The sequence below is a fragment of the Pseudomonas sp. B6002 genome (assembly GCF_013385985.1).
In the GTDB taxonomy this organism is placed as follows: Bacteria; Pseudomonadota; Gammaproteobacteria; order Pseudomonadales; family Pseudomonadaceae; genus Aquipseudomonas.
The window spans coordinates 1-57,671 of the sequence record NZ_JACAOY010000010.1; the positions used below are offsets into that span (position 1 = coordinate 1).

The 57,671-nt window shown below is 60.7% G+C and carries 52 protein-coding genes and 1 tRNA gene (1 of these 53 running past the window's edge); 29 read left to right on the plus strand and 24 right to left on the minus strand.

Going from position 1 to position 57,671, the window contains the following annotated elements; translation table 11 throughout:
- Positions 1–156 precede the first annotated feature (156 nt).
- Positions 157–1,356 (minus strand): tyrosine--tRNA ligase, encoded by a 1,200-nt coding sequence (gene tyrS, locus HX792_RS13535; protein ID WP_065881612.1) that lies wholly within the window; start codon positions 1,354–1,356, stop codon positions 157–159.
- Positions 1,357–1,565: 209 nt separating this feature from the next.
- On the opposite strand from tyrS, the gene HX792_RS13540 reads away from it, so the two are divergent.
- Together HX792_RS13540 and HX792_RS13545 are read left to right on the plus strand one after the other, a co-directional pair.
- Positions 1,566–2,969, plus strand: coding sequence for a peptidoglycan DD-metalloendopeptidase family protein (locus tag HX792_RS13540; protein WP_176996583.1), 1,404 nt, complete (start codon positions 1,566–1,568; stop codon positions 2,967–2,969).
- A 3-nt stretch (positions 2,970–2,972) separates the two neighbouring features.
- Complete coding sequence (locus HX792_RS13545) at positions 2,973–4,064, plus strand: anhydro-N-acetylmuramic acid kinase (protein ID WP_176996584.1); 1,092 nt, start codon at positions 2,973–2,975, stop codon at positions 4,062–4,064.
- A 65-nt stretch (positions 4,065–4,129) separates the two neighbouring features.
- Here HX792_RS13545 and erpA read toward each other — a convergent pair whose 3' ends face one another.
- Together erpA and argC are read right to left on the minus strand one after the other, a co-directional pair.
- On the minus strand, positions 4,130–4,480 hold the full coding sequence (erpA, locus tag HX792_RS13550; protein WP_003176443.1) for an iron-sulfur cluster insertion protein ErpA: 351 nt from the start codon (positions 4,478–4,480) through the stop codon (positions 4,130–4,132).
- A gap of 165 nt (positions 4,481–4,645) precedes the next feature.
- A complete protein-coding gene (argC, locus tag HX792_RS13555) occupies positions 4,646–5,680 on the minus strand; it encodes an N-acetyl-gamma-glutamyl-phosphate reductase (protein ID WP_176996585.1) in 1,035 nt (344 codons plus the stop codon).
- A gap of 135 nt (positions 5,681–5,815) precedes the next feature.
- Here argC and hemJ point away from each other — a divergent pair, with 135 nt between their 5' ends.
- The 6 genes from hemJ to coq7 all read left to right on the plus strand — a co-directional run bounded on the left by hemJ (position 5,816) and on the right by coq7 (position 10,268).
- Positions 5,816–6,244 (plus strand): protoporphyrinogen oxidase HemJ, encoded by a 429-nt coding sequence (gene hemJ / locus HX792_RS13560; RefSeq protein WP_176996586.1) that lies wholly within the window; start codon positions 5,816–5,818, stop codon positions 6,242–6,244.
- 24 nt (positions 6,245–6,268) lie between these two features.
- On the plus strand, positions 6,269–7,231 hold the full coding sequence (locus HX792_RS13565) for a nitronate monooxygenase family protein (RefSeq protein ID WP_176996587.1): 963 nt from the start codon (positions 6,269–6,271) through the stop codon (positions 7,229–7,231).
- Between the two features lie 68 nt (positions 7,232–7,299).
- A complete protein-coding gene (locus HX792_RS13570) occupies positions 7,300–8,265 on the plus strand; it encodes a DUF805 domain-containing protein (protein WP_176996588.1) in 966 nt (321 codons plus the stop codon).
- A 63-nt stretch (positions 8,266–8,328) separates the two neighbouring features.
- Entirely contained in the window at positions 8,329–9,117 is a 789-nt protein-coding gene (locus HX792_RS13575; protein WP_176996589.1) for an SDR family oxidoreductase, read from the plus strand.
- 46 nt (positions 9,118–9,163) lie between these two features.
- Positions 9,164–9,502: a histidine triad nucleotide-binding protein gene (locus HX792_RS13580; protein WP_010206940.1), complete on the plus strand. Its 339-nt coding sequence runs from the start codon at positions 9,164–9,166 to the stop codon at positions 9,500–9,502.
- Positions 9,503–9,620: 118 nt separating this feature from the next.
- Positions 9,621–10,268 carry a 2-polyprenyl-3-methyl-6-methoxy-1,4-benzoquinone monooxygenase gene (gene coq7 / locus HX792_RS13585; protein WP_176996590.1) on the plus strand — a complete coding sequence of 216 codons (648 nt, stop codon included), beginning with the start codon at positions 9,621–9,623 and terminating at the stop codon, positions 10,266–10,268.
- A 56-nt stretch (positions 10,269–10,324) separates the two neighbouring features.
- Here coq7 and HX792_RS13590 read toward each other — a convergent pair whose 3' ends face one another.
- Positions 10,325–10,747, minus strand: a complete 423-nt coding sequence (locus HX792_RS13590; protein ID WP_005792019.1) for an OsmC family protein — start codon at positions 10,745–10,747, stop codon at positions 10,325–10,327.
- Between the two features lie 247 nt (positions 10,748–10,994).
- Between HX792_RS13590 and crp the strand changes: the two genes are divergently transcribed.
- Entirely contained in the window at positions 10,995–11,639 is a 645-nt protein-coding gene (gene crp / locus HX792_RS13595) for a cAMP-activated global transcriptional regulator CRP (protein WP_099585649.1), read from the plus strand.
- Here crp and HX792_RS13600 read toward each other — a convergent pair.
- From HX792_RS13600 to HX792_RS13665, 14 genes are all read right to left on the minus strand, one after another.
- A complete protein-coding gene (locus HX792_RS13600) occupies positions 11,636–12,331 on the minus strand; it encodes a lipoate--protein ligase family protein (RefSeq protein WP_176996591.1) in 696 nt (231 codons plus the stop codon). The genes crp and HX792_RS13600 overlap by 4 nt on opposite strands.
- A 152-nt stretch (positions 12,332–12,483) precedes the next feature.
- Complete coding sequence (gene trpC / locus HX792_RS13605; RefSeq protein ID WP_176996592.1) at positions 12,484–13,320, minus strand: indole-3-glycerol phosphate synthase TrpC; 837 nt, start codon at positions 13,318–13,320, stop codon at positions 12,484–12,486.
- Positions 13,317–14,366, minus strand: a complete 1,050-nt coding sequence (gene trpD / locus HX792_RS13610) for an anthranilate phosphoribosyltransferase (RefSeq protein ID WP_016972406.1) — start codon at positions 14,364–14,366, stop codon at positions 13,317–13,319. The genes trpC and trpD overlap by 4 nt, the downstream gene beginning before the upstream one ends.
- A gap of 9 nt (positions 14,367–14,375) precedes the next feature.
- The gene (locus HX792_RS13615) at positions 14,376–14,969 is read right to left on the minus strand and encodes an aminodeoxychorismate/anthranilate synthase component II (protein ID WP_078050412.1); all 594 of its coding nucleotides are present in this window, start codon (positions 14,967–14,969) and stop codon (positions 14,376–14,378) included.
- Between the two features lie 10 nt (positions 14,970–14,979).
- Complete coding sequence (trpE, locus tag HX792_RS13620) at positions 14,980–16,461, minus strand: anthranilate synthase component I (RefSeq protein ID WP_176996593.1); 1,482 nt, start codon at positions 16,459–16,461, stop codon at positions 14,980–14,982.
- A gap of 69 nt (positions 16,462–16,530) precedes the next feature.
- Complete coding sequence (locus tag HX792_RS13625) at positions 16,531–17,349, minus strand: phosphoglycolate phosphatase (RefSeq protein WP_176996594.1); 819 nt, start codon at positions 17,347–17,349, stop codon at positions 16,531–16,533.
- Positions 17,346–18,020 (minus strand): ribulose-phosphate 3-epimerase, encoded by a 675-nt coding sequence (gene rpe, locus HX792_RS13630; RefSeq protein ID WP_025857056.1) that lies wholly within the window; start codon positions 18,018–18,020, stop codon positions 17,346–17,348. The genes HX792_RS13625 and rpe overlap by 4 nt, the downstream gene beginning before the upstream one ends.
- 84 nt (positions 18,021–18,104) lie before the next feature.
- Complete coding sequence (locus HX792_RS13635; protein ID WP_176996595.1) at positions 18,105–19,253, minus strand: iron-containing alcohol dehydrogenase; 1,149 nt, start codon at positions 19,251–19,253, stop codon at positions 18,105–18,107.
- A gap of 200 nt (positions 19,254–19,453) precedes the next feature.
- Positions 19,454–20,278, minus strand: coding sequence for an ABC transporter permease (locus tag HX792_RS13640; RefSeq protein ID WP_176996596.1), 825 nt, complete (start codon positions 20,276–20,278; stop codon positions 19,454–19,456).
- 12 nt (positions 20,279–20,290) lie between these two features.
- Positions 20,291–21,520 (minus strand): ABC transporter permease, encoded by a 1,230-nt coding sequence (locus tag HX792_RS13645; protein WP_176996597.1) that lies wholly within the window; start codon positions 21,518–21,520, stop codon positions 20,291–20,293.
- A 152-nt stretch (positions 21,521–21,672) separates the two neighbouring features.
- Positions 21,673–22,713 carry an ABC transporter substrate-binding protein gene (locus tag HX792_RS13650; RefSeq protein ID WP_176996598.1) on the minus strand — a complete coding sequence of 347 codons (1,041 nt, stop codon included), beginning with the start codon at positions 22,711–22,713 and terminating at the stop codon, positions 21,673–21,675.
- A 43-nt stretch (positions 22,714–22,756) separates the two neighbouring features.
- Complete coding sequence (locus tag HX792_RS13655) at positions 22,757–23,869, minus strand: ABC transporter ATP-binding protein (protein ID WP_176996599.1); 1,113 nt, start codon at positions 23,867–23,869, stop codon at positions 22,757–22,759.
- 307 nt (positions 23,870–24,176) lie between these two features.
- Positions 24,177–24,806, minus strand: a complete 630-nt coding sequence (locus tag HX792_RS13660) for a response regulator transcription factor (protein ID WP_176996600.1) — start codon at positions 24,804–24,806, stop codon at positions 24,177–24,179.
- 18 nt (positions 24,807–24,824) lie between these two features.
- A complete protein-coding gene (locus HX792_RS13665) occupies positions 24,825–27,215 on the minus strand; it encodes a PAS domain S-box protein (RefSeq protein ID WP_176996601.1) in 2,391 nt (796 codons plus the stop codon).
- Between the two features lie 77 nt (positions 27,216–27,292).
- Here HX792_RS13665 and HX792_RS13670 point away from each other — a divergent pair, with 77 nt between their 5' ends.
- Positions 27,293–28,267, plus strand: a complete 975-nt coding sequence (locus tag HX792_RS13670; protein WP_176996602.1) for an alpha/beta hydrolase family protein — start codon at positions 27,293–27,295, stop codon at positions 28,265–28,267.
- A 134-nt stretch (positions 28,268–28,401) separates the two neighbouring features.
- On the opposite strand, the gene HX792_RS13675 is transcribed toward HX792_RS13670, so the two are convergent.
- The 3 genes from HX792_RS13675 to HX792_RS13685 are packed head-to-tail and all read right to left on the minus strand — an operon-like array spanning position 28,402 to position 30,867.
- Complete coding sequence (locus HX792_RS13675) at positions 28,402–29,169, minus strand: TerB family tellurite resistance protein (protein WP_176996603.1); 768 nt, start codon at positions 29,167–29,169, stop codon at positions 28,402–28,404.
- Position 29,170: 1 nt separating this feature from the next.
- Positions 29,171–29,845: an N-acetylmuramate alpha-1-phosphate uridylyltransferase MurU gene (gene murU / locus HX792_RS13680; protein WP_176996604.1), complete on the minus strand. Its 675-nt coding sequence runs from the start codon at positions 29,843–29,845 to the stop codon at positions 29,171–29,173.
- On the minus strand, positions 29,842–30,867 hold the full coding sequence (locus HX792_RS13685; RefSeq protein WP_176996605.1) for an aminoglycoside phosphotransferase family protein: 1,026 nt from the start codon (positions 30,865–30,867) through the stop codon (positions 29,842–29,844). The genes murU and HX792_RS13685 overlap by 4 nt, the downstream gene beginning before the upstream one ends.
- 130 nt (positions 30,868–30,997) lie before the next feature.
- Between HX792_RS13685 and HX792_RS13690 the strand changes: the two genes are divergently transcribed.
- The 11 genes from HX792_RS13690 to HX792_RS13740 all read left to right on the plus strand — a co-directional run bounded on the left by HX792_RS13690 (position 30,998) and on the right by HX792_RS13740 (position 45,102).
- On the plus strand, positions 30,998–33,808 hold the full coding sequence (locus tag HX792_RS13690; RefSeq protein WP_176996606.1) for an LPS-assembly protein LptD: 2,811 nt from the start codon (positions 30,998–31,000) through the stop codon (positions 33,806–33,808).
- On the plus strand, positions 33,783–35,123 hold the full coding sequence (locus HX792_RS13695; RefSeq protein ID WP_176996607.1) for a peptidylprolyl isomerase: 1,341 nt from the start codon (positions 33,783–33,785) through the stop codon (positions 35,121–35,123). Before HX792_RS13690 ends, HX792_RS13695 begins: the two co-directional genes overlap by 26 nt.
- Complete coding sequence (pdxA, locus tag HX792_RS13700) at positions 35,120–36,109, plus strand: 4-hydroxythreonine-4-phosphate dehydrogenase PdxA (protein ID WP_176996608.1); 990 nt, start codon at positions 35,120–35,122, stop codon at positions 36,107–36,109. Before HX792_RS13695 ends, pdxA begins: the two co-directional genes overlap by 4 nt.
- Positions 36,106–36,918, plus strand: coding sequence for a 16S rRNA (adenine(1518)-N(6)/adenine(1519)-N(6))-dimethyltransferase RsmA (rsmA, locus tag HX792_RS13705; RefSeq protein ID WP_176996609.1), 813 nt, complete (start codon positions 36,106–36,108; stop codon positions 36,916–36,918). The genes pdxA and rsmA overlap by 4 nt, the downstream gene beginning before the upstream one ends.
- Before the next feature lie 169 nt (positions 36,919–37,087).
- Positions 37,088–37,468, plus strand: coding sequence for a Co2+/Mg2+ efflux protein ApaG (gene apaG, locus HX792_RS13710; protein ID WP_176996610.1), 381 nt, complete (start codon positions 37,088–37,090; stop codon positions 37,466–37,468).
- Positions 37,468–38,316 carry a symmetrical bis(5'-nucleosyl)-tetraphosphatase gene (locus HX792_RS13715; protein ID WP_176996611.1) on the plus strand — a complete coding sequence of 283 codons (849 nt, stop codon included), beginning with the start codon at positions 37,468–37,470 and terminating at the stop codon, positions 38,314–38,316. Before apaG ends, HX792_RS13715 begins: the two co-directional genes overlap by 1 nt.
- A gap of 8 nt (positions 38,317–38,324) precedes the next feature.
- Positions 38,325–38,654: a thiosulfate sulfurtransferase GlpE gene (gene glpE / locus HX792_RS13720; protein ID WP_176996612.1), complete on the plus strand. Its 330-nt coding sequence runs from the start codon at positions 38,325–38,327 to the stop codon at positions 38,652–38,654.
- 285 nt (positions 38,655–38,939) lie between these two features.
- Complete coding sequence (locus tag HX792_RS13725) at positions 38,940–40,862, plus strand: PrkA family serine protein kinase (protein WP_176996613.1); 1,923 nt, start codon at positions 38,940–38,942, stop codon at positions 40,860–40,862.
- 113 nt (positions 40,863–40,975) lie between these two features.
- A complete protein-coding gene (locus HX792_RS13730; RefSeq protein ID WP_176996614.1) occupies positions 40,976–42,247 on the plus strand; it encodes a YeaH/YhbH family protein in 1,272 nt (423 codons plus the stop codon).
- Positions 42,244–43,809: a SpoVR family protein gene (locus HX792_RS13735; protein WP_176996615.1), complete on the plus strand. Its 1,566-nt coding sequence runs from the start codon at positions 42,244–42,246 to the stop codon at positions 43,807–43,809. The genes HX792_RS13730 and HX792_RS13735 overlap by 4 nt, the downstream gene beginning before the upstream one ends.
- A 63-nt stretch (positions 43,810–43,872) precedes the next feature.
- Positions 43,873–45,102, plus strand: a complete 1,230-nt coding sequence (locus tag HX792_RS13740) for a multifunctional CCA addition/repair protein (RefSeq protein ID WP_176996616.1) — start codon at positions 43,873–43,875, stop codon at positions 45,100–45,102.
- Between the two features lie 57 nt (positions 45,103–45,159).
- Here HX792_RS13740 and folK read toward each other — a convergent pair whose 3' ends face one another.
- Together folK and folB are read right to left on the minus strand one after the other, a co-directional pair.
- Entirely contained in the window at positions 45,160–45,699 is a 540-nt protein-coding gene (gene folK, locus HX792_RS13745; protein ID WP_176996617.1) for a 2-amino-4-hydroxy-6-hydroxymethyldihydropteridine diphosphokinase, read from the minus strand.
- The gene (gene folB / locus HX792_RS13750; RefSeq protein WP_176996618.1) at positions 45,690–46,043 is read right to left on the minus strand and encodes a dihydroneopterin aldolase; all 354 of its coding nucleotides are present in this window, start codon (positions 46,041–46,043) and stop codon (positions 45,690–45,692) included. Before folB ends, folK begins: the two co-directional genes overlap by 10 nt.
- Positions 46,044–46,117: 74 nt before the next feature.
- Here folB and plsY point away from each other — a divergent pair, with 74 nt between their 5' ends.
- On the plus strand, positions 46,118–46,687 hold the full coding sequence (gene plsY / locus HX792_RS13755) for a glycerol-3-phosphate 1-O-acyltransferase PlsY (RefSeq protein ID WP_176996619.1): 570 nt from the start codon (positions 46,118–46,120) through the stop codon (positions 46,685–46,687).
- Between the two features lie 33 nt (positions 46,688–46,720).
- On the opposite strand, the gene tsaD is transcribed toward plsY, so the two are convergent.
- Positions 46,721–47,746: a tRNA (adenosine(37)-N6)-threonylcarbamoyltransferase complex transferase subunit TsaD gene (tsaD, locus tag HX792_RS13760; protein ID WP_105698159.1), complete on the minus strand. Its 1,026-nt coding sequence runs from the start codon at positions 47,744–47,746 to the stop codon at positions 46,721–46,723.
- Positions 47,747–47,948: 202 nt separating this feature from the next.
- Between tsaD and rpsU the strand changes: the two genes are divergently transcribed.
- The 7 genes from rpsU to HX792_RS13795 all read left to right on the plus strand — a co-directional run.
- Complete coding sequence (rpsU, locus tag HX792_RS13765) at positions 47,949–48,164, plus strand: 30S ribosomal protein S21 (protein ID WP_002551877.1); 216 nt, start codon at positions 47,949–47,951, stop codon at positions 48,162–48,164.
- 444 nt (positions 48,165–48,608) lie between these two features.
- Positions 48,609–50,582, plus strand: a complete 1,974-nt coding sequence (dnaG, locus tag HX792_RS13770) for a DNA primase (RefSeq protein ID WP_176996896.1) — start codon at positions 48,609–48,611, stop codon at positions 50,580–50,582.
- A 67-nt stretch (positions 50,583–50,649) separates the two neighbouring features.
- The gene (gene rpoD, locus HX792_RS13775) at positions 50,650–52,500 is read left to right on the plus strand and encodes an RNA polymerase sigma factor RpoD (RefSeq protein WP_176996620.1); all 1,851 of its coding nucleotides are present in this window, start codon (positions 50,650–50,652) and stop codon (positions 52,498–52,500) included.
- Positions 52,501–52,621: 121 nt separating this feature from the next.
- Positions 52,622–56,365 carry a bifunctional diguanylate cyclase/phosphodiesterase gene (locus HX792_RS13780; RefSeq protein WP_176996621.1) on the plus strand — a complete coding sequence of 1,248 codons (3,744 nt, stop codon included), beginning with the start codon at positions 52,622–52,624 and terminating at the stop codon, positions 56,363–56,365.
- A 16-nt stretch (positions 56,366–56,381) separates the two neighbouring features.
- Positions 56,382–56,458 (plus strand) — tRNA-Ile (locus HX792_RS13785).
- Between the two features lie 133 nt (positions 56,459–56,591).
- On the plus strand, positions 56,592–57,038 hold the full coding sequence (locus HX792_RS13790) for an Lrp/AsnC family transcriptional regulator (RefSeq protein WP_176996622.1): 447 nt from the start codon (positions 56,592–56,594) through the stop codon (positions 57,036–57,038).
- A 146-nt stretch (positions 57,039–57,184) separates the two neighbouring features.
- On the plus strand, positions 57,185–57,671 hold the 5' end (the start) of the coding sequence (locus HX792_RS13795; RefSeq protein WP_176996623.1) for an NAD(P)/FAD-dependent oxidoreductase. The gene runs 1,205 nt beyond the window's last position; the window shows 487 of its 1,692 coding nt (coding positions 1–487); it begins with the start codon at positions 57,185–57,187; its stop codon lies beyond the right edge, outside the window.

The following is a 57,671-nucleotide window of genomic DNA, read 5'->3' on the forward strand; positions in this document are numbered from 1 at the left end:
CTTTTTCAACTTCCTTTTGGCTCCGATGAACTGAAGCAACTTACCGTCAAAACCTACATAACCCATTGTTTACCAAGGAGTTTTCCGTTTCGACTGCGCCGGAAGTGGGGCGAATTATAGACAGATATAATTCGCCGTCAACACCTAATTTCAGCTTTATTCGGATTTGAGCGTGATACGCGCAAACGCCTTCTTCCCAGCCTGGCAAACATGGGTAGCGCCCAGCTCGTATATAAAGGTGCGATCGACAACCTCACCATCTATACGCACACCACCCGACCCCAGAAGGTCCCGCGCAACCGCCGAATTCTTAACCAGGCCCGCCTTATTAAGGACAGCCGCAATTGGCATCGCCTCAGCAGCAGACAGCTCGATCTCCGGCAGATCATCCGGCAACTCGCCATCCTTCATACGGTTGCCCGCCGCGCGGTGAGCATTGGCCGCAGCCTCTTCACCATGGAACCGCGCAACAATCTCTTCCGCCAGCTTGATCTTCACATCACGCGGATTGGCACCCGCCTCGACTTCAGCGCGCAGTGCATTGATCTCATCCATCGAGCGGAAGCTCAACAGCTCGAAGTAACGCCACATCAGCGCATCCGGAATAGAGACCAGCTTGCCGTACATCACACCCGGCGCCTCCTGGATACCTACATAGTTGCCCAACGACTTGGACATCTTCTTGACGCCATCCAACCCTTCCAACAAAGGCATGGTGAGAATGCACTGAGCTTCTTGCCCATATGCACGCTGCAGCTCACGCCCCATCAGCAAGTTGAACTTCTGATCGGTACCGCCCAGCTCAACATCCGCGCGCAAGGCTACCGAGTCATAGCCCTGAACCAGCGGATAAAGGAACTCATGGATAGCGATAGGCTGGTTAGTCGAGTAGCGCTTGTCGAAGTCATCACGCTCAAGCATCCGCGCAACGGTGTACTGAGACGTCAGGCGAATGAAGTCGGCCGGCCCCATCTGATCCATCCACGTGGAGTTGAACGCCACTTCGGTCTTGGCCGGATCGAGGATCTTGAATACCTGGGTCTTGTAGGTCTCGGCATTGTCGAGAACCTGCTCACGAGTCAACGGCGGACGCGTAGCACTCTTGCCGCTCGGATCGCCGATCATCCCCGTGAAGTCACCTATAAGGAAGATGACCTGATGCCCCAGCTCCTGGAACTGACGCAGCTTATTAATAAGCACGGTATGACCCAGGTGCAGATCCGGCGCAGTCGGGTCAAAGCCGGCTTTAATACGCAGGGGTTGGCCACGCTTGAGCTTTTCGATCAGCTCAGCTTCCACCAACAGTTCTTCCGCACCACGTTTTATCAGCGCTAGCTGCTCTTCAACCGACTTCATAACAGACCCGCAAGGCTCAGATTCAAAAGGGAACCAACCATACAAGATCAGGGACTAATTACAAGTTTTGCCCTGCGAACGGACACCGTTCAACAAGCCCAGCGTTCGCGAGCTTGCGCCACAGATGATTTGGTTATATTTTATACAGTTATTTCATCTTCATCATGTCATTCATCTTTTCCATTTCATCTTCAAAGTCAAAATTACTTATGACCACAGAACCGTCTAAAGCGCCGCCGCTTTACCCGAAGACCCACTTGCTCGCCGCAAGTGGCATCGCCGCCCTTCTCAGCCTGGCACTCCTGGTATTCCCTTCCAGTGACGTAGAAGCCAAACGAACATCCCTGAGCCTTGACCTGGAAAGTCCTGTTGAACAACTGACACAAGATCAAGACGCTTCCGACGCCCAACAAGCCACAAATGCGCCAACCGAATCGCCGTTCGCACAGATAGAAAGCACACCTGAGGACACCCAACAGGCTACCCAGGAAGCACCCGCCGCCAAGACCCCTCAACACCGCGAAGTCATCGTGGCCAAGGGCGACACGCTTTCCACCCTGTTCGAGAAGGTCGGCCTGCCCGCGGCAACCGTTAATGAGGTGCTGGCGAGCGATAAACAAGCCAAGCAGTTCACACAGCTCAAACACGGCCAGAAGCTTGAGTTCGAACTGACGCCCGACGGCCAGCTGAACAACCTGCACAGCAGTGTCAGCGACCTCGAAACCATCACCCTGACCAAGGGCGCCAAGGGTTTCGCCTTCAATCGCGTCACCACCAAACCGGTCATGCGCTCCGCTTATGTACATGGCGTGATCAACAGCTCCCTGTCGCAATCCGCCGCCCGTGCCGGCCTGTCCCACAGCATGACCATGGACATGGCCAGCGTGTTCGGATACGACATCGACTTCGCCCAGGACATCCGCCAGGGCGACGAATTCGACGTGATCTACGAGCAGAAAGTCGCCAACGGCAAGGTGGTCGGCACCGGCAACATCCTCTCGGCACGCTTCACCAACCGCGGCAAGACCTACACGGCCGTGCGCTACACCAACAAACAAGGCAACAGCAGCTACTACACGGCTGACGGCAACAGCATGCGCAAGGCCTTCATCCGCACGCCAGTGGACTTCGCTCGCATTAGCTCGCGTTTCTCCATGGGTCGCAAGCATCCAATTCTGAACAAAATCCGCGCCCACAAAGGCGTCGACTATGCCGCTCCACGCGGTACGCCGATCAAAGCAGCAGGTGACGGCAAGGTGCTGCTGGCAGGACGTCGTGGTGGCTACGGCAATACCGTAATCATCCAGCACGGCAACACCTATCGGACCCTGTATGGCCACATGCAAGGCTTCGCCAAGGGCGTGTCCACCGGCAGCAACGTGAAACAGGGCCAAGTGATCGGCTATATCGGTACCACCGGCCTGTCGACCGGCCCGCACCTGCACTACGAGTTCCAGGTCAATGGCGTCCACGTCGACCCACTGGGCCAGAAGCTGCCGATGGCTGACCCGATCGCCAAAGCAGAGCGTGCGCGTTTCCTGCAACAAAGCCAGCCGCTGATGGCACGCATGGATCAGGAACGCTCCACCCTGCTGGCTTCGGCAAAGCGTTAAGCCATGGCGCTCTATATAGGCGTGATGTCCGGGACCAGCCTCGACGGCCTGGACATTGCCCTCATCGAACAGGGCCCGGCGATCAACCTGATCGCCACGCACTACATCCCCATGCCGGACACCCTGCGCACCGAGCTGCTGAGCCTGTGCGCCAGCGGCCCGGACGAAATCGCCCGCTCCGCCATTGCCCAACAGCACTGGGTAAAACTCGCCGCCCACGGCATTCACACCTTGCTCGACCAGCAGAACCTCAAGCCCCAGACCATTCGTGCGATTGGCAGCCACGGCCAGACAATCCGCCACGAACCTGCGCGGGGCTTTACCGTCCAGATCGGCAACCCCGCGCTGCTCACGGAGCTGACCGGCATCACCGTGGTCAGCGACTTCCGCAGCCGCGATGTTGCCGCAGGCGGCCAGGGCGCACCGCTGGTCCCCGCTTTCCACGAAGCACTGTTTGGCGAGCGCACTGGTAACCGTGCGGTATTGAATGTGGGAGGTTTCAGCAACCTCAGCCTGATCGAAACCGACAAACCTGTAGCCGGTTTCGACTGCGGCCCAGGCAACGTTCTACTGGACGCCTGGATCCACCTGGTCCGCGGCGAACACTTCGACCGCGACGGTCAGTGGGCAGCCAGCGGCCATGTCGTGCCACAGTTGCTCAACGCCCTGCTCAGCGATCCGTTCTTCGTGACCAAAGGCCCGAAAAGCACCGGGCGCGAAGTGTTCAACCTGGGATGGCTGCAACAACACCTCGGGCGTTTGCCGGCATTCCCGCCACAAGATGTGCAAGCTACGTTGCTGGAACTCACCGCCCTTACCATCGTCGAGTCCCTGCAAGCGGCCCAATCCAACACCGAAACCTTGCTGGTCTGCGGCGGCGGCGCCCACAACGCCACGCTGATGCATCGCCTGGCAGCACTGCTACCTTCCACACAGGTCGCCAGCACCGCCGCTTACGGTGTAGACCCTGACTGGGTCGAGGCCATGGCCTTTGCCTGGCTGGCCCACTGCTGCCTGGAAGGCATTGCCGCCAACCGCCCCAGCGTCACCGGCGCACAAGGGCTTCGGGTACTGGGCGCGATCTACCCCGCTTAAGCCCCAGACAGCAAAACGCCGCTTGGCCTATGGAGGCCAAGCGGCGTTTTTGTATCCGCAATCGATCAGATCGAGAACGAAGACCCGCAACCACAGGTAGTGGTGGCGTTAGGGTTCTTGATCACGAAACGCGAACCCTCCAGACCTTCCTGGTAATCCACCTCGGCACCTGCCAGGTATTGGAAGCTCATCGGGTCCACGACCAGGCTTACGCCCTCGCGCTCAACGATGGTGTCGTCATCGGCCACATCTTCATCGAAGGTAAAACCGTACTGAAACCCTGAACAACCGCCGCCCGTAACAAATACGCGCAGCTTCAAGCGATCATTACCCTCTTCATCGACCAGGCTCTTCACCTTGTGCGCAGCACCGTGGGTGAATTGCAAAGCCGTGGGGGTGAAGGATTCAACGCTCATGCTGATAATCTCCCGGCGTACCGCCGCCATATGCGTAATGGCGGGCATTATCCGCTTCTCCTAGAAAAGCGGTCAACTATTGTTACGGTATATCAATCGGCGTTGCCGCCATTAAAAACACAAAAGGCCCGATCAACGGGCCTTTTGCTGAGCGGCTAAACAGCCTTAAGGCAGCATGCCCGCGTGGGACAGGCCCAGCTTCTCATCCAGGCCGAACAGGATGTTCATGTTCTGCACCGCCTGGCCCGACGCGCCCTTGACCAGGTTGTCGATCACCGACAACACCACCACCAGGTCGCCATCCTGCGGACGGTGCACGGCAATCCGGCACACGTTGGCGCCGCGCACGCTGCGCGTTTCCGGGTGGCTGCCAGCCGGCATCACGTCGACGAACGGCTCATTGGCATAACGCTTTTCAAACAACGCCTGCAGGTCGACCGAGCGATCCACCACGGTTGCGTACAACGTGGAGTGAATGCCACGGATCATCGGGGTCAGGTGCGGCACGAAGGTCAGACCCACGTCCTTGCCCGCGGCGCGGCGCAAGCCCTGGCGGATTTCCGGCAAGTGACGGTGCCCTTTTACCGCATAGGCCTTCATGCTTTCCGACGTCTCGGAATACAGCGAACCCACCGCAGCACCACGGCCGGCACCGCTGACACCCGACTTGCAGTCGGCGATCAGGCGCGAAGTGTCCGCCAACCCAGCTTCCAGCAATGGCAGGAAACCAAGCTGGGTAGCCGTTGGATAGCAACCCGGCACCGCGATCAGGCGCGCTTGCTTGATCTGCTCACGATTGACTTCCGGCAAGCCATACACGGCTTCTTCCAACAACTGCGGCGCACCGTGAGGCTGGCCGTACCACCTGGCCCACTCATCGGCGTCTTGCAGGCGGAAGTCCGCCGACAGGTCGATCACCTTGGTGCCAGCCGCCAGCAGTTCACCTGCCAACGCATGGGCAACACCGTGCGGCGTAGCAAAGAACACCACATCACAGGCGCCAAGAGTCTTGATGTCCGGAACGCTGAATGCCAGGCCGTCGTAGTGGCCTCGCAGGTTCGGGTACATATCAGCAACGGCCAGCCCGGCCTCGGATCGGGAAGTGATGACCACCACCTCAGCTTGCGGATGCTGAGCCAACAGACGCAGCAATTCGACACCGGTGTAACCCGTGCCGCCGACGATACCGACCTTGACCATAAACCTGCCCTCAACGAACCCACTGGAAAGCCGTCGATAATAGGGGCCGCATCGTCCTGCGACAACCGTCAACGTGACGTACGGGCGCATGAGCCACTACTATCGTGGCTACCGTGAACCTGGGAATAACTAAAAATGCTTTATCTATGGGTCAAAGCCTTCCACATCATCAGCATCGTCTGCTGGTTTGCCGGGCTGTTCTACCTGCCACGCCTGTTCGTCTACCACGCCCAAAGCGAAGACACCGTCAGCAAGGAACGCTTCAGCCTCATGGAGCGCAAGCTGTACCGCGGCATCATGGGCCCGGCGATGGTTGCGGCACTGATCTTCGGCGGCTGGCTGATCTACCTCAACCCGAGCATCTTTCATTCGGGCGGCTGGATCCACGCCAAGCTGACCCTCGTGGTACTGCTCATCGGCTACCACCACATGTGCGGCGCGCAGGTAAAACGCTTCGCCCGTGGCGAAAACACCCGCAGCCATGTCTTTTATCGCTGGTTCAATGAAGTGCCCGTTCTGATATTGCTGGCTATCGTAATTTTGGTCGTGGTCAAACCGTTCTAACTTCAATCACACGGGGTACCTCCAATGTCGCTGCCCGCTCTGCTTGAACAACGTCTGCGCCTGCCCGTGGTGGCGGCGCCGATGTTCCTGATTTCCAACCCGCAACTGGTCCTGGCGTGCTGTCGCAATGGAGTGGTGGGGAGCTTTCCCGCCCTCAACCAGCGCGAAAGCAGCGGCTTCAAGGCCTGGCTGGAAGAAATCGAGGCGGGCCTGGCACAGCTGGACACCCCCGCGCCATATGCCGTCAATTTGATTGTGCATAACAGCAACCCACGGCTGGAGGCCGACCTGGCGATCTGCGTCGAGCACAAAGTGCCGATCGTCATCACCAGCCTGGGCGCTGTGAAGGAACTGGTCGACGCCGTCCACAGCTACGGCGGCCTGGTGTTCCATGACGTCACCACCCGACGCCATGCCGAAAAAGCCGCCGAGGCCGGTGTCGATGGCCTGATCGCCGTCGCAGCGGGCGCCGGTGGCCATGCGGGCACCTGGAGCCCGTTTTCCCTGATTGCCGAGATTCGTCAGTTCTTCGACAAGACCTTGCTGCTGGCCGGTTGCCTCAACCATGGCCACGAGATCCTCGCCGCTCAACTGCTCGGCGCCGACCTCGCCTATTTCGGCACACGCTTTATCGGTACCACCGAAAGCCACGCCCCGGATGCGTATAAAGAGATGCTGCTCACATCGCGCGCCGCCGACATCGTGCACACTCCCGCAGTCTCCGGCGTGCCCGCAAGCTTCATGCGCCAGAGCCTGGAAAACGCCGGTTTTGACCTCGCCGCCCTACAGGGCAAGGGCGAAGTCAACTTCGGTTCCAAGCTCAAGCCGTTGAGCGACGAGGCCAAGGCGTGGAAGACTGTATGGTCTGCCGGCCAAGGCGTCGGTGAGATTGATGATTTGCCCAGCGTCGATGAACTGATTGCCCGCCTGGATGCCGAATACCGCAAGGCACGCGAGCAAGCAGCACAATTGCGCTGGCCACGCTGACCCAACCGCAAGGCCTGCCAACCGAGCAGGCCTGCCCCCCCTCCCAGACAAGTGACAAGGATGCCCGCATGAGCGACAACCGTTTCAAGATTGTGTTTGACGGAGCCTTGCTCCCGGGTGTCGAAAGCACCACTGCCAAACTGAACCTCGCCGAACTGTTCAAGAGCGACGTGGGCGCCATCGAAAAGCTGTTTACCGGTCGCCCGGTCGCGCTCAAGCGTGACCTTTCCCGTTCTGACGCTGAAACCTACCTCACCGCACTGAAAAACGCCGGCATCGATGCGCGTATCGAAGCCGAACAACCCGTGGCCTTCAGCCTGGCAGAAGCCCACGAGACCGATTCCGGCTCCGCTAGTTATTCACGCCCCGCCGCATCGCCCTACGCGCCACCCCGCGCGGCCGTCGGTGATAACGGGGCAGAATTCTCGACACTCAAGGTGTTCACCATCCATGGCCGTATCGGCCGCCTGCGCTACCTGGCGTGGACACTGGTGTTGACCCTTGCAATGCTCGTAGCGGGCGGCATTATCAGCACCGTCAGCTTTGCCGTGGCGACCGCTTCGCCGACGTTGGGCGCCATTATTGGTGTGCTGCTGGGCTTGGCACTGTGTGTGGCGATTGTTTGGGTCAGCGTGCAAATCGGAGTGCAACGACTACATGACTTGGGCTGGTCCGGCTGGCTGTGGCTCTTGCATCTGGTGCCACTGGTAAACAGCGTCTTCCCTATCCTGCTGCTGGTATTGCCGGGTAACGCTGGTGCCAACCAATATGGCGCGCCACCACCGCGTAACTCCACGGCAGTAAAAGTCTTGGCCGCCCTGTGGCTCGCGTTTATTCCACTGATGTTCGGCCTTTTGCTGACGCTGGGTATGAACGGCTACCTGAACCAACTCGAAGCCAATATGGACAGCAGCTATGAAAGCAGCTCCATCACCTCCGATGACGCCACCGATCAAAGCGTCACCGTTGATGAAGAAGAGCGCGCGCAAAGTGCTGACGACACAGCCGAACCTGTAGACTCTCCAGAACAGTGAAGAAACGCCCGTCGCCTGTGATGCCTCTGTCACAGGCCCGGTAGCGTTGCGATGGAGAAAGGCATGACCCGTTACGCTCTGATCACCGGTGCCTCCAGCGGCATCGGCCTGGCCTTGGCCGAAGCACTGGCCCGTCGCGGCCGCAGCTTGATTCTGGTGGCCCGCCAGCGTGATCAGTTGGAAAGCATTGCAATCGAATTGACCCAACGGTTTGGCGTCGAAGTGCTGTTTCGGGCCTGCGACCTGGGCGAGCCGCTGCGCTTGTCCGGTTTTCTGCTGGAGCTTGAAGAGGGCGAGCGGCAGATCGACCTGTTGGTCAACTGCGCCGGTATCGGCACCAGCGGGCCGTTCCTGGCCCAGGACTGGATGACCGAACAGGACCTGATCGAAGTCAACATCCTGGCCCTGACCCGTATGTGTCATGCCCTGGGCAACGCGATGGCACTGCAGGGGGGCGGGCAGATCCTCAACGTGGCCTCGGTTGCAGCCTTTCAACCCGGCCCGTGGATGAGCAGCTACTACGCCAGCAAGGCGTATGTACTGCACTTCTCCGAAGGCCTGCGCGAAGAGCTGAAGACCTGTGGCATCAAGGTCTCGGTGCTCTGCCCCGGCCCAACGCGCACTGCTTTCTTCGGCACGGCACAGATGGACACCGCCAAGCTCGACGCCAGCGAAAAGCTGATGAGCCCCGAGGAAGTGGCGCTCTACACCGTGCGCGCGCTGGAAAAGAACAAAGCCATCATCATTCCCGGCCGACGCAACCGCTGGATCACTTTCAGCCCACGACTCAGCCCGCGCTGGCTGACACGCAAGATCGCCGGCGCCATCAACAAGGCCTATTGCCCGCGCTGAACGCCTGGGTACACTCATCCTGCACTTTCATAATGGAGAAACAGCTGTGGATACTCTGTTCACCAAGATCATCAACAGAGAAATACCTGCGGACATCATCTACGAAGACGACCAGGTCCTGGCCTTCAAGGATATTCATCCAGCGGCGCCAGTGCATTTCCTGGTCATTCCGAAGAAACACATCCCGACCCTCAACGACCTGACCGAGGAAGACAAAGCCCTGGCCGGTCATATCCTGTTCACCGCCCAGCGCCTGGCCGTGGAACAAGGCTGCGAGGAAGGTTTCCGCGTGGTGATGAACTGCAACCCGAAAGGCGGGCAGACCGTTTATCACATCCATATGCACGTGCTGGGTCAGCGCCAAATGAACTGGCCTCCGGGCTGATCACCCTTTGGGCGGCGGTCGCGGCCTGCAGGCTGCGACCCTATGCCCTTGACTCAGCGCAAACGCTCGCCCTTCTCTTGCGGTAAACTGGCCGCCGAGATTCTTCCCGGAGGTCAGCATGACTACCCAACGTCACTACTCGCCGATTGATCGTCTGTTGCTGCAAGCCGACATGGCCATGCGCACGTTGTTGCCGTTCAGCGGCCAACCGTACCGCCCGTCGCCCGCCATCGTGCAGCCCGACGCACAGTTGAGCGAGACCGACACCCGCCATGTCGCCGGCCTGATGCGCATCAACCATACCGGTGAAGTCTGTGCCCAGGCGCTGTATCAAGGCCAGGCCCTGACGGCGAAGTTGCCGCAAGTGCGCGCAGCCATGGAGCATGCCGCCGAAGAAGAGATCGACCACCTGGCCTGGTGCGAACAACGCATTCGCCAGCTCGGTAGCCATCCCAGCGTGCTGAACCCACTGTTCTATGGCTTGTCGTTCGGCATCGGCGCCGCCGCCGGCTTGATCAGCGACAAAGTCAGCCTGGGTTTTGTCGCCGCCACCGAGCATCAAGTGTGCAAGCACCTGGATGAACACCTCGAGCAACTGCCCGCCGAAGACGAAAAGTCCCGGGCAATTCTTGAGCAGATGCGCATCGACGAAGAACACCACGCAGAAAGCGCGCTGGATGCTGGCGGCTTCCGTTTCCCGGCGCCGGTGAGGTTTGGCATGAGCCTGTTGGCCAAGGTCATGACTAAAAGCACATACCGAATCTGAGCCGAAAAAAAGGGCGCTTTCACAGCGCCCTTTCTTTTTGCCGGCAGATCGTGTGATCAGCCCAATTCGATGATTTCGTAATCATGGGTGATGGCCACGCCAGCCGCACCCAGCATGATCGACGCCGAGCAATACTTCTCGGCCGACAGCTCGATAGCACGCTTGACCTGGGCTTCCTTCAACGCCCGGCCCTTCACCACAAAATGCATGTGGATCTTGGTGAACACCTTGGGGTCTTCAGTGGCGCGCTCGGCTTCCAGGAAGGCCTCGCAGCTTTCCACGGCCTGGCGGGATTTCTTCAGGATGCTGACCACGTCGAAATTGCTGCAACCGCCCACGCCAAGCAGGAGCATTTCCATCGGGCGTACGCCCAGGTTTCGGCCACCGGCTTCCGGCGGGCCGTCCATGACCACCACATGGCCACTGCCCGACTCACCGAGGAACATGGCTTCGCCCGCCCATTGGATGCGTGCCTTCATCGCCCAGACTCCACTGCTAAAAAAGGGTCGCCAGCTTAGCACAGGGTCAGATCGCTACAGCGTTTCCCATCAAAGCGATCAATAGCAGTCTTTCCCCAGTAAATTGGCTAATCGAGTCAGAATGTGTCTGGTAAGCTGGCGCCAGCGAAATGGCGCATTGCCATCCTTTGTACAGCGTGTATCAATGCCGATACCTCTGGATAAAAACAACTCCAACCACACCGTGCAGTCTTTTCGGGATACAACCATGGTTGCTCTTACTCCCATACCCAAGATCAAGAATCTCGACAAACTGTTGATGCACTGCCAGCGTCGCCGCTACCCCGCCAAGCACAACATCATCTGCGCGGGGGAGCGTTCCGAAACACTGTTCTTCATTATCAAAGGTTCGGTCACCATCCTGATCGAGGATGAAGACGGCCGCGAGATGATCATCGCCTACCTGAACACCGGCGATTTCTTCGGGGAACTAGGCCTGTTCGAACAAGCCGGCAAAGAGCAGGAGCGCAGTGCCTGGGTACGGGCCAAAGTCGAGTGCGAAGTGGCCGAAATCAGCTACACGAAGTTTCGTGAACTGGCCCAGCACGATCCCGACATCCTGTATGCCCTGAGCGGCCAGATTGCCCAGCGCCTGCGCGACACCACCCGCAAAGTGGGCGACCTGGCATTCTTTGATGTCACCGGGCGTGTAGCTCGCTGCCTGCTGGAGTTGTGCAAGCAGCCCGACGCAATGACCCACCCCGACGGCATGCAGATCAAAGTCACACGCCAGGAAATCGGGCGCATTGTCGGCTGTTCGCGGGAAATGGTCGGGCGCGTGCTCAAGGACCTGGAAGAACGCAACCTGGTGCACGTCAAAGGCAAGACGATGGTGGTGTTCGGGACGCGTTAACCCGGCAGGAACCCGGCCAGCATCGTACGGTACAGCTCATCCAGCCGACTGATTGCATCCGGTGCCGGGAAGGCTTCGTGCAAGGCGATATGGCTGGCGGCGCGAACACGCTGGTCGAGACCGCAGGCTTCATTGAAGCGATTGACCGCCGCGATCAGTTCTTCACGGTCGTTTTCCAACAGCAATGCGCCGTGGATCAGGCCCACCGGGCGCCCGCCGCTTTGTCGCCAACGCTGTGCGGTGCCGACCATCTTGCGGCCATTGAGGTTGACGTTGTAACGGCCATCGCAAAACGCCCCGTCGATTTCGCCAACGGACGCATCGCCGCCCAACTCGATCAGCAAGTCGCAGATCGGCTGGCACAAGCGCAGGTAACCGGTTTCGATACGCCCCTGGTCGCCTTCGCTGCGCGGCGGCGCGTAGACCAGCGCGATATTGACCGTGGCACTCGACTGCGGCACCGGCTCACCCCCGGTTTCCCGCAGCAATACGGGCCAACCGGCATCGGCTGAAACCTGACTGGCAGCGTCGAAGGCCGGCAGACGGCTCAAGCGACGCGGCATGACGAGGGCTTGATCGATGGGTTGCCAGAACAGCAGGCCGAACTCCTGTTCGCCTGCGCAAACGGCGGCCAACAGGGTTTGCTCGGCGGCAAGGCCTGCTTCAACCGTCATCCTTACTGGCTTAACCATCAACACCTGCCTCCCTGAACAAACACAATGCCCCTGTAGGAGCCGGCTTGCCGGCGATCGCATCACTTAGGTGCCATAGAAACACCGAGGTGTCTGCATCGCAGGCAAGCCAGCTCCCACAAAAGCCAGCCCCCACAGTTATCGCGTTTCGATCAGTCTAATGTAGAGCCGCTGACCGCCACACCACGCTCCGGGAAGAACAGGCGCTGCAATTCCGCCCCCGGGTTCTCGGCGCGCATGAAGGTCTCGCCCACCAGGAATGAATACACCCCACTGATTTCCATCAGCTCGACATCGGCACGGTTGACGATGCCACTCTCGGTGATCACCAAACGGTCGCGCGGGATGCGCGGCAGCAGGTCGAGGGTGTTTTCCAGGCTCACTTCGAAGGTGTGCAGGTTACGGTTGTTGACCCCCACCAGCGGCGTGTCGAGGGTTTTCAGTGCGCGCTCCAGCTCATCGCCGTCGTGCACTTCCACCAGCACATCCAGGCCGACACTTTTGGCCACGGCCGCCAGCTCGGCCATCTTCACGTCGTCCAGTGCGGAGACGATCAGCAGCACGCAATCGGCGCCCAGGGCACGGGCTTCGACGATCTGGTACGGGTCAACCATGAAATCCTTGCGGATCACCGGCAACTTGCACGCAGCGCGGGTCTGCTGCAGGAACAGGTCGGAACCCTGGAAGTAATCGATGTCGGTCAGCACTGACAGGCAAGTTGCGCCGCCCTTCTCATAGCTGGCGGCAATTTCTGCCGGTACGAAGTGCTCGCGGATCACACCTTTGCTCGGCGAGGCTTTTTTCACCTCGGCAATTACGGCCGGCTGCTTGAGCTTGGCCTGGGCAATCAGCGCATTGGCGAAACCACGTGGCGCATCAGCAAGCTTCGCCTGGCTTTCCAGCTCGGCCAAACTTACGCGGGCACGGCGCTCAGCGACTTCTTCGGCTTTGCGGGCCAGGATCTTTTCCAGAACGGTCGGCACACTCATCCTTCATTCTCCATCTTGAACACCGCAGTAAAGGCACCCAGTTCTTCGAGCTTTTCGCGAGCGAGCCCGGTGTGCAATGCATCGTGAGCGAGGGCCACGCCCTCCTTAAGACTGTAGGCGTGATCGGCGGCATACAGCGCCGCACCGGCATTGAGCACAATCATTTCTGCCGCTTTCTGGCCATTTTCGGTCTTGCGACGCCCCAGGGCATCGCGGATCAGCTCCAGCGAGGCGGCCGGGCTTTCCACCGACAGACCGTGCAGGCTCTGGCTCTTCATGCCCAGATCTTCTGGCTCGACCCAATATTCGGTGACCTGGTCATTCTTCAGCTCCGCGACAAAGGTCGGCGCCGCCAGGCTGAATTCGTCCAGGCCATCCTTGGAATGCACCACCAGCACATGCTTGCTACCCAGGCGCTGCAAGACTTCGGCCAATGGCCGGCACAGTGCCTGGCTGAACACGCCCACCACCTGGTGCTTCACGCCGGCCGGATTCGTAAGCGGGCCGAGCATGTTGAACAGGGTGCGCAGGCCAAGGTCCTTGCGTGGACCGGCAGCGTGCTTCATCGCGCCATGGTGGGATTGGGCAAACATAAAGCCGATACCGACGCTGTCAATGCAGCGTGCCACTTGCACCGGGGTCAGGTTCAGGTAGATGCCCGCCGCTTCCAGCAAGTCGGCACTGCCGCTCTTGCCGGATACGGCACGGTTGCCGTGCTTGGCCACGGTGCAACCCGCCGCCGCCACCACAAAAGAAGACGCCGTCGACACGTTGAAGATGTTCGCACCGTCACCGCCGGTGCCCACCACATCCACCACGCCGTCGAGGGTGTTGAGTTCGACCTTGTCCGCCAGCTCGCGCATCACCGACACAGCACCGACGATCTCGTCGATGCTCTCGCTCTTCATGCGCATCGCCATCATGAACGCGCCGATCTGCGCGTCGGTGCATTGACCGGTCATGATTTCGCGCATCACATCGCTCATTTCAGCGGTGCTCAGGTCCAGATGGCCGACGATACGGCTCAGGGCAGTCTTGATATCCATGGAAAGTCCTTAGCGCGTGCCGCCGCTCTGCTTGAGAAAGTTGGCGAACAGCTCGTAGCCCTGCTCGGTCAGGATCGACTCGGGGTGAAATTGCACCCCCTCGATGTTCAGTGTCTTGTGGCGCAGGCCCATGATCTCGTCGACCGAGCCGTCTTCCAGCTGGGTCCAGGCGGTCAGCTCCAGGCATTCCGGCAAGGTTTCGCGCTTGACCACCAACGAATGGTAGCGGGTCACGGTCACCGGCAAGTTAAGCCCATGGAATACGCCCAGATCATGATGAAATACCGGGCTGGTCTTGCCGTGCATCACCTGGCGCGCACGCACCACGTCACCGCCAAAGGCCTGGCCGATGGACTGGTGGCCCAGGCACACACCCAGGATCGGCAACTTGCCGGCGAAATACTTGATCGCCTCCAGGGAAATGCCCGCCTCGGTCGGCGTGCACGGGCCTGGAGAAACCACGATGCGCTCCGGGTTCAGAGCGGCGATCTCGGCCACGGTCAGTTCGTCGTTGCGCACCACCTTGACCTCGGCACCCAGCTCGCCCAGGTACTGCACAACGTTGTAGGTAAAGGAGTCGTAGTTATCAATCATCAGCAACATGGGGCAAACCTCAGGAATTGGGAGTCTGTTCAGCCAGCGCTACAGCGCGGAACATCGCGCGGCGCTTGTTCAGGGTTTCTTCCCATTCGAGGGCCGGCACCGAGTCGGCGACGATCCCGCCACCGGCCTGTACGTGCAGTTCCCCGTCCTTGATCACGGCCGTGCGGATCGCAATGGCTGTATCCATGTTGCCGTTCCAGGCGAAATACCCCACGGCCCCGCCGTAGACACCTCGCTTGACCGGTTCCAGCTCGTCGATGATTTCCATCGCGCGAATTTTCGGCGCACCCGACAAGGTGCCCGCCGGCAGAATCGCACGCAGTGCATCCATCGCCGTCAAGCCTGCCTTCAGCTCGCCAGTGACGTTGGACACGATGTGCATCACGTTGGAGTAACGCTCGATGACCATCTTCTCGGTGAGCTTCACCGAACCGATTTCCGAGACGCGCCCGGTATCGTTGCGGCCCAGGTCGATGAGCATCAGGTGCTCGGCGATCTCTTTATCGTCGCTGAGCAGGTCTTCTTCCAGTGCCTGGTCGGCCTCTTCGGTCGCGCCACGGGGGCGAGTACCGGCAATCGGGCGCACGGTGATCAGGTTGTCTTCGACCCGCACCAGCACTTCCGGCGAGCTGCCCACCACGTGGAAGTCACCAAAGTTGAAGAAGTACATGTACGGCGTCGGGTTGAAGCAGCGCAGCGCGCGGTACAGATCGATCGGCGCGGCCTTGAAGTCGATGGACATACGCTGCGACGGCACCACCTGCATGCAGTCACCGGCGAGGATGTATTCCTTGATGGTGTCGACGGCGCGCTCGTAGTCATCCTGGGTAAAGCTGGAGCGGAACACCGGGTCGGCGGCCGGTGGACGGCTGAGGTCCAGGCCACGGCGTGGGGTGATCGGCTGGCGCAGCTTTTCCAGCAAGGCTTCGAGGCTGGCCTGGCCCTGTTCGAACGCATCCGCCTGGGCCGGGTCGGCCAGCACAATGGCGTGCATTTTGCCGGCAAGGTTATCGAACACCACCACCGCGTCGGACACCATCAGCAGAATGTCCGGCACACCCAGCGGGTCAGGGTTCGGGCATTTGCCCAAACGCTTTTCCACATAGCGCACGCAGTCATAACCGAAATACCCCACCAGGCCGCCGTTGAAGCGCGGCAGGCCAGGGATGGTCGGCACGTTGTAGCGCGCCTTGAAGGTTTCGACGAACGCCAGCGGGTCTTCTACGTCGTGGCTTTCGATCTCGACGCCATCATGGGTGATGCTCACATGGTGGTCGTGCACCCGCAGAACGGTGCGGCACGGCAAGCCGATGATCGAGTAACGGCCCCACTTCTCGCCGCCCTGTACCGATTCGAGCAGGTAGGAGTTGGGCTCGTCAGCCAGTTTCAGGTAGATCGACAGCGGCGTGTCGAAGTCGGCCAGGGTTTCGCAGGCCAGGGGAATGCGGTTATAGCCGGCAGCGGCCAAACGCAGGAATTCTTCGCGGATCATGTGTGCCTCGTGGCTTGAGGGTCTAACAGTCAGGTATGCAAACGTGCCGCAGAGCGCGGCCAGGATCAGTCAGGCGCGCCAACGCCAGCGGGCCAGGGCCTTGATGACTTTCATCCAGAGTTTGCGAGTGACCACCACGATGGAATTTCCAGAAGGGGACGGATCGATGTCGGGCAACGTTATCTCAGCGCCAGCTCCCAAGCAACCGGGGATTAACAGTCGCAGGTCGTCAATCACCAGCGCTGGTGATTCTTCGGCGATCGGTCGGCCGTGGTTATAGCCGTAACTGAGCGCCACACACTGCACGCCAGCGGCCTTTGCTGCCAGCACATCACTGCGCGAATCGCCGACGAACAAGGACTGGGAGGCCGGGATATTGGCCATCTTCATCACAAAGAACAGCGCCGCCGGGTCAGGCTTTTTCTGCGGCAAGGTATCGCCGCCAATGATCCAGCGGAAATACCGGCCGATTTTCATCTGATCCAACAGCGGCGCGACAAAACGCTCCGGCTTGTTGGTGATCAGGGCCATTTCCACGCCCTGTTTGTGCAGCCATTTGAGGGTGTCGCGCACGCCGGGGTAAACCACCGTCAGTTCGTGGCCGTCCTCATAGGCGGCGTTGAACAGTTCCAAAGCATGCTCGGCCTCCACGTCATCGACACCTTCGGCATCGATGTGGTTGGCCAGGGCGCGGCGCACCAGCATGTGCACGCCGTTGCCCACCCACTCACGCACTGACTCAATCCCCGCAGGCTTGCGCCCCAGCTTGAGCAGCATCTCGTCCACCGCCGCCGCCAGGTCTGGCACCGAGTCGATCAAGGTACCGTCCAGATCGAACATCACCAGCCGTGGCAGTTTGCCGGGGAACAGCTGCTCAAAGCCGCTCATGGACGTGCCAGCGCCAGTTCGGCGCGCATCTTGTCGATGACTTCCTGGTAGTCCGGCGCGTTGAAGATCGCCGAGCCGGCCACAAAGGTGTCGGCGCCAGCGGCCGCGATTTCGCGGATGTTGTTGACGTTGACCCCACCGTCGATTTCCAAACGGATGTCACGGCCCGACGCATCGATCAGCGCGCGTGCTTCGCGCAGCTTGTTCAGCGTGCCGGGGATGAACTTCTGCCCGCCGAAACCCGGGTTGACGCTCATCAGCAGGATCATGTCGACCTTGTCCATCACGTACTCAAGCACGCTCAGCGGAGTGGCCGGGTTGAACACCAGGCCGGCCTTGCAGCCACCCTCGCGGATCAGTTGCAGGGTACGGTCGACGTGCAGCGAGGCTTCCGGGTGGAAGGTGATGTAGGTGGCGCCGGCTTCGACGAAGTCGCCGATGATGCGGTCCACCGGGCTGACCATCAGGTGTGCGTCGATCGGCGCGGTGATGCCGTACTTGCGCAGCGCCGCGCAGACCATCGGGCCGATGGTCAGGTTGGGCACGTAGTGGTTGTCCATGACATCGAAGTGCACGAAGTCGGCACCGGCGGCCAGTACCTTGTCCACTTCCTCACCCAGGCGGGCGAAATCGGCGGAGAGAATCGATGGAGCAATGACGAAGGGCTGCATGACGCACCTTTTTTGAGCTAAATCACGATGGCGCGCATTGTATACCTCATGCTTTGCTGCGCGCACCGTGACCTAACTCAACGGTTAGTAAGCGGCCCGGTAGATTTTCTCGATATCGGCCGCACTCAGCTTGCGCGGGTTATTGCGCATCAGGCGCTCGATACCCGCCGCTTCCGTGGCCATGGCCGGGATGGCCTCCTCCGGCACACCAAAGCTGCGCAGCCCGGCGGGGATCTCCACTGCGGCACACAGTCGCGTCATCGCCTCGACGGCTTGATCGGCGGCATCGTTGACGCTTAAACCCGTGACATTCACCCCCATCGCCTGGGCGATGTCTTGCATGCGCTCCACGCAAGCCAGCTTGTTCCAATGCATCACATACGGCAGCAACAGCGCATTGCTCACGCCGTGGGCGATGTTGAAACGCCCGCCCAGCGGATACGCCAACGCATGCACCGCGCCGACCCCAGCATTGCCGAAGGCCATACCGGCCATCAGGCTGGCGGTGGCCATGTCGTCTCGGGCCTGCAGGTTGGCCGGGTTGGCGTAGGCCTTGGGCAACGCACTGGCAATCAGCTTGATCGCGCCGATGGCCAAGGCATCGGTGATCGGCGAGGCATTCAGCGACAGGTAGGATTCGATGGCATGCACCAACGCATCCACGCCACTCGCGGCAGTGACGCTGCGCGGGCAGGTCAGGGTCATCTGCGGGCTGATCAGCGCCACGTCCGGCAGCAGGTAATCGCTGACGATGCCTTTTTTGAGTTGCGCGGCCTTGTCGGAGAGGATCGCCACATTGGTCACCTCCGAGCCGGTGCCGGCGGTGGTCGGGATCGCGATCAGCGGCGGGCCCTTGCGCGGCACCTGGTCGACGCCGAACAGGTCCGCCAGCGCGCCGTGATAACCGGCGTAGGCCGCCACGCTCTTGGCGATGTCGATGGCACTGCCGCCGCCCACGCCGATCAGGCCGTCATGCCCACCTTCGCGGTACACGCGCATGCAGTCTTCGACGATGGCGATTTCGGGGTCGGGCAGCACGCGGTCGAAAATTTCGTAAGTGCGCTCGCCCAGGTGTTCGAGGGCCAATGCCACGGTGCCGGATTTAACTAGCGCGGCATCGGTGACAATCAACGGGTTGTCCACATCCAGGCGGGCGAGTTCGACAGCCAGTTGTTCGATGGCGCCAGCGCCGGTGAGCAGTTTGTGGGCGATCTTGAATGAGGAAGTACTCATGTGCGCGGCCTCTTATTCAGAAATGGGCTGGCACAAGAGTAGCTGTCTGTGGCGTGTTGTCAGCTATTCAGCGAGTGAATACGGAGGCAATTCAAAGTGGGCACGGTCAATGTGGGAGCTGGCTTGCCTGCGATAGCGGTGTGTCAGTGCCAGATGAACAAGCTGGTCCACCGCTATCGCAGGCAAGCCAGCTCCCACAGTTAAATTTGTGCGGTACGCAGTTTTTCGCTACGGCCGCGCAGCCATTCCAGGGTCAGCAACAGCAACACCGAGAAGGCAATCAGCAAGGTGGCCGCCGCCGCAATCGTGGGGCTGAGGTTTTCGCGGATGCCGCTGAACATCTGGCGCGGCAAGGTCGCTTGCTCGGGGCCGGCGAGGAACAGCGTCACCACCACTTCATCAAACGAGGTGGCAAAGGCAAACAACGCCCCGGAAATCACCCCCGGCGCGATCAGCGGCAAGGTCACCCGTCGAAACGCGGTCAGTGGCGAAGCGCCCAGGCTGGCCGCCGCACGCACCAGGTTGTGGTTGAACCCCTGCAACGTCGCCGACACCGTGATGATCACAAACGGCACACCCAGCACCGCGTGCACCACGATCAGCGAGAAAAAGCTGTTGCCCAGCCCCAACGGCGCAAAGAACAGGTAACTGGCCACGCCAATGATCACCACCGGCACCACCATCGGCGAGATCACCAGGGCCATCACCAGCGCCTTGCCGGGGAAGTTGCCACGGGTCAGGCCAATCGCCGCCAGGGTGCCGAAGACCATGGCCAGCACCGTGGCGGCAGGCGCCACGATGATGCTGTTCTTCAGGGCGCGCATCCATTCGGCCGAGCCGAAGAAGTCCTGGTACCAATGCAGCGAGAAGCCTTGCAACGGGTACACCAGGAAACTGCCGCTATTGAACGACAGCGGGATGATCACCAGCACCGGCAGTATCAGGAACAGCAGGATCAGGCCGCAGAGGATCCGCAAGCTGTAGAACCACACCCGTTCAATGGGCGACATATAAGGGCTCAGCATCGCAAGGTCTCCTTAGCTCAGGCGCAGGCGGCTGGCGCCGACCAGTCGGTTGTAGATCAGGTACAGCAACACCGTGGCCAGCAGCAGCAAGCCGCCCAGCGCGGTGGCCATGCCCCAGTTGATGCTGGTGTTGGTGTAGAAGGCCACGAAATAGCTGACCATCTGGTCGTTCGGGCTGCCCAGCAAGGCCGGGGTGATGTAGTAACCAATCGCCAGGATGAACACCAACAGGCACCCGGCGCCGACACCGGCGTAGGTCTGTGGGAAATACACGCGCCAGAAACTGGCGAACGGATGGCAACCCAGGGAAATCGCCGCCCGCATGTAAGTCGGCGAAATACCTTTCATCACGCTGTAGATGGGCAGAATCATGAACGGCAGCAGAATGTGCACCATCGAGATGTAGACCCCGGTGCGGTTGAACACCAGCTCCAGGGGCTTGTCGATCAGGCCCATGCCCATCAGTGCGCTGTTGATCAGGCCGCCGGATTGCAGCAACACGATCCACGCGGCGACGCGCACCAGGATCGAGGTCCAGAACGGCAGCAACACCAGAATCATCAACAGGTTGCTTTTGCGCGCCGGCAAATTGGCCAACAGGTACGCCAGCGGGTAGGCCAGCAACAGGCAGATGGCGGTGATCACCAGGCCCATCCAGAAGGTGCGGGCGAAGATGTCCAGGTAGATCGCCTGGTCAGGCGTGGCCGGGGCCACTTCACCCAAGTCGTCGATACGGTGGTCGACGGCCGCCAGCAGGTAGAACGGCGTCAGGTTGCTGGTATTGCGCCGGATCGCCTGCCAGTACGCCGGGTCGCCCCAGCGTTCATCCAGGCTTTCCAACGCTTCTTTATAGGAGGCAGGCGCTTCGCTGAACGGCAGCGCCCGCGCGGTTTTGGTCAACAGGCTGCGGTAGCCCGCCAGTTCCATGTTCAAGCGCTTGGACAGGTCGCCCAAGGTCTGGTTTTTGCGCGCTTCGCCCAGGTCCTCACTGAGGGCCTGATACACCGGCTCGCCCGGCAAGCCGCGCCCGTCCCAGGCGGTCACAGCCACCACGGTGCGCGGCAAGCCGCCCACCACTTCCGGGTTACCCACGCTTTTGTAGAGCAGCGCAACGATCGGCACCAGGAACACCAGCACCAAAAACAGCACCAGCGGCGCAATCAAGGCCTGGGCCTTCCAGCGGTTGACCCGCTCGGCACGCGCCAGGCGCTGCTTGAGGGTGGGGAGAGCGGCGATGGCCATGGAAAACTCCAGATCTTGAAAATGACTACAACTCTGTAGGAGCCGGCTTGCCGGCGATGCTGACGACTCGGTGCAATGGTCACACCGAGGCGATGCCATCGCTGGCAAGCCAGCTCCTACACCCGCCCGTTCCCACAGAGGGTTATGCGGGGTTACTTGGCGGCCCAGGCGTTGAAGCGTTGCTCGAGCTGCTCACCGTTATCCGCCCAGAAACTCACATCGATCTGCACCTGGTTGGCGATGTTTTCCGGGGTGGTCGGCATGTCCTTGAGGATGTCCTTGGCCAGCAACGGCACGGCTTGGGTGTTGGCCGGGCCGTAGGCGATGTTTTCCGAATAGGTCTTCTGTTGTTGCGGCTGTACCGAGAAGGCGATGAATTTCTTCGCAGCGTCAGCACGGTCCTTGGCCAGGCCTTTAGGGATGGCCCAGGCGTCAAAGTCGTAGATGCCGCCGTTCCACACCACTTTCAGATTGCTTTCTTTCTGCACGGCGGCGATGCGGCCGTTGTAGGCGGAGCTCATCACCACGTCACCGGAAGCGAGGTATTGCGGCGGCTGGGCGCCTGCTTCCCACCATTGGATGTAAGGCTTGAGCTCGTCGAGTTTCTTGAAGGCGCGGTCCTGGCCATCTTTGCCGGCCAGCACTTTGTAGACGTCCTTCGGTGCGACGCCGTCGGCCATCAACGCAAATTCCAGGGTGTACTTGGCGCCTTTGCGCAGGCCGCGCTTGCCCGGGAACTGCTTCACGTCCCAAAAATCTTTCCAGCCGCCTGGCGGTGCTTTCAGCTTGTCAGCGTTGTACGCCAGCACGGTCGACCACACAAAGAAGCCCACGCCGCATGGCTGGATCGCGCCCTTCACATAGTCCGCGCCATTGCCGAACAGTTTCGGGTCCAGCGGTTCGAACATGTCTTCGTCACAGCCACGGGACAGTTCCGGCGACTCCACCTCCACCAGGTCCCAGGACACACTCTTGGTGTCGACCATGGCTTTGACCTTGGCCATTTCACCGTTGTATTCGCCAGCGACAATCTTGCCGTTGCCCGCGCTTTCCCACGGCGCATAGAACGCCTTGACCTGTGCGGCCTTGTTCGCGCCGCCAAAGGACACGACCGTCAGGTCCGGGCCTGCCATGGCCTGGGTTGCGCCAATCAGGCCAAGGGCCAGGGCGGAAAATTTCAGGGATCTCAACATTGTTGTTCTCTCCACGTGCAGGGTTGGTGAAGCCATGGGGCGATCAATTCGCCTCTAGAAGTGGGTCGAGTGCGCGAACGTGCTCGACTTGCCAGCCAATCGGTACCACGTCGCCGACCGCCAACGCCGGGTCCAGCTCGGCGATCGGTTGTTTCACAAAAAAATCGGCCTTGCCGCAGACTTCCAGGCGCACACGCACGTGGTCGCCCAGATAGATAAATTCCGCCACACGCCCCGAGAAGCGGTTGATACAGCTTTCGCTGGAGCCGTTGAGGCTGACGCGCTCCGGACGCACCGACAGGGTCACCGGGCCGCCGACCTGGCCGACGTTCACTGCCAGCGCCTCGACTTTCTCGCCACGCGCCAGCTCCACCACGCAACGCTCGCCGGTGTGGCTGTGCAGACGGCCGTTGAGGCGGTTGTTCTCGCCGATGAAGTTGGCGACAAAGGTATTTTTCGGCTCTTCATACAACGTGCGCGGCGCGGCGATCTGCTGGATCTCGCCTTGGTGGAACACCGCCACACGGTCGGACATGGTCAGGGCTTCGCCCTGGTCGTGGGTCACGTACACCACCGTCACGCCAAGGCGCTGGTGCAGGTGCTTGATCTCCATCTGCATGTGTTCGCGCAGTTGTTTGTCGAGGGCGCCGAGGGGTTCATCCATCAGCACCAACTGCGGTTCGAACACCAGCGCCCGGGCCAGGGCCACCCGTTGCTGCTGACCGCCGGAGAGTTGCGCCGGATAGCGCTGGGCGAAGGCGTCGAGCTGGACCATGCTCAGCACGCGCTTGACCCGCTCGCTGATGTCGGTCTTGCTCAAGCCTCGCACCGACAGCGGAAACGCGAGGTTCTCTGCGACGGTCATGTGGGGGAACAACGCGTAGTTCTGGAACACCATGCCGATGTCGCGCTTGTGCGGCGGCACGTTGTTGATGGAGCGCCCGGCCAGCAGGATTTCGCCGGCGGTCGGCGTTTCAAAGCCGGCGAGCATCATCAGACTGGTGGTCTTGCCCGAACCGGAAGGCCCGAGCAGGGTGAGGAACTCGCCCTTGCGAATCTCCAGGTTGAGGTCTTTGACGATCAGGTTCTCGCCGTCGTAGCTCTTCTGCACGCCACGAAAGCTGACCAGCACATCATTTGAATCCACCTCGCTCATACCCGCACCTTTTTGTTTTGGACTGCTGTGGCACAAGCGTAGTCCAGGCCGCAAGCCCCGGAAATCGGGGGCCGAGAGAGAATTGCATCAGCCGGATGGAAGGTTTGGGGTAAGGATTGCCCTACACGGATGGCGGGGATAGAACAGTGCAATCACGACAATGGGCGTCCAGCTGCCAAGCCCACGTCGCAAACAGACACGCGCCCCCTGTAGGAGCCGGCTTGCCGGCGATTGCACCCGCAAGATCACCGTTGGCCTTAAGGGCCTCATCGCCGGCAAGCCGGCTCCTACAGGGGGCTGGCGAAGATCACAAGAGCTTGTGCTCCATGGCGTACTTCACCAGTTCAGCCAGGGAGGTGATATTGAGCTTCTGCATCAAGCGCGCCTTGTGGGTGCTGATGGTCTTGCTGCTCAGCGCCAACTGCTGGGCAATATCGTTGACGTTGGCACCCTGGGCCAAGCGCTCGAACACCGAGAACTCACGCTCGGACAACAACGAATGCAGCGGCCGCGTATCGGTGAGGCCCACTTCAAAGACCATGCGGTCGGCCAGGTCCGGATCGATGTAACGCCCGCCCGCCGCGACCTTTCGAATCGCCGTCAGCAACAATGCCGGGTCACTGTCCTTGGTGGCATACCCCGCCGCACCGACCTTCAAGGCGCGCGCGGCCATCTGGGCCTCATCGTGCATCGACAGCACCAGGATCGCCGGTGGATTGTTCAAGGCACGGATACGCGCAATGGCCTCAAGACCGTTGACCCCCGGCATGGAGATATCCAGTAACACCACCTCGCACGGCACATGGCGCAAGGTCTCCAGCAACTGCTCGCCATTGCTGGCTTCACCGACCACCTGCAGATCCTTGGCCAGGCCGATCAATTGCTTGATGCCTTCACGGACGATGGTGTGGTCTTCGGCTACCAATACGCGAATCACAGGGGTTTCCTCTTATCGTTATGCATCCAACGGCACCGTGACGCTCAAGGTGGTGCCCTCCCCCAACTCGCTCGTCAGGCTCAATTGCCCGCCCATGATCAGCACCCGCTCACGCATGCCGACCAGGCCGAACGATACCGGCCGCCCCTGAACCTGGACAAAACCCACGCCATCGTCGCTGATGGTCAGCCGCAAGTCGTTGCCTTCCACCGCCAGGGTCAATTCCACAGTATGCGCCTGGGCATGGCGCATCACATTGGTCAGCGCTTCCTGCAGTATCCGAAACAAACCGATGGCTTTGGCGTCACTCAGGCTCGGCAAGTTATCCGGCACCTGCACCAGGCAAGGAATCTGCGTGCGCGCCTCGAAGCGCCGCGCTTGCCACTCGATAGCCGAGGCGATCCCCGCGTCGAGGATCGGCGGGCGCAGCGCCGTGGCCACATCACGTACCAGCTGGAACAACTGGGCGATCAGGCGCTTCATGCTGTTCAGTCGCTCGTGCAGCCCGGGGTCAAGTTGCGCATACGCCAGCTCGCACATGGAGGTTTCCAGCTTGAGCACCGTGAGCATCTGCCCCAGTTCGTCGTGCACTTCACGGGCGATGCGCGCCTTTTCTTCTTCGCGCACGGTTTCGAGGTGGGCCGACAGCTCACGCAGCTGCGCGCGGGAGGCGTCCAGCTCAAGCTCAATGCGCTTGCTCTCGCTGATGTCCCAGACAATCCCGTCCCAGACCACCGTGCCGTCGTCCAGGCGGCGGGTTACGGCCTTGATGTCGGCCCATCGCTGCTGCCCGAGCCGGGTAAGGATGCGGCCTTGCCACGACCAGTTGCTTTCAGTCTCGATGGCCTGGTCCTGGGTGCGGTGGTAACTGGCGCGGTCATCGGGATGCACCAGGCTGCGAATGCCCATGGCCGGATCACTGAGCACCGACGGCGAGTAACCCACCAGGCCTTCGCTGCCTTGGCTGATGTAAGCGAACTCGATGGCCTCACTGCGTGGCAAGCGCTCCAGGCGGAACACCAGCCCCGGCACGTTGGCGGCGATGCCCTGCAGGCGCGCTTCACTTTCCTGCAAGGCGGCCAAGGCACGGCGGCGCTCGGTGACGTCGTTGAGGTACACCACCAGGTACTCGCCGCCGCCATAACGCAAGAAGCTCAGGGACACATCGGCCGGCAGCACGCTGCCATCGGCGCGCAGGCAATTGGTGGCAAAACTCTGCGGCCCGTCTTCGCTGGCGCGGGCGCGCTTCCACAGGTTGAGCCAGCGGTCCATGGTGAGGGTCGGGTCGAATTCGATCAGCGGGCGCTCGATCAACGCGCCAGGCTTGTAGCCAAGCATGGTTTCGGCGGCCAGGTTGGCGTAGCGCACATGGCTGTCCCAGTTGACCCACAAGATGCCCACGGTGCTCTGATCGATGGAAAACTGTGTCAGCCGCAACGCCTCGGCACCGGCGGCGCGCGCCGCGCTTTCTTCCCGGGCCGCCAACAGGTTGTGCTCCAGCACGCGCTGCTGACGGCGTTGCCAAAACACGACCGCCAGGCTGGCCAGCAGGAACAGGCCCAACAAGAGGCTCAGGTTTTGCCAGAAGCCTGGGGACTCCGACAGCCTTGGGTACTTGGGTTGCAGCCAGCGGCTGTGCAGTTGATCCAGATAGCGGGCGGGGATGGCACGCAAGGCGCTCTGCATGATGCTCGCCAGCTCTGGCCACTCACGCCGCGTGGCCACCCGCAACAGCTGCGGCAGGCCGATATCGCCCACCACGGCCAGCCCGGCGAATTCCGCCTCGCCCGACAGCCGACTCAACTGCGCCTCATCCACCACGGCGTAGCGCGCTTGCTGGCTCACCAGCAACTGCAACGCCTGGCGCTCCATGGGCACGCCTTGCACATTCAACTTGGGGTAGGTGCTGCGCAAATAGTCGGCAACGGCACTGGGCATGCGCACCGCGACACGCGATTGTTCGTCGAGTTTTTCCAGGTCCACGGCGGCACCGCCTTCGCGAATCCCGACAATGTGCTGGGGCACGCGCATATACGGGTCGGTGAACAACCACAGGCGCAAGCCGGCCGGGGTCTGTTGCAGGCCGGGCGCGATGTCCACCTCGCCCTCACGCACGGCGGCCTCCAGTTGCTCCTGGGTCGGGAAGTTGCGCCAGGTCAGCTCGATGTTCAGCGCCTTGGCCAACCACTGCATCAACTCGACGTTGGCCCCGGATAAACGCTGCAGGCGTCGGTCGTATTGCGCATAAGGCGCTTGCAACACCAGGCCCACTCGTAGTTCCGGGTGCTGGGCCAACCATTCACGTTGCTGTGCATTGAGCTGTGCCTGGGGCGTGACAGGCGCAGGCGCGGCACTTGCCATCAAGGCAAAGCACAAGCAGCCGATAACCAGCAGACAGCGAAAACCCATGATCCACGTCTCACATCACTGACAAATACTGACCAACCCATTAGGCTGCTGGAATCACTTCTGGCCGGGAATTAACGATGCAATATCGAAACCGTTCGGCACTGCCAGCATTGTGCCTGTCGCTGCTATTTACCAGCGGCTTTTCTGTTCAGGCCGCTGACGCCCCCGCTCCCGCTGCGGAAAAACCGGTTGAGCGCCAGCCCTTGCCCGAGCGTAGCCAGGAAGACGCCAACGCCCTCGAGCGGCAGATCCCGCAGCAGGAACAGCAACAACTGCAAGCCGGCAGCGATTCGTTCCTGGCTCTGTGGAAGCCGGCCAACAGTGCCGAGCCCGAAGGTGTGGTGATTATCGTACCGGGCGCTGGCGAAAGTGCTGACTGGCCGCAAGCAATCGCACCGTTGCGGCGCAAATTGCCGGACGCCGACTGGGGCACTCTCAGCCTGTCGTTGCCTGACATAAACCTGGACACCCTGCCGCCTCGCGTCATCGAAGCACCCAAGGCCACCGTCGACACCAGCAGCAAAGAAGGCAGCACCGCCGCCAAGCCCATCGAGCAGGCCGCCAGTGCCGAGTCCGAAGGGACAGACCCAGCGGTAGTGCCCGGTACGGATGAACAGGACAAGACCGACGCCAAGCGCATCTTCGACCGCATTGACGCCGCCGTCGCGTTTGCACAAACCCACAGCGCGCGCAGCGTGGTGTTGCTCGGCCATGGCACCGGTGCCTGGTGGGCGGCACGCTACCTGAGTGAAAAGCAGCCAACCCAGGTGCAGAAGCTGGTGATGGTGGCCGGCAAGACGCCAGCGGCGCGTGAGCCCAGCCTGCAACAAATGGCGCCGGCCTTGAAAGTGCCCACAGCCGACGTCTTCTATCAGGACGACAGCCAGGCGCGCAAAACCGCCCTGGAACGGGTGCAGGCCGCCAAGCGTGCGAAGAATACGGGTTATAAGCAGGTGTCGCTCACGACCTTGCCCGGCAATAGTTCGGCCGAGCAAGAGCAGTTGTATCGGCGGATTCGCGGTTGGTTGAGCCCGCAAACCCAGGCGGACTGAACCCCACCCCCCTGTAGGAGCCGGCTTGCCGGCGATAGCGGTGAATCAGCCACTGGATGTGCAACTGACCTACCGCGATCGCCGGCAAGCCGGCTCCTACAGGGAGATTGGGTTTCCAGGGCCACATTCGGCAGCTAGCGGAAGTCCCGGCGCTCGCGGATCAACGCGTAGGCGTTGTGCAGCTCGCGGGTCCGCTCGGTGGCCTCGCGCACTTGCGCGGGGCTGGCGCCACTGCCGGCAATCTTGTCCGGATGGTGGCGGCTGAGCAGGCGCCGGTAAGCGCGCTTGATCGCCGAAGGCTCGGTGGTGGCTGTCACGCCCAGCACCCGAAGCGCTTCCTGGTAAGTCGCGTTACGGCTGACCAGGGGTTTGCGCTCCGGCGCGAAGTCGGCGGCCAGCGCTTGAAGCTGTTGCGGTGTCCAACCCAGCCACTTGCCCCATAGGTCGATCAGGTCGCGCTCGGCATCATCAGCCCTGCCGTCAGCCCAGGCCATGCGCCAGCACGCACGCAATACGCCTTCGGCGGCATGGGGTTGGGCCTTGAGCACACGCAGGTAACTGCGCACACGGTCGGTGCCTGACTTGCCACGGTTGAAGGCGGTGATGGCACGGCGTTGGGCCGACTCGGTCATGTCCAGCGAACGCATCTCTTGCCGCGCCTGCTGGATATGCCCGTCGGCCACCCGCCCATTGCTTTTCGCCAGGCGCCCCAGCAGCACAAACAGCAGTTCGTCGTTGCGCAGTGCCGGGCGCCCGCCCAAACGTTCGCGCAACTGTGCCCAACTCTGCAGTTGCAGGCGACGGTCCAGTGCCTGGCCCAACAAAGCCCCCAACAAGGCCCCCGGAATACTGGCAATGGCAAAGCCAGCCCCGGCGCCGATCAGCGTCCCTGGCCACAACATCCTATTGCTCCGCAGTCAGCAAGGCTTCGACTTGCGCCAAGCGTTCCAGCGTGCCGACATCTATCCAGCGTCCCGCCATGTGCTCCCCCGTTACCAGACCTTTAGCCATGGCCGCACGCAACAGCGGCGCCAGCTTGAAGGCACCTGCGCTACAACCCACGAACAACTGGGGGTCGAGCACTGAAATGCCACTGAAGGTCAGGTTATCGGCACCGGGCGCGGCATCATGAAGCAAACCCTGATCCAGATAAAAATCACCGCCCGACGGGTGATGCGCCGGGTTGTCCACCATCACCAGATGGGCCAGGCCCTGGAGCGGCTGGCGCAACCGGGCGAAGTCGTAGTCGGTCCAGATGTCGCCATTGACCACCAGGAACGGCTCATCCCCCAACAAAGGGAGTGCCTGGAATATTCCGCCGCCGGTTTCCAAAGGCTCGCCTTCGGGCGAGTACTGGATGCGCAAACCGTACTGCGCCCCGTCGTCCAGGTAGCTTTCAATTTGCTGGCCCAGCCATGCGTGGTTGATCACGATATCGGTGAAGCCGGCCTTGGCCAGCGCCTCCAGGTGATACTCGATCAGGCGCTTGCCACCCGCCTGCACCAACGGCTTGGGCGTGTGCAAGGTGAGCGGGCGCATGCGCTCGCCTTTGCCGGCCGCCAGGATCATGGCTTTCATACGCGGGCCTCGGCCGGAGCGCGCAGGCCGGCCAACAACTCGGCCAGGTCACTCAGCTCCGGGCGCTCGGCCAGCACCGCTTCTATATAAGCAAAGAAGCGAGGCACGTCCGCCAGGTAGCGTGGCTTGCCATCGCGGTGGCAGATACGCGCGAAAATACCGATGACCTTGAGATGGCGCTGTACGCCCATCAAGTCGCTGGCACGCAGGAACTCGTCGAAATCCGCCTGCACCGCAATGCCGGCTTGCTGGGCGCGCTCCCAATAACCGCGCTGCCATTCCCGCACACGGGCCTGTGGCCAACTGAGGAAGGCGTCCTTGAACAGGCAGGTGATGTCGTAGGTCACCGGGCCGTACACCGCGTCCTGAAAATCCAGCACGCCGGGGTTCGGTTCGCTGATCATCAGGTTACGCGGCATATAGTCGCGGTGCACCAGCACCTTGGGTTGCGCCAGGGCGCTGTCAATCAGTTGATCGCTGGCACGCTGCCACAGTGTTTGTTGATGGGTATCCAGTTCGATACCCAGATGGCGGCGCACGTACCACTCTGGAAACAATTCAAGCTCGCGACGCAACAAGGCGACGTCATAGCTGGGCAGTGGCGCGTCCATCGGCAACTGCTGGAAAGCCAGCAAGCTGTCGATGGCATCGGCAAACAATTGATCGGCGTTTTTGTCGTCAATCACGTCCAGATAGGTTTTTCGGCCCAGGTCATTGAGCAAAAGAAAGCCGCGCGGCAAATCTTCTGCATAAATTTTTGGCACATTTATTCCCGATTTCGCGAGCAAATGGGCGATATCGACGAAAGGTTTGCAGTTTTCCTGGGGGGGTGGTGCGTCCATAACGACAAATGTATGGGCCCCACCTTCCCAGCGAAAATACCGCCTGAAACTCGCGTCGCTGCTGGCCGCAGTCAATGTGGCCGGGGGGACTGCACCCCATCCCTGAGCGTTGAAAAGGATCGGCAGCTGCTCATCAAGCCAGACTTCCAGCTGTTGCAAACGTAGATCTTGATCGGGCATTACAAGGGTCTCCGACGGCGCTAGCCGTCAAGCGGGTCATGCTTTATTATCACGCATCTTTTTCAGACCATCGAGAGGCGTGCGGCCCACACCGCGGGCAGATGGCACGCAGGAAGCCCGGACTAATAAGATGGCATTGAAATCCCCCGCGTTTCGTAGAAAATTTCCGTTGCTGGTAACCGGCAGTCTGCTGGCCATGCAACCTTTCGCCACCTCATTCGTGGTCGCCGCGGAACAGTATGACTGCTCAGTCTCTGCTTCGGGTGCCTGGGATTGCGCGCCGAAAACCGCCGCTGCCCCTTTACCACCGCGTCCTGTGCATGACGGCGCTGCTGTCAGCTCAGCCAACAGCACGGCGCAAACCGATGCTGGCGGCAAAGCCGATGCCGGACCGCAGACCACATTGGTCACCGAATCCAAGGGCCGTGGCCTGCGCTCGCGCAGCGCCGACTACAGCCACCTGGACTGGGTGCCTCGCGAGAAGCTGACCGCTGCCCAACTGGCTGAAACCGGTCCTTACTGCGGCGGTGCGTACATCGAGCCGACGCGTCCTGGCATGAACGACAAGACGAACAAGAGCGATGCGCCAACTTTCATCGGTGCCAAGGCCTCTCGTTACGAGCAGGAACAACAGGTCGCGACCCTGGCCGGTGACGTCGTCATGCGCCAGGGCAGCATGCAGCTGGAGGCTCAGGAAGCCAACCTGTATCAGGCCGAGAACCGTGGCGAGCTGAACGGCGATGTCCGTCTGCGCGACAACGGCGCCCTGATCGTGGGCGACCACGCCCAGGTCCAGCTCGACACCGGCGCTGCACAAATCGACAACGCCGAATACGTCCTGCACAAGTCGCGTATCCGCGGTAACGCGCTGTATGCCAAGCGTGCCGAAAACGCGATCATCCGTCTCAAGGACGGTACGTACACCACGTGCGAGCCAGACAGCAATGCCTGGCAGCTCAAGGGCAACAACATCACGTTGAACCCGGCCACCGGTTTCGGTACGGCCACCAACGCGACGTTGCGGATCAAGAACATTCCGATCCTCTACACCCCTTACATCTATTTCCCGATCGACGACCGTCGCCAATCCGGCTTCCTGCCACCGAGCTTCAGCACGGGCGGCGAAACCGGCTTCACCCTGGTGACGCCGTACTACTTCAACCTGGCGCCCAACTACGACGCCACGTTGTACCCGCAATACATGACCAAGCGCGGCCTGTTGATGGAAGGCGAATTCCGCTACCTCACCAAGTCCAGCGAAGGTCAGGTGGGCGGCGCGTACCTGAACGACGACAACAGCGAGCGTAAAGGTCAGACCGACTACGAAAAAACGCGCTACATGCTCAACTGGCAACACAAGGGCGGGCTGGATTCGCGTGTACTGACCCAGGTTGACTACACCAATATCAGCGACCCGTACTACTTCCAGGACCTCAAGTCTTTCCAGGAAGGCGTCCGCAGCCAGGACTACATCAACCAACAGGGTTCCGTGACCTATCGCGGCGACTCCTATCAGGCACGCCTGAACCTGCAGGCCTACCAGCTGGCAACGATCTCCCAGATCACGCCGTATGACCGCCTGCCGCAAATCACCTTCAACGGCGAGCTGCCGTTCCACCCGGGTGGCCTGAACTTCAGCTATGAAACCGAAGCGGTACGCTTCGAGCGCGACCTGGAAAACGGCACCTTCACCGACGAGAACGGCTTGGTTTCGCCGCGTCTGGACACCTACGTGACCGGCCTGACCCGTGCAAACGGTACACGCCTGAACGTGGCACCGGCCGTCGAATACCCGATGAACTGGACCTACGGCTTCGTCACGCCGAAGCTCAAGTACGTCTACACCAAGTACGATCTTGACTTGGACAGCATCGGCAAGAACCAGATCATCGCGGCGCAAGCGGCCTCGACTGCCGCCAACCCGTATGCTGGTGGCAGCTTCAGCAGCTCCCAGGACCGTGCGGTTCCAGTTGCCAGCGTCGACAGCGGCCTGTACTTCGATCGCAACACCAACTGGTTCGGCAAAGACTACCGTCAGACCCTCGAGCCGCGTGCCTTCTACCTGTACGTGCCGAACAAGGACCAGAGCGACATTCCGGTCTTCGACACCAGTGAGTACTCGTTCAGCTACGCCTCGCTGTTCCGCGACAACCGCTTCAGCGGTAATGACCGGATCGGCGACGAGAACAAACTGTCGCTGGGCCTGACCAGCCGCTGGATCGAAGACAACGGCTTCGAACGTCAGCGTGTGTCCGTGGGCCAGGCGCTGTACTTCAAGGATCGCCAGGTTCAACTGCCAGGCATCCTGGCCTCCGACCGTGCTGATGCGAACACCGACGTGTCGCCAATCGCACTGGACTACGAGTTCCGCTTCAACCGCGACTGGCGCGCCACTGCCGACTACAACTGGGACACCGAGAACCACAGTCCTCGCTCCGGCAGCGCAATGTTCCACTACCAGCCGGAAGACAACCCGAACAAGGTTATCAACGTCGGCTATCGCTATCGCAACGACCAGGTGGTGTACAACCAGCTGACCGGCAAATGGCAGTTCGGTGGTGACTACGGCACTCCGGGCGATCCGAACTTCGTGAAGGATTACTACAAAATCCAGCAACACGACTTCTCGATGATGTGGCCGATCGTTCCCCAGTGGAACCTGATCACCCGCTGGCAGTATGACTATGCCCGCAACCGTACCCTGGAAGCCTTCGGTGGTTTCGAGTACGACAACTGCTGCTGGAAACTTCGCGTGATCAACCGTTATTGGGTTTCCAACGACGAATACACTCAGATCGCCCCGTTGAACGAAAAGGGTGACCACGGGCTCTTCTTCCAGATCGTCCTCAAAGGACTCGGCGGCCTGACCGGCGCCAAGGTAGAGAGCTTCCTCGACAAAGGCATTGAAGGTTATCGTGAACGTGAAGACCAAGCTTTCTGATTGCTTGCGCCCGCTAGTGCTGGGCGCGCTGTTCCTGGGTACTGTTTCGGCACACGCTGCGGTTCAGCAACTGGATAAAGTGGCAGCCATCGTCGATAACGACGTGATCATGCAGAGCCAACTGGACCAACGGGTCAAGGAAGTTCAGCAAACCATCGCCAAGCGCGGTGGTGGTGTGCCACCTACCAGCGTGCTGGAACCACAGGTACTGGAACGCCTGATCGTTGAAAACCTGCAACTGCAGATCGGCGAGCGTTCCGGCATCCGTATTTCGGACGAAGAACTGAACCAGGCCGTTGGCACTATTGCTCAACGCAACAACATGAGCATCGACCAGTTCCGCGCCGCCCTGGCCCACGACGGCCTGTCCTATGAGGACGCCCGTGACCAGATCAAGCGTGAAATGATCATCAGCCGTGTGCGTCAGCGCCGCGTGGCCGAGCGTGTTCAGGTGTCCGAGCAGGAAGTGAAGAACTTCCTGGCGTCCGACCTCGGCAAGATGCAGCTCTCCGAAGAGCTGCACCTGGCTAACATCCTGATCGCGACCCCGGACAGCGCCAGTGCCGAACAGCTCAATGCTGCTGCCGCCAAAACCCAGGCCGTTTATGACCGCCTGAAAGCCGGTGCCGACTTCGCCCAGACAGCCATTGCCGTTTCCGGCAGTGACAACGCTCTGGACGGCGGCGACATGGGCTGGCGTAAAGCGGCTCAACTGCCACCTCCGTTCGACCGTGAGCTGAGCGCCATGAGCGTGGGTGACATCACCCAGCCTGCACGTACACCGGGTGGTTTCATCATCCTCAAGTTGCTGGGCAAGCGCGGCGGCGAGAACTCGCTGAAAGACGAAGTGCACGTTCGTCACATCCTGGTCAAACCAAGCGAAATCCGCACCGAAGCCCAAACCAAGGAACTGGCCCAGAAGATCTATGACCGCATCGAAGGCGGTGAAGACTTCGCCACCCTGGCCAAGAGCTTCTCGGAAGACCCGGGTTCTGCCCTCAACGGCGGCGACCTGAACTGGATCGACCCTAAAGCGCTGGTACCGGAGTTCCAGGACGTCATGGCCAAGACGCCGCAAGGTGTTCTGTCCAAGCCGTTCAAGACCCAATACGGCTGGCATGTGCTGGAAGTCCTTGGCCGTCGCGCCACTGACAACACTGCTCAAGCCCGCGAGCAGCAAGCACTCACCGTACTGCGCAACCGCAAATACGATGAAGAACTGCAGACCTGGTTGCGTCAGATCCGCGACGAAGCCTACGTAGAAAACAAGCTGCCCGCCGCCGAGCAAACAGGCGCCGATCAGGCAGCCCAGTGAAACCCCAGCGTTTCGCGGTGACACCCGGCGAGCCAGCCGGCATTGGTCCAGACCTGTGCCTGCTGCTCGCCTCGCAACCCCAGCCACACCCCCTGATCGCCATTACCAGCCGCGACCTGCTCCTTGAGCGGGCCGCGCAGTTGGGGGTGGCTGTCAATTTGCTGGACGCAGCACCGGGCAACTGGCCCGACCTGCCTGCGCCTGCGGGCAGCCTGTATGTGTGGGACACCCCGCTGCAGGCCAAGGTCGTCGCCGGGCAGCTGGACAAGGCCAACGCGGCCTTCGTTTTGGAAACCCTGACCCGCGCAGGCCAGGGCTGCATCGACGGCACCTTTGCCGGCATGATCACCGCCCCTGTGCACAAGGGCGTGATCAACGAATCCGGCATCGCGTTCTCCGGGCATACCGAATTCCTCGCCGAGCTGACCCACACCGAACAAGTGGTGATGATGCTGGCCACTCGGGGGCTGCGCGTCGCCCTGGTGACCACGCACCTGCCGCTGCGGGATATCGCCGATGCGATCACCGCCGAGCGCGTGGAGCGCGTTACGCGCATCCTGCACGCCGACCTGCAACAGAAATTCGGCATCGCCCAGCCTCGCATCCTGGTCTGCGGGCTCAACCCCCACGCCGGCGAAGGCGGCCACCTGGGCCATGAAGAAATCGACATCATCGAACCCACATTAGAGCGCCTGCGCCAAGAAGGCATGGACCTGCGTGGCCCACTGCCTGCGGACACTCTGTTTACCCCCAAATATCTGGAGCACTGCGACGCAGTGCTGGCGATGTACCATGACCAGGGGCTGCCCGTGCTGAAGTACAAAGGCTTCGGCGCCGCAGTCAACGTGACACTGGGCCTGCCGATCATCCGTACCTCCGTCGACCATGGCACTGCCCTGGACCTGGCAGGCAGCGGCAAGATCGATACCGGCAGCCTGCACGTGGCCCTGGAAACCGCCTATCAGATGGCCGAGACCCGTATATGACTGAGCATTACCAACACCGGGCGCGCAAGCGCTTCGGGCAAAACTTCCTGCACGATGCAGGCGTAATTGACCGCATCCTGCGCTCCATCCATGCCAAGCCCGAAGACCGCCTGCTGGAAATCGGCCCGGGCCAGGGCGCACTGACCCAAGGCCTGCTGGCCAGCGGTGGTCAGCTGGACGTGGTTGAGTTGGACAAGGACCTGATCCCGATCCTCAACCAGCAGTTCGCCGGCAAACCCAACTTCAACCTGCACCAGGGCGATGCGCTGAAGTTCGACTTCAACACCCTCAACGCGGCGCCCAACAGCCTGCGGGTGGTGGGCAACCTGCCGTACAACATCTCCACGCCGTTGATTTTCCACCTGCTGAACAACGCCGGGATCATCCGCGACATGCACTTCATGCTGCAAAAGGAAGTGGTCGAGCGTTTGGCGGCAGGCCCTGGCGGCGGTGACTGGGGTCGCCTGTCGATCATGGTTCAGTACCACTGCCGTGTAGAGCACCTGTTCAACGTCGGGCCGGGCGCGTTCAACCCGCCGCCGAAGGTCGACTCGGCCATCGTGCGCCTGGTGCCTCACGCCGTACTGCCGCACCCGGCCAAGGACCATCGCCTGCTGGAGCGAGTGGTGCGCGAAGCCTTCAACCAACGCCGCAAGACCTTGCGCAACACGCTCAAGGCCCTGCTGAGCAACGCTGAAATTGAAGCCGCCGGTGTAGACGGCAGCCTGCGCCCGGAGCAACTGGACCTCGCCGCCTTCGTGCGCCTGGCTGACCAGTTGGCGATCCAACCCGCCCCAGTCGCCGAATAACCGTGTAGGAGCCGGCTTGCCGGCGATGCATGCGCCGCGGAGCATCCGTCAGCGCGCGTTGATGCAATCGCAGGCAAGCCAGCTCCCACATGTCTGGCCTAGTGCCCGGCTGATGGCCTAGACTGACCCGCATCTGCTGTCCTCCGCTTTTGCTTTTAAGGCCTCTTGCATGTCCGATCCTCGCTACCAGATCGACGTCAGCGTCGTCACCCGCTTCCTGGCGGACCAATCGCAACCTGACCAGAACCGCTTTGCCTTTGCCTACACCATCACGGTGAAGAACAACGGCCTGGTGCCTGCCAAGCTGCTGTCTCGTCACTGGGTCATCACCGACGGTGATGGCCAGGTCGAGGAAGTGCGCGGTGCCGGCGTGGTCGGCCAGCAACCCTTGATCGACATCGGCGCCAGCCATACCTACAGCAGCGGCACGGTCATGACCTCCAAGGTCGGCACCATGCAAGGCTCGTATCAGATGAAGGCCACCGACGGCCAACTGTTCGATGCTGTCATTGCGCCCTTCCGCCTCGCCGTGCCCGGAGCCCTGCACTGATGGCGACGTACGCGGTCGGCGACCTGCAAGGCTGCCTGGAACCGCTCAAGTGCCTGCTGGAGCGTGTTGCCTTCGACCCGGCCAAGGACCGCCTGTGGCTGGTCGGCGACCTGGTCAACCGCGGCCCGCAATCCCTGGAAACCCTGCGCTACCTCTATAACCTGCGCGACGCCCTGGTGTGCGTGCTGGGCAACCACGACTTGCACTTGCTGGCAGCGGCCAAGAACATCGAGCGTCTGAAAAAGGGCGATACCCTGCGGGAAATCCTCGAAGCGCCAGACCGCGCCGAGTTGCTCGACTGGGTTCGTCGACAAAAGCTCATGCATTACGACGAGGCCCGCAACACGGCGTTGGTCCATGCCGGCATCCCGCCGCAGTGGACGCTGAAAAAGGCGCTCAAGTGCGCGGCTGAAGTCGAAAGTGCCCTGGCCGATGACAACCTCTACGCCGCTTACCTCGACGGCATGTACGGCAACGAGCCAGTGAAGTGGGACAATGACCTGAGTGGCGTAACCCGCCTGCGCGTCATCACCAACTACTTCACGCGCATGCGCTTCTGCACCGCCGAAGGCAAGCTGGACCTCAAGAGCAAGGAAGGCGCCGACACAGCGCTGCCAGGCTACAAGCCATGGTTTGCTCATAAAGAGCGCAAGACCCGCGACACCAAGATCATTTTCGGTCACTGGGCGGCCCTGGAAGGCCAGTGCGAAGAGCCCGGCGTATTTGCCCTCGACACCGGCTGCGTGTGGGGCGGCGCCATGACCCTGATGAACATCGACACCGGCGAGCGCCTGAGCTGCCAGTGCGAATCTCCCCTTTCCGTTACCCTGCCGGCCGCCAAGCCCTAGGAGCCCCCGTGAGCGAATTCAAACGTATCCCCCCCGAACAAGCCCAGGCCCTGCGCGAAAAAGGCGCCGTGGTGGTCGACATCCGCGACCAGCCGACTTATGCCGCCGCCCATATCCGTGGCGCGCAGCATCTGGACAACCACAACATTGCCGATTTCATCCGTGCCGCCGACCTCGACGCACCAGTGATCGTGGCCTGCTATCACGGCAATTCCAGCCAGAGCGCAGCGGCTTATCTGATCAGCCAGGGCTTCTCCGACGTCTACAGCCTGGACGGCGGCTTTGAGCTGTGGCGTACGACGTATCCTGCGGAAATTGCCTCCGGCGATTCGCAATAATTTTTTTCACACCCCGCTACCCCGCGTGACGCTTGGCCTCGCGCCGTTTCTGACGAACGGCGCAGCCAAACTAATTACGCATCGCGCCTTGACCTCCCTGATTCCGAACTATCCTTAAGCGCAGGCCATCCGAATCAGGGGAGAGCCGGTACACCGGCGTGCGGGTCATCGGTAGCGTTTCAGGGTGTTCTGGGGGGAAAACGGCCATTGGCGATCGTCAATGACTGCCAGCATCGACTGATTGATCCGGCGTCGGCTCCACGTATCGAGCGAGGTGACGACGTCATGAGTATCTTTAGCCACTTCCAAAACCGCTTTGAGTCCACACAACAGGAAGAACTCACGCTTCAAGAGTATCTCGACCTGTGCAAAAAGGACCGCAGCACCTACGCGTCTGCCGCCGAGCGCCTGCTGTTGGCGATTGGCGAGCCGGAGCTGGTAGACACCTCGAACAATTCGCGCCTGTCGCGAATATTCTCCAACAAGGTGATCCGGCGTTACCCGGCCTTTGAAGACTTCCATGGCATGGAAGAATGCATCGACCAGATCGTCTCCTACTTCCGCCATGCTGCCCAAGGCCTGGAAGAGAAGAAACAGATCCTCTACCTGCTCGGCCCCGTCGGCGGCGGCAAGTCGTCCCTGGCCGAAAAACTCAAACAACTGATCGAGAAAGTGCCCTTCTACGCCATCAAGGGTTCTCCGGTTTTCGAATCGCCTTTGGGGTTGTTCAACGCCACGGAAGATGGCGCGATCCTCGAAGAAGACTTCGGCATCCCGCGTCGCTACCTCAACACCATCATGTCGCCCTGGGCCACCAAGCGCCTGGCCGAGTTCGGCGGCGATATCAGCCAGTTCCGCGTGGTCAAGCTCTACCCGTCGATCCTCAACCAGATCGGTGTGGCCAAGACCGAACCGGGTGACGAGAACAACCAGGACATCTCGGCACTGGTGGGCAAGGTCGATATCCGCAAACTCGAGGAATTCCCGCAGAACGACGCCGACGCCTACAGCTACTCGGGCGCACTGTGCCGGGCCAACCAGGGCCTGATGGAGTTCGTGGAGATGTTCAAGGCACCGATCAAGGTGCTGCACCCACTGCTCACCGCCACCCAGGAAGGCAACTACAACAGTACCGAAGGCCTGGGCGCGATTCCGTTCACCGGGATCCTGCTGGCCCACTCCAACGAATCGGAATGGCACACCTTCCGCAACAACAAGAACAACGAAGCCTTCATCGACCGGATCTACATCGTCAAGGTGCCGTACTGCCTGCGGGTCAGCGATGAAATCAAGATCTACGACAAGCTGCTGTTCAACAGCTCCCTGGCCAAGGCTCACTGCGCGCCCGACACCCTCAAGATGCTGGCCCAGTTCACCGTGCTGTCGCGCCTCAAGGAGCCGGAGAACTCGAACATCTACTCGAAGATGCGCGTGTACGACGGCGAAAACCTCAAGGACACCGACCCCAAGGCCAAATCGATCCAGGAATATCGCGACAGTGCGGGTGTGGATGAGGGGATGAACGGCCTGTCGACGCGTTTTGCATTCAAGATCCTGTCCAAGGTCTTCAACTTCGACCCGCACGAAATTGCCGCCAACCCGGTGCACTTGCTTTACGTACTGGAACAGCAGATCGAACAGGAGCAATTCCAGGCCGAAACCCGCGAACGCTACCTGCGCTTCCTCAAGGAATACCTGGCGCCGCGCTACATCGAATTCATCGGCAAGGAAATCCAGACGGCGTACCTGGAGTCCTACAGCGAGTACGGCCAAAACATCTTCGACCGCTACGTGCTGTACGCCGACTTCTGGATTCAGGACCAGGAATACCGCGACCCGGAAACCGGCGAAATCCTCAACCGCGTGGCCCTCAACGAGGAACTGGAGAAAATCGAGAAACCGGCCGGCATCAGCAATCCGAAGGATTTCCGCAACGAAATCGTCAACTTCGTACTGCGCGCACGGGCCAACAACAACGGCAAGAACCCCACCTGGCTCAGCTACGAGAAACTGCGGGTGGTCATCGAGAAGAAAATGTTCTCCAACACCGAGGATCTGCTGCCGGTCATCAGCTTCAACGCCAAGGCCAGCAAGGAGGATCAGCAAAAACACAACGACTTCGTCACACGAATGGTCGAGCGTGGCTACACCGACAAACAGGTACGGTTGCTCTCCGAGTGGTACCTGCGGGTGCGCAAATCGCAGTAAGGCAGCCACAGGCGTGCACTGCCGGGGCAATGGCCCGGCAGCTGACCGCTTGTCTCTAAGCTTCCAGCGCGTAGCGTGAAGCTTGTAACGTGAAGCTGCCCGGAGGGCTCCCCATGAGCTATGTGATCGACCGACGCCTCAATGGCAAGAACAAGAGCACGGTAAACCGTCAGCGTTTCCTGCGGCGTTACCGTGACCACATCAAAAAGGCCGTGGAAGAGGCGGTGAGCCGCCGTTCCATCACCGACATGGAACATGGCGAACAGATCAGCATTCCTGGCCGGGACATCGACGAACCGGTGCTGCACCACGGTCGGGGCGGCAAACAGACCGTCGTGCACCCAGGCAACAAGGAATTCACCACCGGCGAACATATCCAGCGGCCCCAGGGCGGAGGCGGCGGCAAAGGCCCGGGCAAGGCCGGTAACTCCGGCGAGGGCATGGATGAGTTCGTGTTCCAGATCACCCAGGAAGAATTCCTCGAATTCATGTTCGAAGACCTGGAACTGCCCAACCTGGTCAAACGCAACCTGACCGGCACCGACACGTTCAAGACCGTGCGCGCCGGGATCAGCAACGAAGGCAACCCGTCCCGCATCAATATCATCCGCACCCTGCGCTCGGCCCACGCACGTCGCATCGCCCTGTCCGGCAGCAGCCGCGCAAAGCTGAAGGAGGCCAAGGAAGAACTGGCGCGATTGAAGCGCGATGAGCCAGACAACTTCGGCGATATCCAGGAAATCGAAGCCGAAATAGAGAAACTCAGCGCGCGCATTCATCGCGTGCCGTTCCTCGACACCTTCGACCTGAAGTACAACCTGCTGGTCAAGCAACCCAACCCCAGTTCCAAGGCGGTGATGTTCTGCCTGATGGACGTGTCCGGCTCCATGACCCAGGCCACCAAGGACATTGCCAAGCGCTTCTTTATCCTGCTGTACCTGTTCCTCAAGCGGAACTACGACAAGATCGACGTGGTGTTCATCCGCCATCACACCAGCGCCCGGGAAGTGGACGAAGAGGAGTTTTTCTACTCGCGGGAAACCGGTGGCACCATCGTGTCCAGCGCACTGAAGCTGATGCAGGAGATCATGGCCGAGCGCTATCCCGCCAACGATTGGAACATCTACGCCGCCCAAGCCTCCGATGGCGACAATTGGAACGATGACTCGCCGATCTGCCGTGACATCCTGATCAACCAGATCATGCCGTTTGTGCAGTACTACACCTACGTCGAAATCACCCCTCGTGAGCACCAGGCCCTGTGGTTCGAATATGAGCGCATCGGCGAAGCCTTTGCCGACACGTTCGCCCAGCAGCAACTGGTCTCGGCCGGCGATATCTACCCGGTCTTCCGTGAACTCTTCCAGCGCAGGTTAGTGACATGACCGCCAAAAAAGAGCAAAAGCGCCAACCGATCTCGACCGGGTCCGAGTGGACCTTCGAGTTGATCCAGGCCTACGACCGGGAAATCAGCCGCATCGCGGCGGGTTATGCCCTGGACACCTACCCCAACCAGATCGAAGTGATCACCGCCGAACAGATGATGGATGCCTACGCTTCCGTCGGCATGCCCTTGGGCTATCACCACTGGTCCTACGGTAAACACTTCCTCAGCACAGAGAAGTCCTACAGCCGCGGCCAAATGGGCCTGGCCTACGAGATCGTGATCAATTCCGACCCGTGCATCGCCTACCTGATGGAAGAAAACACCATCTGCATGCAGGCGCTGGTGGTGGCCCATGCCTGCTACGGGCATAACAGCTTCTTCAAGGGCAACTACCTGTTCCGCACCTGGACCGATGCCAGCTCGATCATCGACTACCTCGTGTTCGCCAAGCAGTACATCATGCAATGCGAGGAGCGCCACGGTATTGACGCAGTGGAAGACCTGCTCGACTCCTGTCATGCCCTGATGAACTACGGCGTGGACCGCTACAAACGCCCTTACCCGATCTCTGCCGAGGAAGAACGCCTGCGCCAGAAGGAGCGCGAGGAACACCTGCAGAAACAGATCAACGACCTATGGCGCACCATTCCTAAAAAGACCGGGAAAAACAGCGACAAGGACAATGCACGCTTCCCCGCCGAGCCTCAGGAAAACATCCTGTATTTCCTGGAAAAACACGCGCCGCTGCTTGAACCTTGGCAACGAGAAATCGTGCGCATCGTGCGCAAGATCGCCCAGTATTTTTATCCACAGCGCCAGACTCAGGTGATGAACGAAGGCTGGGCGACGTTTTGGCACTACACGCTGATGAACGACCTGTACGACGAAGGCCTCGTGACCGACGGTTTCATGATGGAGTTCCTGACGTCCCACACCAGCGTGGTGTTCCAGCCGGGCTTCGACAGCCCTTACTACAGCGGCATCAACCCGTACGCACTGGGCTTTGCCATGTACCGGGATATCCGGCGCATGTGTGAACACCCCACCGAGGAAGACCGCCGCTGGTTCCCGGAAATCGCCGGCAGCGACTGGTTGTCGACCATCAAGTTCGCCATGAGCAGCTTCAAGGACGAGAGCTTTATCCTGCAGTACCTGTCACCCCAGGTGATTCGCGACCTCAAGCTGTTCAGCATTCTTGATGACGACCTCAAGGATGACTTGGTGGTGCCCGCGATCCACGACGAACCCGGCTACCGCACCATCCGTGAAACCCTGGCGGCGCAATACAACCTGGGTAACCGCGAGCCCAACGTGCAAATCTACAGCATCGACGTGCGCGGCGACCGCTCGCTGACCCTGCGTCACCAGCAGCACGACCGCAAACCCTTGGGCGAATCCACCGAGGAGGTACTCAAGCACCTGCATCGGCTATGGGGCTTTGATATCCACCTGGAAACCCTGCAGGGCGATCAAGTGATGAAAACCCATCACGTGCCACCCCGCACCGATCACAACGACAACGACTACGGCCGCCTGGACCTGGCCGTCGTTCACCTCTGAAACAGCAAAGCCTCCATTGGCCAGGCACAGGCGGTATCCTGTGCCGCTAATGGAGGCTTTTTCATGAAAATCTACAAAGTCGGTGGCGCCGTACGTGACCGCCTGCTGGGCATCAAGGTCACCGATATCGACCGCGTTGTTGTGGGCGCGACGGCCGAAGAGATGCTCGCCAAGGGCTACAAGCCGGTCGGCGCTGACTTCCCGGTGTTCCTGGACCCGAAGAACGGCGAGGAATACGCCCTCGCCCGTACCGAACGCAAGAGCGGCCGGGGTTACGGTGGCTTCATATTCCACGCCAGCCCGGAAGTGACGCTGGAAGAAGACTTGATTCGCCGCGACCTGACCATCAACGCAATGGCGGAAGATGATGACGGTAACTTGACCGACCCGTATCACGGCCAGAGCGATCTTGAAGCGCGCATCTTGCGTCACGTTTCCCCCGCGTTCGCCGAAGATCCGCTACGAGTGTTGCGCGTGGCCCGTTTTGCCGCGCGCTACGCCCACCTTGGTTTTACCGTCGCGCCGGATACCCTGGCGTTGATGCGTCAACTAAGCGAGTCCGGCGAACTTGAGTCGCTGACACCCGAGCGCAGCTGGAAGGAAATCTCCCGCGCCCTGCTGGAAGATCTGCCACAGGTGTTTATCCAGGTACTGCGTGACTGCGGCGCGCTAAAAATCCTGATGCCAGAAGTGGATGCGCTGTTTGGCGTGCCACAGCCCGAAGCCCATCATCCGGAAATAGACACCGGCGTGCATACGCTGAGCGTGCTGGAGCAAGCGGCTCTGCATAAACAACCACTGACCGTACGCTGGGCCTGCCTGCTGCATGACGTGGGCAAAGGCCTGACACCTGTGGATAAGTTGCCGCAGCATATTGCCCATGAACACACGGGGTTGAAGCTGATCAAGGCGGTCAACGAACGCTTCAAAGTACCAAGGGATTGCCAGGAACTGGCGCTGCTGGTGGGCCAATATCACACCCATGGCCATAGAGCCTTGGAGCTGAGGGCCTCGACGTTGCTGGAGTTGCTGCAGAGTTTTGACGTATACCGTCGGCCGCAGCGCTTTGAGGAGTTTGTGGTGGCGTGCGAGATGGATGCGCGGGGCCGCAAGGGGCTTGAGCAACGCAGTTATCCACAAGCGGATTATTTGCGTGGGGCGGCGCAGGCTGCCCGCGAAGTCGCCGTTGCGCCACTGCTGGAGAAAGGTTTCAAAGGCCCGGAATTGGGCGAGGCGCTGAAGCGCGAAAGGCTCAAGGCACTAAAAATCTACAAGGAACACCACGCCCTGTAGGAGTCCGGCTTGCCGGCGATAGCGTCCGCAGGATTGCCATCGCCGGCAAGCCGGCTCCTACAAGGGTGCGTTTGGCGCAGAGATCAGGGGGATCGGGGTCAGTTGTTGGCCCTGCCATTCGAACGCGACTGGCGCCAGCACCTGGTTGATTTGCGCATCCCGCCACAGTTCGGCCAGGGTTTTGCCCGCTTCCGGGTGGACGCGTTCCGGCGCCATCAACGACAACGGCCACAGCACAAAGGCGTTTTTCAGGATTTCGGCACGGGGCAGGATCAGGCCGTCGAAATTGCCCACCAAATCGCCGTACAGCAATACGTCGATATCCAGCGGCAAGCCTTTGCGATCCGGCGCATAGCGGCCGTTGTCGGCCTCGATGAATTTCAACCGGCGATCCAGCTCCATCAACGGCAGGTCGGTGTAGGCCGACACCACCAAGTTGAAGAACGGCCCGCTTTTGATGCCCACCGGCTGGCTTTCAAACACCGCCGAACAGCGTACATCCGTCAAGAAGCTCGCCAACGCATCAAGGCCGGCGCAAAGGTGAGACTCACGCTCGATGTTGCTGCCAAGGCCAAGGTAAACCTGAGTTAGCGACATCCGCGCTCGATCTCCACGCCCACGCCTCTGGCAGCCGGAACGGCCCCCGGCTTGGTCAACTTGAGGTGCAGCCAGGGAATCTGGAATTCACTCATCAGCACTTCGGCCAGGCGTTCGGCGAAGGTTTCTACCAATTGGAACTGGGATTGCTCGGCAAAGGCCTGGATACGCGCGGACACGCTGGCGTAATCCAGGGCCAGGGTCAGGTCGTCACCGGCAGCGGCCGGGCGGTTGTCCCAGGCGAAACTCAGGTCCAGGCGCAGGCATTGCTTGATGCCGCGCTCCCAGTCGTAGGCCCCGATCACGGTGTCGACTTCCAGGCCTTCGATAAACACTCTGTCCAAGCACTCTTCTCCGCAGCACGACAAGGGCGCGATGCCCCGTTAGAATCAGGGCGTCCTCGCCCGGAATAGTTAGCATGTTTTGGTCACTGGCGATTCTCGCCTACCTGCTCGGCTCGCTGTCCTTCGCCATTTTGCTCAGCCGCCTGACGGGAAATCCCGACCCGCGAATGAGTGGCTCAGGCAATGCCGGCGCCACCAATATGTTGCGCCTGGCCGGCAAGAAGCTCGCGGTGCTGACTCTGCTCGGCGACCTGTGCAAGGGCTTGTTGCCCGTGCTGATCGCCCACCTCGCCGGCCTTACCCTGCAACAGCAAGCCTGGATTGGCGTGTGCGCCGTCCTGGGCCATCTGTTTCCGCTGTACTTCCGCTTTCGCGGCGGCAAAGGTGTTGCGACGGCGGCCGGCATGTTGCTGGGGATCTACCCACCTGCCGCGTTGCTGGCCGTGCTCGCCTGGCTGCTGACGTTCTACCTGACCCGCACCAGCTCACTTGCCGCGTTGATCGCAACGCCCCTGACCCTGCCGCTACTGGCCTGGCAGGAACCTGCAGCGCTGTTGCCGATGAGCGTGCTGACACTGCTGATCGTCTGGCGCCACCGGGGCAATTTACGCGACCTGTTTGCCGGGCGCGAACGGCATTTTTAAATACCGTCGATGAACCCGGCTCAGGCTGCCCCCTTACAACGGTGAAAGCTGCTCCATTGGCCAACGTGCCTGCACGCTGATCGCCAGGCTTTCATGCTGCCCGGCCTGCAGGCGCTGGCAACCGGCGTAGGCGATCATCGCGCCGTTATCGGTGCAGAACTCGGGGCGCGCGTAGAACACATCGCCCTTCATGTCGCCGAGCATTTTTTCCAGCGAAGCACGCAGGGCCTTGTTGGCACTGACGCCGCCCGCAATCACCAGGCGCTTCATGCCCGCCTGCTTAAGAGCGCGCTTGCACTTGATGGTCAAAGTCTCCACCACGGCCTGCTGGAACGCCAGCGCGATGTCGCAACGGGCTTGCTCGCTGTCGTCCCCGGCGCTGACGCTCTGCTGCCAGGTGTTCAATGCAGAGGTTTTCAAACCGCTGAAGCTGAACATCAGGCCCGGGCGATCGCACATCGGACGCGGGAAGGTATAGCGGCCGGCAACGCCTTTTTCGGCGAGTCGGGCGATTTCCGGGCCACCGGGATAATTGAGGCCCATCATCTTCGCGGTTTTGTCGAAGGCTTCGCCGGCTGCGTCATCCAGGGATTCACCCAAGAGGGTGTATTGGCCGATGCCATCCACCTGAACGAGCTGCGTATGGCCGCCGGAAACCAACAAAGCGACGAACGGGAACTCAGGCGGTGTTTTTTCCAGCATGGGCGCCAGTAAATGGCCTTCCATGTGGTGCACGCCGAGGGCCGGAATGCCCCAGGCAAACGCCAGGGCCTGGGCGCAAGAGGCCCCAACCAGCAGGGCTCCGACCAATCCGGGGCCTGCGGTGTAGGCAATCGCGTCGATCTCGGTCGGCACGCAGCCGGCTTCATCCAGCACCTGGCGAATCAACGGCAGCATGCGCTTGACGTGATCACGGCTGGCCAGCTCCGGCACCACACCGCCGTAAGCGCGGTGGAGGTCGATCTGACTGAACAGTGCGTCGGCCAAGAGCCCGCGTTCACTGTCGTAAAGTGCGACACCGGTTTCGTCGCAGGAGGTTTCAAGTCCCAGTACTAGCATGGGTTTGCGCCTTGTAGAGGCTGAATTCGAAGGCGCGCATAATAGTCGCCACTCCCCCTCCCGACTAGCGGTTTTCGATCAGAGGCTTTGCATTCCGGGCAATGAGGGGTTAACATCCGCAACCCTTAAAAACCGACGACCTCAGCCGCGAATTTTTTGCGACGAGAACGTTGATCCCGGTAATGAAAGAAGGTAGCTCTGGATGCCAGCCGTCAAAGTTAAAGAGAACGAACCCTTCGACGTAGCTCTGCGTCGTTTCAAGCGCTCCTGCGAAAAAGCCGGTGTACTGGCTGAAGTTCGTAGCCGCGAATTTTACGAGAAGCCAACTTCTGAGCGTAAGCGTAAAGCAGCAGCCGCTGTTAAGCGCCACGCCAAGAAAGTTCAGCGCGAACAGCGCCGCGCCGTTCGTCTGTACTAATACACAGACGTTCGTAGCAAGCTTCTGCCAAGCCCGGCCCTCAGCCGGGCTAATGGCATTTGCGGATATCGCTTGATGCTTCACTGTTGACGCCGCACATGCGACCGAGACAACTGCTTCACACGTCAGGACTGGCTCTTTTGCCAGCGGTGCACGTCTCTTCTGACGAGCCTATCAAGGCTACTGACGAGCACACTTATTCTTCAAACAGACGATCAACTGTATCGACTGTGCCCGACGATGAGCTTCCGAGGCCGCATTGGCCAAGACCGGACGCCGGGGCAACATTTCCATGCCAAAAACCTGATTGAAACTAACGTCAGTGAATGAACGGCAGATACACTTCCTGAATGCCCAAGCAGACAACTGATGATCGAGCCACGCAATACGCGCGCTTGAGCATTTGATGGGCCCTCATTGACACGCAGTGATGACGAGAACGCCATGGCCGGGCTGATTCCCCAGAGCTTTATTGACGACCTTCTGAACCGCACCGACATCGTCGATGTTGTCAGCTCGCGCGTGCAACTGAAAAAAGCCGGCAAGAACTACACCGCCTGCTGCCCGTTCCATAAAGAAAAGACCCCATCGTTCAGCGTCAGCCCCGACAAGCAGTTCTATTACTGCTTCGGCTGCGGCGCAGGCGGCAACGCCTTGGGCTTTCTCATGGACCACGACAACCTGGACTTCCCCCAGGCGATCGAGGACCTGGCAAAAGCCGCCGGCATGGAAGTCCCTCGCGAAGAAAGCGGGCGCTCGCACAAACCGCGCCAGCCAACCGATTCGCCGCTGTACCCGCTGCTGACCGCCGCCGCCGACTTTTACCGTCAGGCGCTTAAAAGCCACCCGCAGCGCAAGGCCGCCGTCGACTACCTGAAAGGGCGCGGCCTTACCGGTGAAATCGCCCGCGACTTTGGCCTGGGGTTTGCCCCGCCCGGCTGGGACAACCTGTACAAGCACTTGAGCAGTGACACCCTCCAGCAAAAAGCCATGATCGATGCCGGCCTGCTGGTGGAAAACGCCGAGACCGGCAAACGCTATGACCGCTTCCGCGACCGCGTGATGTTCCCGATCCGCGACAGCCGGGGCCGCATCATCGCCTTTGGTGGCCGGGTACTGGGGGACGACAAACCCAAGTACCTGAACTCCCCGGAAACGCCGGTGTTCCACAAAGGCCAGGAACTCTACGGCCTGTTCGAAGCGCGCAAGAACAATCGCAACCTCGACGAGATCATCGTGGTTGAAGGCTATATGGACGTGATCGCGCTCGCCCAACAGGGCTTGCGCAATGCCGTCGCCACGCTGGGTACCGCGACCAGCGAAGAACACATGAAACGCCTGTTTCGCGTGGTGCCCAGCGTGCTGTTCTGCTTCGACGGCGACCAGGCCGGCCGCAACGCTGCCTGGCGCGCCCTTGAGGCAACACTGTCGAGCCTGCAGGACGGGCGCCGCGCGCGCTTCCTGTTCCTGCCCGAAGGCGAAGACCCGGATACCCTGGTGCGCTCTGAAGGCACCGACGCGTTCCGTGCTCGTATCAATCAGCATGCACAACCGCTTGCAGACTATTTCTTCCAGCAACTGACCGAAGAAGCCGACCCGCGCTCCCTCGAAGGCAAGGCCCACATGGCCACCCTCGCGGCACCGCTGATCGACAAAGTCCCCGGCGCCAACCTGAAATCGCTGATGCGCATGCGCCTGCAGGAAATCACCGGGTTGAGCGGCGAAGCGGTCAGCCAGCTGGTGCACAGCGCACCACACGACGCACCGCCACCGGCCTACGACCCCGGCATGGATTACGACGCCATGCCGGACTATTCGGACTTCCACCAACCGCAGGAGGCCTATGCGCCCCAGCAGGAATGGACACCGAAGAAGCCCAGCGCCGGCGGCAAGAAATGGGACAAGAAACCCTGGAGCAAGAACGGCAAGCGTGGCGACCGCGATGAGGCTTACGCACCGCGTACGCCCGTTGCCGTAGAAGCGCCTACACTGATCGCGCTGCGCACGCTCATCCATCACCCGCAACTGGCGGGCAAGGTTGAGAGCGCCGACCATTTCGCCAACGCGAGCAACACTTACGCCCAGGTACTGATCGCCTTGATCGAGGCGGTACAGAAAAATCCTAAGCTAAACTCAATCCAGTTGATGGCGCGCTGGCACGGCACCGAACAAGGCCGGCTGTTGAAAGCACTCGCGGAAAAGGAATGGCTAATTGACGGCGAAAACCTTGAACAACAGTTTTTAGACACCATTACTAGGTTATCCGCGGGTCAGCACACGCAGACCCTCGATGAACTCATCAAGAGAGCAAGGCAGCCGGGATTATCGGCTGAAGAGCAAATTCAGATAGCAAAACAGATGCGCGACCTCTTAAAACAGAATGTTTCCGCATCAAACCCGACCTCAGCTGGCGTGTGAGGTCATAGCTCGGGTATAATCCTCGGCTTGTTTTTTGCCCGCCAAGACCTTCAGTGGATAGGGTGTTATGTCCGGAAAAGCGCAACAGCAGTCTCGTATCAAAGAGTTGATCGTTCTCGGTCGTGAGCAGGGCTACCTGACTTACGCGGAGGTCAACGACCACCTGCCTGAGGATATTTCAGATCCAGAGCAGGTGGAAGACATCATCCGCATGATTAACGACATGGGGATCAACGTATTCGAAGCTGCGCCAGATAAGGATTCCCTTATGCTGGCTGACGCCGATACCGACGAAGCCGCCGCTGAAGAAGCTGCCGCCGCGTTGGCTGCGGTGGAGACCGATATCGGCCGTACGACTGACCCTGTGCGCATGTACATGCGTGAAATGGGTACGGTCGAGCTGCTGACTCGCGAAGGCGAAATCGAAATCGCCAAGCGTATCGAAGAGGGCATCCGTGAAGTGATGGGCGCAATCGCGCACTTCCCTGGCACGGTTGACCACATTCTCTCCGAGTACAACCGCGTGACCACCGAAGGTGGCCGCCTGTCCGACGTCCTGAGCGGTTACATCGACCCGGACGACGGCATTGCCCCGCCTGCCGCCGAAGTACCGCCGCCTGTCGATGCGAAAGCCGCGAAAGCTGACGACGATTCCGATGACGACGATGCTGAAGCCAGCAGCGACGATGAAGAAGAAGTTGAAAGCGGTCCGGACCCGATCATCGCGGCCCAGCGTTTTGGTGCGGTTTCCGATCAGATGGAAATCACCCGCAAGGCGTTGAAGAAGCACGGTCGCACCAACAAGCAGGCCATCGCCGAGCTGTTGGCGCTGGCTGAGCTGTTCATGCCGATCAAGCTGGTACCGAAGCAATTCGAAGGCCTGGTTGAGCGCGTTCGCAGCGCCCTTGAGCGTCTGCGTGCACAAGAGCGTGCGATCATGCAGCTCTGCGTCCGTGATGCGCGCATGCCGCGTGCCGACTTCCTGCGCCAGTTCCCGGGCAACGAAGTTGACGAAAGCTGGTCCGACGCGCTGGCCAAGGGCAAGGCGAAATACGCTGAAGCCATCGGCCGCCTGCAACCGGACATCATCCGTTGCCAGCAGAAGCTGACCGCGCTTGAGACCGAAACCGGTCTGACGATCGCCGAGATCAAGGACATCAACCGTCGCATGTCGATCGGTGAGGCCAAGGCCCGCCGCGCGAAGAAAGAGATGGTTGAAGCAAACTTGCGTCTGGTGATCTCCATCGCCAAGAAGTACACCAACCGTGGCCTGCAATTCCTCGACCTGATCCAGGAAGGCAACATCGGCTTGATGAAGGCTGTGGACAAGTTCGAATACCGTCGTGGCTACAAGTTCTCGACCTATGCCACCTGGTGGATCCGTCAGGCGATCACTCGCTCGATCGCCGACCAGGCCCGCACCATCCGTATTCCGGTGCACATGATCGAGACGATCAACAAGCTCAACCGTATTTCCCGGCAGATGTTGCAGGAAATGGGTCGCGAACCGACCCCGGAAGAGCTGGGCGAACGCATGGAAATGCCTGAGGATAAAATCCGCAAGGTATTGAAGATCGCTAAAGAGCCGATCTCCATGGAAACCCCGATCGGTGATGACGAAGACTCCCATCTGGGTGACTTCATCGAAGACTCGACCATGCAGTCGCCAATCGATGTTGCTACTGTTGAGAGCCTCAAAGAAGCGACTCGCGACGTACTGTCCGGCCTCACTGCCCGTGAAGCCAAGGTACTGCGCATGCGTTTCGGCATCGACATGAATACCGACCACACCCTTGAGGAAGTCGGTAAGCAGTTTGACGTGACCCGCGAGCGGATCCGTCAGATCGAAGCCAAGGCGCTGCGCAAGTTGCGCCACCCGACGCGAAGCGAGCATCTGCGCTCCTTCCTCGACGAGTGATACCAGAACCCCCGGCCCAGGCCGGGGGTTTTGTTTTGTATCGATAAAACCTTGCGCAACACCCCTCCCCCGCAATGCCCGTCTACACTCGAAACATTCCCCGTGCCATAACGAGACCGTTATGCCCAGATTGCCGACTGTGTTACTGCTGTCGCTGCTGACCTGGACCGCAACGGCTGGCGCGTTGACTCTTACTGATGATGAGCGTGGCTGGTTGGCGGACCATCAGGAGCTGCGCCTGGGCGTGGACGCGTCCTGGCCACCGTTCGAATACAAGGACGAAAATGGCCGCTACCAGGGCCTGGCGGCTGACTATGTGCGCTTGATACAGGACCGCCTGGGCGTACGAATCAAGCTGATCGAACCGGCAAACTGGACTGCCGTGCTGGAGCAGGCCAAAAGCAACCAGCTGGACCTGCTGCCCGGCATCATGTCTACCCCGGAGCGCCAGAGCTACCTGGCTTTTACGCGCCCGTACCTGGACTTCCCCATCGTCATCCTCGCCCATGAAGGCGGCGCGAAACCGCGCAGCCTCAAAGACCTGTACGGGCTCAAGATCGCCGTGGTGGAGAATTATGCCCCCCACGAATTGCTGCGCACCCACCACCCCGACCTCAACCTGGTGGCCATGCCCAACGTCAGCTCCACCCTGCAAGCCCTGGCCACGGACGAAGTGGACGCGGTGGTGGGCGACCTGGCTTCCAGCGTCTGGAGCCTGCGCCAGCTGAAGCTCGACGGCCTGTACGTCAGCGGGGAGACGCCCTACCGCTATCAATTGGCGATGGGCGTGCCCCGAGATGAAAAAATACTGGTGGGCATTCTGGACAAGGTGCTCGCCGACCTCAGCTCGGATGAAACCGATGCCATCCAGCAACACTGGGTAGGCAGCTTCACGGACCACCGCACCTTCTGGGCCGACCTACTGACATACGGCCTGCCAGCCGTGTTGTTGCTGAGCACCGTGTTGGCCATCGTGATTCGGATCAATCGTCGGCTCAGCTCGGAGATTTCCCGCCGCGTGGCCCTTGAGCAAGAACTGCGCAGCAGCGAATACCACTATCGCGGCTTGGTGGAGAGCCTGTCCGCCATCGCCTGGGAAGCCAGCATCACTGATTTCACCTACAGCTACGTTTCCCCCCACGCCGAGGAACTGCTGGGCTACCCGCGGGCGCACTGGCTGATCCCGGGCTTCTGGCGCAATATCATCCACCCCGCCGACCTGACGCGTGCCGAAGCCTACTGCTACCGCGAAACCCGCGCCAACCGCGACCACAGCCTGGATTATCGCGTCATAACCGCTGACGGCCGCTGCCTGTGGGTGCGGGACATTGTCAGCCTGATCGAGCACGGGCATGAGCCGGTACTGCGCGGCTTGATGATCGACATCAGCGAAGCCAAGCGCACCGAAGAAGCGCTGCAGCTGTCCGAGCAGAAATTCGCCTCGGTGTTCCAGCAATGCCCGGACATCCTGGTGATCGCACGGCTGTCGGATGGCTGCCTGCTGGAGGTCAACAAGGCCTTTGAAGACCAGATCGGCCTGAGCGCCGCCGATGTTGTCGGCAAAACTGCCACCGAGCTGAATATCTGGGGTATCCAGGGTGTCGGCCCCGACCTGCTGCAACGGGTGCAGACCACCAGCATCCGCAACCTGGAAATGCCCTTTTTACGCAGCAACGGCCAGGCCTTCATCGGGCTGATCTCGGCCGAACCGTTCCAACTCGACACCACCGAAGCCCTGGTGGTGGTGGTGCGCGACATCACCCAACTCAAGGAAACCCAGCAACAACTGCAAACCTCCGAAGAGAAATTTGCCAAGGCGTTCCATGCCTCACCCGATGGCTTGCTGCTCAGCCGTCAGCGCGATGGGCTGCTGATTGAAGTGAACGAAGGTTTCAGCCGACTGACCGGGTTCACCAGCGCCACATCCCTGGACCAGTCCACGCTGGACCTGGGCATCTGGGTCGACCTCAACGAACGCAAGCACATGCTGGAGCTGATGCAACGCGATGGTTTCGTGCGCGACTTCATCTGCCATATCCGGCGCGCCGACGGCCTGATTCGCCTGTGCGAGCTGTCCAGTCGCCCGCTGCCCATTGGCGATGAAGATTGCATGCTCACCATCGCCCGCGACATCACCGACCGCCAGCTGATGCAGGAAAAACTCCAGCAAGCCGCCACCGTGTTCGAGAGCACGGCCGAAGGCGTGTTGATCACCGACACCCGCCAGAACATCAGCGCCGTGAACCGCGCATTCACCGAAATCACCGGCTACAGCGAAGCCGAGGCCCTCGGCCACACCCCACGCCTGCTCGCTTCCGGCCTGCATGACAGCGCGTTCTACGCCGCGATGTGGCACCAGCTGACGGCACAGGGGCATTGGCAGGGCGAGATCTCCAACCGTCGCAAGAATGGCGAGCTGTACCCCAGCTGGCTGACGATCAGTGCCGTGCGCAACCGTGACCAGTTGATCACGCACTTTGTGGCGGTATTCGCCGATATTTCCAGCCTCAAACTGGCTCAGGCCCGCCTTGACTATCAGGCCCACCATGACCCGCTGACCGGCCTGCCCAACCGCACGTTGTTCGAAAGCCGGTTGCAGGCCGCCCTCAATGGTCATCAGGAAACCGGCAAACAGGGCGCCGTGCTGTTCCTGGACCTGGACCGCTTCAAACACATCAACGACAGCCTCGGCCACCCCATCGGCGACCTGTTGCTCAAGGACATCGCCGTGCGCCTCAAGGAGCAACTGCGCGATATCGACACAGTGGCCCGCCTGGGCGGCGACGAATTCATCATCCTGCTGCCCGGCCTGCAACACGCCAGCGATGCCGAACACCTGGCCAATAAGCTGCTGGCGTGCTTCACCCCACCGTTCCAGGCTGGCGAGCACGAGTTCTTTATCAGCGCCAGTATTGGCACCAGCCTTTATCCCCAGGACGGCACCGACGTCGCCACCCTGGTCAAGAACGCCGATGCGGCGATGTACCGCTCCAAGGCCAAGGGGCGCAACCGGGTCGAAAGCTACACTCGCGACCTCACCGCCCAGGCCAATGAGCGCGTGGCACTGGAGCATGAACTGCGCCGCGCAATCGAGCGCGAGGAGCTGAGCCTCTACTACCAGCCCAAACAGAGCCTGCTGACCGAGGAATTGATCGGCGCCGAAGCCCTGATCCGCTGGCATCACCCGACCTTTGGCGAAGTGCCACCCGAACATTTCATTGCCCTGGCCGAAGAGAACGGCATGATCCTGCAGATTGGCGACTGGGTACTGGAGCAAGCCTGTCGACAAATGTCCGCCTGGAGAGAGGCCTTCGATGATTTCGGCCCGCTGTCGGTCAACCTCGCTGGCGCACAACTGCGCCACCCCGGCCTGCTGGCACGCATCGAGCAATTACTGCGTGACTACCGCCTCGCCCCCGGCAACCTGCAGCTGGAAATCACCGAAAACTTCATCATGAGCCAGGCCGAGGAGGCGCTGGAGGTGCTGCACCAGCTCAAGCGCCTGGGCGTGCAGCTGGCAATCGATGATTTTGGCACCGGCTATTCATCCCTCAGTTACCTCAAGCGCCTGCCGCTGGACTTCCTGAAGATCGACCAATCCTTCGTGCGCGGCCTGCCCGACGACCCCCATGACGCCGCCATCGTGCGCGCCATCATTGCCCTGGGTCACAGCATGCAATTCACCATCATCGCCGAAGGCGTGGAGAACCCCGCGCAACAAGCCTTCCTGGCCGCCGAAGGCTGCGAACAGATGCAAGGCTACATCGTCAGCCTGCCCCTGCCCCCCGAACTTTTCGCCGCTACCTTTCTTCGTATGAACCTTGAGGATTTTTCGGATAGCACAGCGGAGAAACCATCGCTATAATCCGCGACCTGTTACAGGGCCTATAGCTCAGTTGGTCAGAGCAGAGGACTCATAATCCTTTGGTCCACGGTTCAAGTCCGTGTGGGCCCACCAACTCCAAAGCCGCGCATTGCGCGGCTTTCGCGTTTCTGGCGCAATAGTTTCTCAGCCCACCCAGGCGAACAAAACGACGAAAGTGTCCAAAAAACGTCCACACTCTCAGCGCTAAATCACTGGAGCCCTCCCCTTGCCCGTCCTCGATGAAATCGACCGCCAACTGATCGCCGCGCTGCAGATCAACGCCCGCGAAAGCGTCGCCATGCTTGCCCGGCAGCTAGGTATCGCACGCACAACGGTGACGTCGCGCCTGGCGCGGCTGGAAAAGACCCAGGTGATCACCGGATACGGCGTGCGCCTTGGCCAACGGGTGGTCGACGGCGGTTTGCAGGCGTATGTGGGCATTACGGTGCAGGCGCGTTCGGGCAAGGACGTGCTGCGCAAGCTCAGTGCCATGGCCCAGGTCCAGCAACTGTGCGCGGTGAGTGGCGAGTTCGATTATGTGGCGTGGCTGCGCACCGACTCGCCCGAACAGCTCGATCAACTGCTGGATCAGATCGGCAGTGTCGACGGCGTGGAGAAAACCACCACGTCGATCATCCTCAGTAACAAATTGGATCGCGGACAGCCAATCTGACCGCCACCTTCGTCACTCTGACTAAAAACAATTCATTACGACGACACTTTGCGTCTTATTAACGAGCGCAACGCTCCCTAAACTGGCTGCCATCTTTTCCTATACTCAGCGGGACGTGCCCCGCCGAGTTGCCAGCCAGGTTTGCCATGAACGAACTCAACAAGAACAATCGCCACCCTGCAGACGGTAAAAAGCCCATCACCATCTTCGGCCCGGATTTCCCGTTTGCCTTTGATGACTGGATCGAGCACCCGGCCGGGCTCGGCAGCATCCCCTCCGCCAACCACGGTGCCGAAGTGGCGATCGTCGGCGCGGGCATCGCAGGCCTGGTGGCCGCTTACGAGCTGATGAAGCTGGGCCTCAAGCCGGTGGTGTACGAGGCCTCGAAGATGGGCGGCCGCTTGCGCTCCCAGGCCTTCGAAGGCGCCGAAGGCATCATCGCCGAGCTGGGCGGTATGCGTTTCCCAGTGTCGTCCACCGCGTTCTACCACTATGTGAATAAGCTGGGTCTGGAGACCAAGCCCTTCCCCAACCCGCTGACACCCGCCTCTGGCAGCACAGTAATCGACCTCGAAGGCCAGACCCACTACGCGCAAAAACTCTCCGACCTGCCCGTGCTGTTCCAGGAAGTGG

Bases quoted from the DNA above. Each gene is read 5' to 3' on its own strand.
- tyrS (WP_065881612.1), bottom strand. From the start codon at position 1,356: ATGAAGTCGGTTGAAGAGCAGCTAGCGCTGATAAAACGTGGTGCGGAA.
- HX792_RS13540 (WP_176996583.1), top strand. From the start codon at position 1,566: ATGACCACAGAACCGTCTAAAGCGCCGCCGCTTTACCCGAAGACCCAC.
- HX792_RS13545 (WP_176996584.1), top strand. From the start codon at position 2,973: ATGGCGCTCTATATAGGCGTGATGTCCGGGACCAGCCTCGACGGCCTG.
- erpA (WP_003176443.1), bottom strand. From the start codon at position 4,480: ATGAGCGTTGAATCCTTCACCCCCACGGCTTTGCAATTCACCCACGGT.
- argC (WP_176996585.1), bottom strand. From the start codon at position 5,680: ATGGTCAAGGTCGGTATCGTCGGCGGCACGGGTTACACCGGTGTCGAA.
- hemJ (WP_176996586.1), top strand. From the start codon at position 5,816: ATGCTTTATCTATGGGTCAAAGCCTTCCACATCATCAGCATCGTCTGC.
- HX792_RS13565 (WP_176996587.1), top strand. From the start codon at position 6,269: ATGTCGCTGCCCGCTCTGCTTGAACAACGTCTGCGCCTGCCCGTGGTG.
- HX792_RS13570 (WP_176996588.1), top strand. From the start codon at position 7,300: ATGAGCGACAACCGTTTCAAGATTGTGTTTGACGGAGCCTTGCTCCCG.
- HX792_RS13575 (WP_176996589.1), top strand. From the start codon at position 8,329: ATGACCCGTTACGCTCTGATCACCGGTGCCTCCAGCGGCATCGGCCTG.
- coq7 (WP_176996590.1), top strand. From the start codon at position 9,621: ATGACTACCCAACGTCACTACTCGCCGATTGATCGTCTGTTGCTGCAA.
- HX792_RS13590 (WP_005792019.1), bottom strand. From the start codon at position 10,747: ATGAAGGCACGCATCCAATGGGCGGGCGAAGCCATGTTCCTCGGTGAG.
- crp (WP_099585649.1), top strand. From the start codon at position 10,995: ATGGTTGCTCTTACTCCCATACCCAAGATCAAGAATCTCGACAAACTG.
- HX792_RS13600 (WP_176996591.1), bottom strand. From the start codon at position 12,331: ATGGTTAAGCCAGTAAGGATGACGGTTGAAGCAGGCCTTGCCGCCGAG.
- trpC (WP_176996592.1), bottom strand. From the start codon at position 13,320: ATGAGTGTGCCGACCGTTCTGGAAAAGATCCTGGCCCGCAAAGCCGAA.
- trpD (WP_016972406.1), bottom strand. From the start codon at position 14,366: ATGGATATCAAGACTGCCCTGAGCCGTATCGTCGGCCATCTGGACCTG.
- HX792_RS13615 (WP_078050412.1), bottom strand. From the start codon at position 14,969: ATGTTGCTGATGATTGATAACTACGACTCCTTTACCTACAACGTTGTG.
- trpE (WP_176996593.1), bottom strand. From the start codon at position 16,461: ATGATCCGCGAAGAATTCCTGCGTTTGGCCGCTGCCGGCTATAACCGC.
- HX792_RS13625 (WP_176996594.1), bottom strand. From the start codon at position 17,349: ATGAGCGGCTTTGAGCAGCTGTTCCCCGGCAAACTGCCACGGCTGGTG.
- rpe (WP_025857056.1), bottom strand. From the start codon at position 18,020: ATGCAGCCCTTCGTCATTGCTCCATCGATTCTCTCCGCCGATTTCGCC.
- HX792_RS13635 (WP_176996595.1), bottom strand. From the start codon at position 19,253: ATGAGTACTTCCTCATTCAAGATCGCCCACAAACTGCTCACCGGCGCT.
- HX792_RS13640 (WP_176996596.1), bottom strand. From the start codon at position 20,278: ATGCTGAGCCCTTATATGTCGCCCATTGAACGGGTGTGGTTCTACAGC.
- HX792_RS13645 (WP_176996597.1), bottom strand. From the start codon at position 21,520: ATGGCCATCGCCGCTCTCCCCACCCTCAAGCAGCGCCTGGCGCGTGCC.
- HX792_RS13650 (WP_176996598.1), bottom strand. From the start codon at position 22,713: ATGTTGAGATCCCTGAAATTTTCCGCCCTGGCCCTTGGCCTGATTGGC.
- HX792_RS13655 (WP_176996599.1), bottom strand. From the start codon at position 23,869: ATGAGCGAGGTGGATTCAAATGATGTGCTGGTCAGCTTTCGTGGCGTG.
- HX792_RS13665 (WP_176996601.1), bottom strand. From the start codon at position 27,215: ATGGGTTTTCGCTGTCTGCTGGTTATCGGCTGCTTGTGCTTTGCCTTG.
- HX792_RS13670 (WP_176996602.1), top strand. From the start codon at position 27,293: ATGCAATATCGAAACCGTTCGGCACTGCCAGCATTGTGCCTGTCGCTG.
- HX792_RS13675 (WP_176996603.1), bottom strand. From the start codon at position 29,169: ATGTTGTGGCCAGGGACGCTGATCGGCGCCGGGGCTGGCTTTGCCATT.
- murU (WP_176996604.1), bottom strand. From the start codon at position 29,845: ATGAAAGCCATGATCCTGGCGGCCGGCAAAGGCGAGCGCATGCGCCCG.
- HX792_RS13685 (WP_176996605.1), bottom strand. From the start codon at position 30,867: ATGCCCGATCAAGATCTACGTTTGCAACAGCTGGAAGTCTGGCTTGAT.
- HX792_RS13690 (WP_176996606.1), top strand. From the start codon at position 30,998: ATGGCATTGAAATCCCCCGCGTTTCGTAGAAAATTTCCGTTGCTGGTA.
- rsmA (WP_176996609.1), top strand. From the start codon at position 36,106: ATGACTGAGCATTACCAACACCGGGCGCGCAAGCGCTTCGGGCAAAAC.
- apaG (WP_176996610.1), top strand. From the start codon at position 37,088: ATGTCCGATCCTCGCTACCAGATCGACGTCAGCGTCGTCACCCGCTTC.
- HX792_RS13715 (WP_176996611.1), top strand. From the start codon at position 37,468: ATGGCGACGTACGCGGTCGGCGACCTGCAAGGCTGCCTGGAACCGCTC.
- HX792_RS13725 (WP_176996613.1), top strand. From the start codon at position 38,940: ATGAGTATCTTTAGCCACTTCCAAAACCGCTTTGAGTCCACACAACAG.
- HX792_RS13730 (WP_176996614.1), top strand. From the start codon at position 40,976: ATGAGCTATGTGATCGACCGACGCCTCAATGGCAAGAACAAGAGCACG.
- HX792_RS13735 (WP_176996615.1), top strand. From the start codon at position 42,244: ATGACCGCCAAAAAAGAGCAAAAGCGCCAACCGATCTCGACCGGGTCC.
- HX792_RS13740 (WP_176996616.1), top strand. From the start codon at position 43,873: ATGAAAATCTACAAAGTCGGTGGCGCCGTACGTGACCGCCTGCTGGGC.
- folK (WP_176996617.1), bottom strand. From the start codon at position 45,699: ATGTCGCTAACTCAGGTTTACCTTGGCCTTGGCAGCAACATCGAGCGT.
- plsY (WP_176996619.1), top strand. From the start codon at position 46,118: ATGTTTTGGTCACTGGCGATTCTCGCCTACCTGCTCGGCTCGCTGTCC.
- tsaD (WP_105698159.1), bottom strand. From the start codon at position 47,746: ATGCTAGTACTGGGACTTGAAACCTCCTGCGACGAAACCGGTGTCGCA.
- rpsU (WP_002551877.1), top strand. From the start codon at position 47,949: ATGCCAGCCGTCAAAGTTAAAGAGAACGAACCCTTCGACGTAGCTCTG.
- dnaG (WP_176996896.1), top strand. From the start codon at position 48,609: ATGGCCGGGCTGATTCCCCAGAGCTTTATTGACGACCTTCTGAACCGC.
- rpoD (WP_176996620.1), top strand. From the start codon at position 50,650: ATGTCCGGAAAAGCGCAACAGCAGTCTCGTATCAAAGAGTTGATCGTT.
- HX792_RS13780 (WP_176996621.1), top strand. From the start codon at position 52,622: ATGCCCAGATTGCCGACTGTGTTACTGCTGTCGCTGCTGACCTGGACC.